Origin of the sequence: Pseudarthrobacter niigatensis (assembly GCF_030812615.1) — a bacterium.
In the GTDB taxonomy this organism is placed as follows: domain Bacteria; phylum Actinomycetota; class Actinomycetes; order Actinomycetales; family Micrococcaceae; genus Arthrobacter; species Arthrobacter niigatensis.
This window is the reverse complement of record NZ_JAUSTB010000011.1, coordinates 111,667-159,389: the sequence shown is the minus strand read 5'-3', so window position 1 is coordinate 159,389 and position 47,723 is coordinate 111,667. Positions and strand designations below refer to the sequence as shown.

The 47,723-nt window shown below is 67.3% G+C and carries 43 protein-coding genes; 29 read left to right on the top strand and 14 right to left on the bottom strand.

What is annotated here, in order from left to right; all coding sequences use genetic code 11:
* The first annotated feature begins 216 nt into the window (after positions 1–216).
* Complete coding sequence (menD, locus tag J2T23_RS15880) at positions 217–1,968, top strand: 2-succinyl-5-enolpyruvyl-6-hydroxy-3-cyclohexene-1-carboxylic-acid synthase (protein WP_307361495.1); 1,752 nt, start codon at positions 217–219, stop codon at positions 1,966–1,968.
* A gap of 99 nt (positions 1,969–2,067) precedes the next feature.
* On the opposite strand, the gene J2T23_RS15875 is transcribed toward menD, so the two are convergent.
* The 4 genes from J2T23_RS15875 to J2T23_RS15860 all read right to left on the bottom strand — a co-directional run bounded on the left by J2T23_RS15875 (position 2,068) and on the right by J2T23_RS15860 (position 6,378).
* Complete coding sequence (locus J2T23_RS15875; protein WP_141182203.1) at positions 2,068–2,844, bottom strand: amino acid ABC transporter ATP-binding protein; 777 nt, start codon at positions 2,842–2,844, stop codon at positions 2,068–2,070.
* Positions 2,841–3,800 carry an amino acid ABC transporter permease gene (locus J2T23_RS15870; protein ID WP_141159644.1) on the bottom strand — a complete coding sequence of 320 codons (960 nt, stop codon included), beginning with the start codon at positions 3,798–3,800 and terminating at the stop codon, positions 2,841–2,843. Before J2T23_RS15870 ends, J2T23_RS15875 begins: the two co-directional genes overlap by 4 nt.
* A 35-nt stretch (positions 3,801–3,835) precedes the next feature.
* A complete protein-coding gene (locus J2T23_RS15865; protein ID WP_307361483.1) occupies positions 3,836–4,789 on the bottom strand; it encodes an ABC transporter substrate-binding protein in 954 nt (317 codons plus the stop codon).
* Between the two features lie 188 nt (positions 4,790–4,977).
* On the bottom strand, positions 4,978–6,378 hold the full coding sequence (locus tag J2T23_RS15860; RefSeq protein WP_141182201.1) for an isochorismate synthase: 1,401 nt from the start codon (positions 6,376–6,378) through the stop codon (positions 4,978–4,980).
* Positions 6,379–6,492: 114 nt separating this feature from the next.
* Between J2T23_RS15860 and J2T23_RS15855 the strand changes: the two genes are divergently transcribed.
* The 4 genes from J2T23_RS15855 (at position 6,493) to J2T23_RS15840 (ending at position 10,946) form a co-directional block, all read left to right on the top strand.
* On the top strand, positions 6,493–7,269 hold the full coding sequence (locus J2T23_RS15855; protein WP_246839898.1) for a demethylmenaquinone methyltransferase: 777 nt from the start codon (positions 6,493–6,495) through the stop codon (positions 7,267–7,269).
* 3 nt (positions 7,270–7,272) lie between these two features.
* The gene (locus tag J2T23_RS15850; RefSeq protein WP_141182200.1) at positions 7,273–8,604 is read left to right on the top strand and encodes a geranylgeranyl reductase family protein; all 1,332 of its coding nucleotides are present in this window, start codon (positions 7,273–7,275) and stop codon (positions 8,602–8,604) included.
* On the top strand, positions 8,601–9,701 hold the full coding sequence (locus tag J2T23_RS15845; protein ID WP_141159649.1) for a polyprenyl synthetase family protein: 1,101 nt from the start codon (positions 8,601–8,603) through the stop codon (positions 9,699–9,701). The genes J2T23_RS15850 and J2T23_RS15845 overlap by 4 nt, the downstream gene beginning before the upstream one ends.
* A gap of 423 nt (positions 9,702–10,124) precedes the next feature.
* Positions 10,125–10,946 (top strand): type IV toxin-antitoxin system AbiEi family antitoxin domain-containing protein, encoded by an 822-nt coding sequence (locus J2T23_RS15840; RefSeq protein ID WP_307361480.1) that lies wholly within the window; start codon positions 10,125–10,127, stop codon positions 10,944–10,946.
* A 121-nt stretch (positions 10,947–11,067) separates the two neighbouring features.
* Here J2T23_RS15840 and J2T23_RS15835 read toward each other — a convergent pair whose 3' ends face one another.
* Together J2T23_RS15835 and J2T23_RS15830 are read right to left on the bottom strand one after the other, a co-directional pair.
* Entirely contained in the window at positions 11,068–11,496 is a 429-nt protein-coding gene (locus tag J2T23_RS15835) for a hypothetical protein (protein ID WP_141159651.1), read from the bottom strand.
* Positions 11,497–11,547: 51 nt separating this feature from the next.
* Positions 11,548–12,201, bottom strand: coding sequence for a trimeric intracellular cation channel family protein (locus J2T23_RS15830; protein WP_141159652.1), 654 nt, complete (start codon positions 12,199–12,201; stop codon positions 11,548–11,550).
* A gap of 60 nt (positions 12,202–12,261) precedes the next feature.
* Here J2T23_RS15830 and J2T23_RS15825 point away from each other — a divergent pair, with 60 nt between their 5' ends.
* From J2T23_RS15825 to J2T23_RS15805, 5 genes are read left to right on the top strand one after another with little or no spacing between them, the layout of a single operon-like run.
* Positions 12,262–13,119, top strand: coding sequence for a sirohydrochlorin chelatase (locus J2T23_RS15825; RefSeq protein ID WP_307361477.1), 858 nt, complete (start codon positions 12,262–12,264; stop codon positions 13,117–13,119).
* A gap of 54 nt (positions 13,120–13,173) precedes the next feature.
* Positions 13,174–14,919, top strand: a complete 1,746-nt coding sequence (locus J2T23_RS15820; RefSeq protein ID WP_141182196.1) for a nitrite/sulfite reductase — start codon at positions 13,174–13,176, stop codon at positions 14,917–14,919.
* Positions 14,919–15,647 (top strand): phosphoadenylyl-sulfate reductase, encoded by a 729-nt coding sequence (locus tag J2T23_RS15815; protein ID WP_142032264.1) that lies wholly within the window; start codon positions 14,919–14,921, stop codon positions 15,645–15,647. The genes J2T23_RS15820 and J2T23_RS15815 overlap by 1 nt, the downstream gene beginning before the upstream one ends.
* Positions 15,644–16,588 (top strand): sulfate adenylyltransferase subunit CysD, encoded by a 945-nt coding sequence (gene cysD / locus J2T23_RS15810; RefSeq protein ID WP_141182194.1) that lies wholly within the window; start codon positions 15,644–15,646, stop codon positions 16,586–16,588. The genes J2T23_RS15815 and cysD overlap by 4 nt, the downstream gene beginning before the upstream one ends.
* On the top strand, positions 16,588–18,006 hold the full coding sequence (locus J2T23_RS15805; RefSeq protein WP_307361472.1) for a sulfate adenylyltransferase subunit 1: 1,419 nt from the start codon (positions 16,588–16,590) through the stop codon (positions 18,004–18,006). Before cysD ends, J2T23_RS15805 begins: the two co-directional genes overlap by 1 nt.
* 78 nt (positions 18,007–18,084) lie before the next feature.
* Here J2T23_RS15805 and J2T23_RS15800 read toward each other — a convergent pair whose 3' ends face one another.
* On the bottom strand, positions 18,085–18,534 hold the full coding sequence (locus J2T23_RS15800; protein WP_307361467.1) for an SRPBCC family protein: 450 nt from the start codon (positions 18,532–18,534) through the stop codon (positions 18,085–18,087).
* A gap of 70 nt (positions 18,535–18,604) precedes the next feature.
* On the opposite strand from J2T23_RS15800, the gene J2T23_RS15795 reads away from it, so the two are divergent.
* The 7 genes from J2T23_RS15795 (at position 18,605) to J2T23_RS15765 (ending at position 26,170) form a co-directional block, all read left to right on the top strand.
* Positions 18,605–19,771 carry an RtcB family protein gene (locus J2T23_RS15795; RefSeq protein ID WP_307361464.1) on the top strand — a complete coding sequence of 389 codons (1,167 nt, stop codon included), beginning with the start codon at positions 18,605–18,607 and terminating at the stop codon, positions 19,769–19,771.
* 130 nt (positions 19,772–19,901) lie between these two features.
* Positions 19,902–21,029, top strand: coding sequence for an ABC transporter substrate-binding protein (locus J2T23_RS15790; RefSeq protein WP_307361492.1), 1,128 nt, complete (start codon positions 19,902–19,904; stop codon positions 21,027–21,029).
* Positions 21,030–21,055: 26 nt separating this feature from the next.
* Entirely contained in the window at positions 21,056–21,781 is a 726-nt protein-coding gene (locus tag J2T23_RS15785) for an ABC transporter ATP-binding protein (protein WP_175316208.1), read from the top strand.
* On the top strand, positions 21,771–22,727 hold the full coding sequence (locus J2T23_RS15780) for an ABC transporter permease (protein ID WP_307361461.1): 957 nt from the start codon (positions 21,771–21,773) through the stop codon (positions 22,725–22,727). The genes J2T23_RS15785 and J2T23_RS15780 overlap by 11 nt, the downstream gene beginning before the upstream one ends.
* Before the next feature lie 91 nt (positions 22,728–22,818).
* Positions 22,819–23,265: an SRPBCC family protein gene (locus J2T23_RS15775; protein WP_307361459.1), complete on the top strand. Its 447-nt coding sequence runs from the start codon at positions 22,819–22,821 to the stop codon at positions 23,263–23,265.
* A gap of 88 nt (positions 23,266–23,353) precedes the next feature.
* Positions 23,354–24,616, top strand: coding sequence for a uroporphyrinogen-III C-methyltransferase (cobA, locus tag J2T23_RS15770; protein WP_307361457.1), 1,263 nt, complete (start codon positions 23,354–23,356; stop codon positions 24,614–24,616).
* Positions 24,617–24,703: 87 nt separating this feature from the next.
* Positions 24,704–26,170: an FAD-dependent oxidoreductase gene (locus J2T23_RS15765; protein WP_307361455.1), complete on the top strand. Its 1,467-nt coding sequence runs from the start codon at positions 24,704–24,706 to the stop codon at positions 26,168–26,170.
* Between the two features lie 62 nt (positions 26,171–26,232).
* Here J2T23_RS15765 and J2T23_RS15760 read toward each other — a convergent pair whose 3' ends face one another.
* The 3 genes from J2T23_RS15760 to J2T23_RS15750 are packed head-to-tail and all read right to left on the bottom strand — an operon-like array spanning position 26,233 to position 28,603.
* The gene (locus J2T23_RS15760) at positions 26,233–27,453 is read right to left on the bottom strand and encodes an SRPBCC family protein (RefSeq protein ID WP_307361450.1); all 1,221 of its coding nucleotides are present in this window, start codon (positions 27,451–27,453) and stop codon (positions 26,233–26,235) included.
* A 28-nt stretch (positions 27,454–27,481) separates the two neighbouring features.
* Positions 27,482–28,309 (bottom strand): DUF1206 domain-containing protein, encoded by an 828-nt coding sequence (locus J2T23_RS15755; RefSeq protein WP_141182186.1) that lies wholly within the window; start codon positions 28,307–28,309, stop codon positions 27,482–27,484.
* A 3-nt stretch (positions 28,310–28,312) separates the two neighbouring features.
* The gene (locus tag J2T23_RS15750; RefSeq protein WP_141182185.1) at positions 28,313–28,603 is read right to left on the bottom strand and encodes a hypothetical protein; all 291 of its coding nucleotides are present in this window, start codon (positions 28,601–28,603) and stop codon (positions 28,313–28,315) included.
* A 150-nt stretch (positions 28,604–28,753) separates the two neighbouring features.
* Here J2T23_RS15750 and J2T23_RS15745 point away from each other — a divergent pair, with 150 nt between their 5' ends.
* Positions 28,754–29,293 carry a hypothetical protein gene (locus tag J2T23_RS15745; protein ID WP_141182184.1) on the top strand — a complete coding sequence of 180 codons (540 nt, stop codon included), beginning with the start codon at positions 28,754–28,756 and terminating at the stop codon, positions 29,291–29,293.
* A gap of 67 nt (positions 29,294–29,360) precedes the next feature.
* Here the strand turns inward: J2T23_RS15745 and J2T23_RS15740 are convergent, their stop codons facing one another.
* The gene (locus J2T23_RS15740) at positions 29,361–30,041 is read right to left on the bottom strand and encodes a FadR/GntR family transcriptional regulator (RefSeq protein WP_307361445.1); all 681 of its coding nucleotides are present in this window, start codon (positions 30,039–30,041) and stop codon (positions 29,361–29,363) included.
* Positions 30,042–30,045: 4 nt separating this feature from the next.
* Positions 30,046–31,314: an MFS transporter gene (locus J2T23_RS15735; RefSeq protein ID WP_307361442.1), complete on the bottom strand. Its 1,269-nt coding sequence runs from the start codon at positions 31,312–31,314 to the stop codon at positions 30,046–30,048.
* 135 nt (positions 31,315–31,449) lie between these two features.
* Here J2T23_RS15735 and J2T23_RS15730 point away from each other — a divergent pair, with 135 nt between their 5' ends.
* On the top strand, positions 31,450–33,039 hold the full coding sequence (locus tag J2T23_RS15730; RefSeq protein WP_141182183.1) for a CYTH and CHAD domain-containing protein: 1,590 nt from the start codon (positions 31,450–31,452) through the stop codon (positions 33,037–33,039).
* A gap of 13 nt (positions 33,040–33,052) precedes the next feature.
* On the opposite strand, the gene J2T23_RS15725 is transcribed toward J2T23_RS15730, so the two are convergent.
* Positions 33,053–34,489: a PucR family transcriptional regulator gene (locus J2T23_RS15725; protein WP_141159669.1), complete on the bottom strand. Its 1,437-nt coding sequence runs from the start codon at positions 34,487–34,489 to the stop codon at positions 33,053–33,055.
* Positions 34,490–34,657: 168 nt separating this feature from the next.
* Between J2T23_RS15725 and J2T23_RS15720 the strand changes: the two genes are divergently transcribed.
* Complete coding sequence (locus J2T23_RS15720; RefSeq protein WP_141159670.1) at positions 34,658–36,088, top strand: aminobutyraldehyde dehydrogenase; 1,431 nt, start codon at positions 34,658–34,660, stop codon at positions 36,086–36,088.
* Positions 36,089–36,117: 29 nt separating this feature from the next.
* Positions 36,118–37,488 carry a 4-aminobutyrate--2-oxoglutarate transaminase gene (gabT, locus tag J2T23_RS15715; RefSeq protein WP_307361438.1) on the top strand — a complete coding sequence of 457 codons (1,371 nt, stop codon included), beginning with the start codon at positions 36,118–36,120 and terminating at the stop codon, positions 37,486–37,488.
* Between the two features lie 76 nt (positions 37,489–37,564).
* Here gabT and rarD read toward each other — a convergent pair whose 3' ends face one another.
* A complete protein-coding gene (gene rarD, locus J2T23_RS15710) occupies positions 37,565–38,569 on the bottom strand; it encodes an EamA family transporter RarD (protein ID WP_370871444.1) in 1,005 nt (334 codons plus the stop codon).
* Between the two features lie 119 nt (positions 38,570–38,688).
* Between rarD and J2T23_RS15705 the strand changes: the two genes are divergently transcribed.
* The 8 genes from J2T23_RS15705 to J2T23_RS15670 all read left to right on the top strand — a co-directional run bounded on the left by J2T23_RS15705 (position 38,689) and on the right by J2T23_RS15670 (position 47,711).
* The gene (locus J2T23_RS15705; RefSeq protein ID WP_141159673.1) at positions 38,689–39,684 is read left to right on the top strand and encodes a DNA topoisomerase IB; all 996 of its coding nucleotides are present in this window, start codon (positions 38,689–38,691) and stop codon (positions 39,682–39,684) included.
* 45 nt (positions 39,685–39,729) lie between these two features.
* Positions 39,730–41,190, top strand: a complete 1,461-nt coding sequence (locus tag J2T23_RS15700; RefSeq protein WP_370871445.1) for an FAD-dependent oxidoreductase — start codon at positions 39,730–39,732, stop codon at positions 41,188–41,190.
* A gap of 40 nt (positions 41,191–41,230) precedes the next feature.
* On the top strand, positions 41,231–41,842 hold the full coding sequence (locus tag J2T23_RS15695; protein ID WP_307361432.1) for a TetR/AcrR family transcriptional regulator: 612 nt from the start codon (positions 41,231–41,233) through the stop codon (positions 41,840–41,842).
* Positions 41,842–43,116: a glycosyltransferase gene (locus tag J2T23_RS15690; protein WP_141182178.1), complete on the top strand. Its 1,275-nt coding sequence runs from the start codon at positions 41,842–41,844 to the stop codon at positions 43,114–43,116. The genes J2T23_RS15695 and J2T23_RS15690 overlap by 1 nt, the downstream gene beginning before the upstream one ends.
* An 81-nt stretch (positions 43,117–43,197) precedes the next feature.
* Positions 43,198–44,538, top strand: a complete 1,341-nt coding sequence (locus tag J2T23_RS15685; protein ID WP_141182177.1) for a GAF domain-containing protein — start codon at positions 43,198–43,200, stop codon at positions 44,536–44,538.
* A gap of 171 nt (positions 44,539–44,709) precedes the next feature.
* Complete coding sequence (gene exaC, locus J2T23_RS15680; RefSeq protein ID WP_307361429.1) at positions 44,710–46,233, top strand: acetaldehyde dehydrogenase ExaC; 1,524 nt, start codon at positions 44,710–44,712, stop codon at positions 46,231–46,233.
* Between the two features lie 48 nt (positions 46,234–46,281).
* Complete coding sequence (gene adhP, locus J2T23_RS15675) at positions 46,282–47,304, top strand: alcohol dehydrogenase AdhP (protein ID WP_307361426.1); 1,023 nt, start codon at positions 46,282–46,284, stop codon at positions 47,302–47,304.
* Positions 47,304–47,711, top strand: a complete 408-nt coding sequence (locus J2T23_RS15670; RefSeq protein ID WP_141182175.1) for a DUF779 domain-containing protein — start codon at positions 47,304–47,306, stop codon at positions 47,709–47,711. The genes adhP and J2T23_RS15670 overlap by 1 nt, the downstream gene beginning before the upstream one ends.
* The last annotated feature ends 12 nt before the right edge of the window (positions 47,712–47,723 follow it).

Genomic DNA, 47,723 nt, shown 5'->3' with positions numbered 1-47,723 from the left:
GTGAATTTACGTCGTGTCGTGCTCACAAGAACACCTTCCCGCAGAATCCCAGGATCCCGCTACTTCAGGTGTCCACCAACAGAGGCTAACCCCACTATGAAGGCAGGAGGTGATGGGGCGTGTGGTGGATTAGGGCAGGAGGTGATGGGGCGTGTGGTGGCTTGGGGCAGGAGGTGATGGGGCGTTGGAGGGTGGCAGACTGGTTTGGTGACTTCGTTGAACGAACCAGCCCCGGACACCCCTGGGCTGGGCAGCCCTGACGCCCCCGACGCTGAGCTAAGCGCGCTCGCTGCGGCGAGGATCGCCGTCGACGTCCTGCTCGACGGCGGCGTGCGGCACGTGGTGGTATCGCCGGGTTCGCGGTCGGCCCCCATGGCATACGCCCTCGCCGAAGCCTCTGCCGCGGGCCGGGTGGACCTGCTGGTCCGGATCGATGAGCGCTCGGCAGGCTTCACCGCACTTGGCCTGGCCCTGTCCAGCGGCTCACCCGCGGCCGTCCTCACCACGTCCGGGACCGCCGTCGGAAACCTGATGCCCGCCGTGATGGAAGCCAACCACGCCGCCGTCCCGCTGATTGTCCTGTCGGCAGACCGGCCGGATGAGCTCCGCGGAACCGGAGCCAACCAGACCACCGTGCAGCCGGACCTCTTTGGCGAGCACGTCCGGTTCGCCGCCGACGTTCCGGCCGGCAGCAACCCCAAGCGGGCCATCCAGACCGGACTCTCAGCGGCAACCGGCGCATTCCCGGACTTTCCGCCGGGCCCGGTCCAGCTCAACCTCGCGTTCCGCGACCCGCTGGTTCCCGCCCCGGACGAGGGGCTGCCCGGGGCCGTTGAGCGGCAGCGCTACCGGGTAGGATCCGAGCCGCTGGTCATGAACCTGCCGCCGGCCCCGGACACCCTGCCGGAGCGGCGAACGGTGGTGCTCGCAGGGCACGACGCCGGTCCGGTTGCCGAAGCATTCGCCCGTGCCCACAACCTGCCGCTGCTCGCCGAGCCCTCCTCCAACTCCCGCTTTGGGCCCAACGCCGTAGGCCCGTACCGGCTGCTGCTGGAACATTTCCGGGCCGGTTCCGCGCAGCCTATCGAGCGCGTGGTGCTGTTCGGCCGGCCCACGCTGTCCCGTCCCGTGGCGGCGCTGCTGGCCAGTGCCGACGTCGAATGCGCCCTGTACCAGCCCGTCCCGGTGGCCTGGTACGAGCCGGGACGGCGCACCGAGCTCCCACTGGAGAACCTCGCGGACCTCGCCGGGTTCGCCGGCCGCGGTGCCTCCGATTGGCTGGACACGTGGCTCCTGGCTGGATCGGCCGCGCAGCACGCGCTGGACCGGGTGGTGTCAACGGAGGCCGCCGCCACCGGGCCGTCCGTCGCCGCGCTGGTCTGGAAGCATTCACGCGGCCAGCTGCTGCTCGGTTCCTCCAACGGCATCCGCGACGTTGACCTCGCCGGACTTCCCGGCGCGGATCCGGCCGCCACCGTGTACGCCAACCGGGGCCTAGCAGGCATCGACGGCACCATCTCCACCGCCACGGGCATCGCCCTCGGCGGACGGCAGCAGACCACCGTCCTGCTGGGCGACGTGACCTTCCTGCACGACGTGGGCGGGCTCCTCCTCGGCGCCGGTGAAGAACAGCCGGACCTGCGGATCGTGGTCCTGAACGATTCCGGCGGCGCCATCTTCAGCCTGCTCGAGCACGGGGGAGTGGAGGAGGGCGGCCTCTATGGAGACGCCGTAGAGCGCCTCTTCGGCACCCCGCACTCCGTGGACATCGCGGCACTCGCCGCAGCGTACGGCGTCGGGCATTCCCTGGTGAGTACGACGGCGGGACTCGCCGAGGCGCTGGACCGGCCAGTACAGGGGCGCAGCATCGTGGAGGTCCGCACGGACCGCCGGGCGCTGCGGGAGCTCCACGTCCGGATCAAGGAAGCAGTCTCCGCCGCCGTTGAGGCTGTGCTGGCGGGGCAGTAGCTTTCGACGCGCACAATCCGCTATGGCACGGAAATGCCCTGTCGCTGCCGGAATACCGGTAGCGACAGGGCATTTGCGCGTCGGAAGTGAGGAACTGAGTCAGAGCACGCGGCCCAGGAACTCCTTGGTGCGCGCGTGCTGCGGGTTGGCGATGATCTCGCGGGGATCGCCCGATTCCACCACCACACCGCCGTCCATGAAGGTCAGCGTGTCGCCCACCTCGCGGGCGAAGCCGATCTCGTGGGTCACCACGATCATGGTCATGCCGGACTTGGCCAGGTCCTTCATCACGTTCAGGACATCGCCCACCAGCTCCGGGTCCAGCGCCGAGGTGGGCTCGTCGAACAACATGAGTTCCGGGTCCATGGCCAGGGCCCGGGCGATGGCAACGCGCTGCTGCTGGCCGCCCGAGAGCTGCGACGGGTAGTGGCCTGAGCGGTCCGCCAGCCCCACCCGGTCCAGCAGCTCAAGCGCACGCTTCTGGGCGGCAGCCTTGGACTGGCCCTTGACATGCACCGGCGCTTCCATGACGTTCTGCAGCGCGGTCTTGTGCGGGAACAGGTTGAACCGCTGGAACACCATGCCGATTTCGCGGCGCTGGGCGGCGATTTCCTTGGTCTTGAGGTCGTGGAGCTTGCCGTTGACCTCACGGTAGCCAATCAGCTGGCCACCTACGGAAATCCGCCCGGCGCTGATGCTCTCAAGGAGGTTCACGCAGCGCAGCATGGTGGACTTGCCGGAACCCGAGGGCCCGATCACCACCGAAACTTCGCCCTGGTTGACGGTCATGTCGATGCCCCGGAGCACATGGTGGTGCCCGTAGTACTTGTGGAGGCCCTCGATCTTGACCAGCGGCTTTTCTGCTGTGACGGTCATCGTGCACTCTCCTCGGGGAAGTCCGTTTCCATCGACCGTCCGCCGTCCTGGCTCAAGGCCACGCGGGCCGACTTGGCCACCGGCTTGCCCGCCGGCGCGAGATTGTCGACGCCCTTGCCGTAGTACGCCTCAATGTAGTGCTGGCCCACCATCAGGATGCTGGTGATCACCAGGTACCAAATGGCGGCCACGATCAGCAACGGAACCGGAAGGTAGGTCCGGTTGGCCAGGGCGTTGGTGGCGAAGGTGAGGTCCAGGGTGAACGGCACGGCCAGGACCAGCGAGGTGGTCTTCAGCATGCCGATGGTTTCGTTGCCCGTGGGCGGAACAATGACGCGCATGGCCTGCGGCAGGATGATCCGCCACATGATCTTTGTCTTGCCCATGCCCAATGCCTCGGCCGCCTCCATTTGGCCGCGGTCAACGGACTTCAGGCCGGCGCGGAAAATTTCCGCGAGGTAGGCCGATTCGTTCAGGCCAAGGCCCAGGATGGCTGCCACGGTGGCGTTGATGACTGCCGCGGTGTCCAGGCTGAAGAGCTCGGGTCCGAACGGCACGCCCGCGCTGATCTTGGGGTACAGAACCGAAATCAGGCCCCACAGCACCAGCTGGGTGTAGACGGGTGTTCCACGGAAGAACCACACCCACACCCAGCTGGACCAGCGGAATACGGGATTGTCGGACTGGCGCATGAACGCTAGCAGGATGGCCAGGACGATGGCCAGGACCATGGAAGTGACCGTCAGCAGAAGCGTCCAGCCCACGCCCTGGACCACCTTGACGTCCAGGATGTAGGTGCCCACCACATCCCAGCGGAAGTTGGGGTTGGTAAACAGGCTCTGCAGGAACAGAACGACCAGCGCCAGGATGATGAAAGCGCTGATCCAGCGGCCCGGGTGACGCACCGGCACCGCCTTGTTCAGTACCGGTGCGTCGTCCTTATGCTGGCCGTCCATGTGCACACCTGACTTGTCGTCGGTAACGCGAAAACTCAAGACTTAACCGCCGGGTTGACCTCGGACTTGGTGATGGCACCTTCGGAGTTGCCCCAGCCGTCCAGGATCTTCTTGTAGGAGCCGTCTTGCATCAGCTTGGTGACGGTCTTCTGGATGACCTCTGCCCAGGCGGTATCGGCCTTAGCCACGGCGATGCCCTGCGGAGCGGAATCGTAGACGTCGCCCAGCTTCTCCAGCTGGCCGTTGGTCTGGGTCAGCGCGTAGCCGATGATGGGGGAGTCCGCAGCCATGGCATCGATGCTGCCGTTCACCAGGCGGGTGGTGACATCGGTCTGGTTCTTCAGGGTGACGATGTCAATGGGCTTCTTGCCGTCAGCAACGCACTTCTTGTTGCGGTCGGAGAGGTCCGGGTCCTCCTGGACGGTGCCGGTCTGCACGCCGATGGACTTGCCGCACACATCGTCCAGGGAGAACTTGCTGGGGTTGCCCTTCTTCACGGCCCAGGCGGTCCCTGCGTTGAAGTAGCTGACCATGTTCACTGCGCCCAGGCGCTCCGGGTTGATGGTGAACGATGAGATGCCCAGATCGTACTTGGGGCCGAGGGCCGGAAGGATGCCGGTGAATTCCGCGGTCTGGACCTGGACCTTGAGGCCGAGGGTGGCGCCGATGGCCTTGGCGATGTCCACGTCGTAGCCGACTGGTGTCTGGCCGTCCGAACCGAGGAATTCGGCCGGGGCGTAGCTGGTGTCGGAGCCAACCGTGATGGTGCCCTTGGACTTGATGGCGTCCGGGACCATGGCGGCCAGGGCGTCGTCCTTCTTGACGGTGGCGGGATCAAAGCTGGCGCTGGCGCTGCCCGAGGAGGTGGCCGCGCTGGAGGGACCCGTTTCCGAGGCGTTGGTGCATGCTGAGAGGGCCAGGGCGCTGATGGCGATCATAGTGGCGGCGGTCAGCTTGGAGGTGCCCAGGAGGGTACGGGGAGTCTGCATTTCTTACCTTTTGTTGCAGGGGCTATGAGGTACTAACGCGGCTTATAGTGTAACGCTCAACAAGAGAGGTACGTCACACGCAACTAAGTTTCACTATTGGATAACTGTAGCGGTGACAAAATCAAGCCTTCCAGGGCAGGAGTCGTCTGTCATCCCAGACTCCCTGTCCGCTCGGGGGCGGAAGAACGTCAGCTGCCGATGCCCAGGGACTCCAGCATCGGCCGGAACTTGGCCCACGTCTCGGCCAGTTCGGCCTCCGGCTGCGAGCCATCTACGATCCCGCAGCCGGCATACAGCCGCACGGTTTCGGGGGATTCGATGACCGCGCCGCGCAGGGCGATGCCCCACTCGCCGTTGCCGGCCGCATCCAGCCAGCCCACCGGACCGGCGTAAGGCCCGCGGTCCAGGTGCTCCAGCTTGCGGATCAGTTCCCCGGCAACCAGCGTGGGGGTCCCGCAGACAGCAGCGGTGGGGTGCAGCGCATTGATCAGGGCCAGGCAGGTGGGCACATGGCCTTCCACCTCGGTGAGTTCGGCCTTCACGTCGGAGGCCAGGTGCCAGACGTTGGGCAGCTCCAGGATGAAGGGTTCGTCGTGGGCGTTCATCGCCTCGGAGAATGGCGCCAGCTGCCTGGTCAGCGACTGGATGGCGATCTCATGCTCATGCCGTTGCTTTTCGGAACCAGCCAGGACGCGTGTGGCGTAGTCCATCGGCGGGCCGTCCTCGCCGTGCGCGTCGCGGCGGTCCAGGGTGCCCGCCAGCACGCGGGCCTGGGCAGTGCGTCCCTCCACCTGGATCAGCATCTCGGGTGTGGCCCCCACCAGGCCGTCCACGCCATAGGTCCAGCATTCGCGGTACCTGGCGGCGAGCTCGCGCAGTACATCGGCGGCATGTACGCCGGAAGGAATAGTTGCCACGACGTCCCGGGCCAGCACCAGCTTTTCCAGGGCGCCTGTGCGGATTTCGGCAACACCGGCGGCCACGGCCTCCATCCAGGCTTCCTCGCTAAGGGAACCCGTGTGCAGCGTTGCGCCGGCCGCCAGCGGGAGCGGGCGCACGACGGCGCCGCCCACCTGGCCGGGCACGCCACCAATCGAAGCGTCCCCGGCTGAGTCTCCTGCCGGCGTCGTGCCTTCCGTCGCCGGCGCAGCGGGCGGACCGCCGCCCAGCCAGCGGTCCAGCGCGGCGAGGGCTGTCTCTTCGGTGAGCGGGCCGCCGTCGAACGTCAACTGGGTAAGCCATGCCTGGTTGTCCCGCACGCCCACCACGATCTCCGGCACGATCAGCCGGGACTCGTGGGCCGAGGTCTTGGAGAAAGCGAAAGAGCCGAAAGCGACGGGTCCCGTGCCTGGCAACTCGACGGCGTCCGACACCTCGGCCTCCAGGACCAGGTGCCGCCACCAGATGTCCGCTTCAAGGAACCGGTCCGGCCCGGTGGCAGTGAAGCGCGCAGTCTCGCCGAAGCCTGCCAGCCCGGCTTCCCGGCGGGTCCAGCACAGGACATCGTCCCTGACCAGAAACGACGGCAGTCCCCCGGGGAATGCTTTGCCATCCAGGGGGACTGTCAGGGTGCGGAACGTGCTCGTCATGATGAGACAACACTACTCCCGCGTAAGCCGCGGCCTTTCCGGCGCCGGGACACCCTCCGGAGGAGCGCGGCGGGGCTGGTCAGCACCGTCAGGAACATTTGAGACAATGTCATGGTGAACCGAGCATCCTTGGATAAGCGTCCGGACGAAGTAGCCACGATGTTTGACGACGTCGCCCCGAAGTACGACGTCGTCAACGATGTCCTCTCCATGGGACAGACCCGCCGCTGGCGGAAGATCGTGGTGGACGCGATGGAAGTCTCCAAGGGCCAGCGGGTCCTGGACCTCGCGGCCGGAACCGGTACCTCCAGCGAACCGTATGCCGACGCCGGAATAGACGTAGTGGCCTGCGATTTCTCCCTGGGCATGCTCAAGGTGGGCAAGCGCCGCCGCCCGGACATCGACTTCATTGCCGGTGACGCCACCAACCTGCCGTTCGCCGACAACACCTTCGACGCCACCACCATCTCCTTCGGGCTGCGGAACGTGAACGAACCGAAGAAGGCGCTGGCCGAGATGCTGCGCGTCACCAAGCCCGGCGGCCGCCTGGTCATCGCCGAGTTCTCCCAGCCGGTGGTTCCGCTGTGGCGCACCATGTACACCGAATACCTGATGCGCGCCCTGCCGGCCATCGCCGTCAAGGTCGCCTCCAACCCGGACGCCTACGTCTACCTTGCCGAATCCATCCGCGCCTGGCCGGACCAGGACCATCTGGCCGCATGGCTGCAGGAATGCGGCTGGGAAAAGGTCACCTACCGCAACCTCACCGGCGGCATCGTGGCGGTGCACCGCGCGTTCAAGCCGGCCAATTCCTCGCCCGACGGCGCTGCTGCCGCCATCGCCGCGCACAAGGGCCCGGTGGCCAAGCTGCGCCGCAACACCGTCCGCTGACCTGTGAAGGTACTGATTGTCGGCGCGGGTCCGGCCGGATCCACCGCCGCGTACTACCTTGCCAAGGCCGGCCTTGACGTCACGGTCCTGGAAAAGACGGCGTTTCCGCGGGAGAAGGTTTGTGGTGACGGGCTGACGCCCCGCGCCGTCCGCGAGATCCAGAAGCTCGGCCTGCCGCACCCGGAGAACGACGGTTGGCGCCGGAACAAGGGGCTGCGCCTGATCGCCGGCGGCCGTACCATCGAGCTGCCCTGGCCCGAGGTGTCCGACTTCCCGCAGTACGGCCTGATCCGGACCCGGCTTGGCTTTGACGAGGAACTGGCCCGGCATGCAGAGTCCGTGGGGGCAAGGCTGCTGGAGCGGCACAGCGTCACCGAGGCACTGCGCTCCGAGGACGGCCGCGTGACCGGTGTCCGCGCAGCGCTCCTGGACGAGTCCGGGCGCAAGACGGGGGAGACGCGCGAGTTCACTGCCGACGTCGTCCTCGCCGCCGACGGAAACTCCACCCGCACCGCCGTCTCCCTGGGCATCCAAAAGCGCGACGATCGCCCGCTGGGCGTTGCCGTGCGCACCTATTTCACCTCCCCGCGTACCGATGATGACTGGATGGAGGGCTGGCTGGAACTCCCCGGCCGCGACGGAAAACTGCTCCCCGGCTACGGCTGGGTATTCGGCGTCGGCGACGGCACCTCCAATGTTGGCCTGGGCATCCTGAACTCCTCCAAGGAATTCGGCAAGCTCGACTACAAGCAGGTCCTGCGCGAATGGACCGCCGGGATGCCTGCAGACTGGGGCTTCACCCCGGAGAACCAGGTGGGCGAAATCCGCGGCGCGGCCCTGCCCATGGGCTTCAACCGCACCCCGCACTACTCGCCGGGACTCCTGCTCCTGGGCGACGCCGGCGGCATGGTGTCCCCGTTCAACGGCGAGGGCATTTCCTACGCCATGGAGTCCGCCCGGTTCGCCGCCGAGTTCATCATCGACGCCTCTTCACGCACGGCTGCTTCGGGCGGAACGTACGACGCCGATGCGCACCTTTCGCGGTACGCGGACTACGTGCGCGGCCAGTGGGGCTCGCACTTCACCCTCGGCAGGGCCTTCGCCGCGCTGATCGGAAAGCCCGCCGTCATGAAGCTCGCCCTCCGGACCGGCATGCCTGTTCCGGTGCTGATGCGGTTCGTGGTCCGGCTGCTTGCCAACCTCACGGACCCCTCCGCGAAGGGCTTCGAGGACCGGGTGATCCGCGTCCTGGAATCACTGGTTCCGGCCACATCCAATACCCCGTCAGCTCCGAACCAGCGGTATCCGCAACAAAAAGTTAGGGTTAACCCGTGACCAACTCCGCAGACCACAGCTGGACGCACGCCGGGCACGGCCTGCCGGACTCAGAACCCAGCCTCAACACCACCGCCATCGCCACGGGCCTCCAGCTGCCTGCAGGCTTTGCGGCCATCGCGGGGGACGCCGAGCTGGGCCCGGCCATCACCAACAACCTCGCCAAGGTGGAGAAGAAGCTCCGCGAAGCCATCGCCAACTCAGACCCGCTGGCCGACGCGACGTCGCGGCACCTGGTGGAAGCCGGCGGCAAGCGGATCCGGCCCCTGCTGACCCTGCTCTGTGCCCACCTCGGCGACGCATCGCTGCCCGCCGTGGTCCAGGCCGCCGTCGTGGTTGAGCTGACGCACCTGGCCACCCTGTACCACGACGACGTCATGGATTCCGCCCCCTTCCGCCGCGGCGCGCCCACGGCGCACGAGGTGTGGGGCAACTCGGTGGCGGTCCTCACCGGCGACCTGATCTTCGCGCGGGCATCCATCCTGGTGTCCGAGCTCGGAGGCCGCGCGCTGGGCATCCAGGCCCGCACGTTCGAGCGGCTGTGCCTGGGCCAGCTGCACGAGACCGTGGGCCCCCGGCCCGACGAGGATCCGGTGGAGCATTACCTGTCCGTTATCGCGGACAAGACCGGCTCGCTGGTGGCTGCGTCCGGCCAGTTCGGTGCCATTTTCTCCGGCGCCGACGAGGCATACGAGGACGTGCTGGTGGAGTACGGCGAGAAGGTGGGCGTTGCCTTCCAGCTCGCGGATGACGTCATTGACGTGACGGGCGTCAAGGTCAAGTCCGGCAAGTCTCCGGGAACCGACCTGCGCGAAGGGGTACCCACCCTGCCGGTGCTGCTCCTCCGCAAGGCTGCCACTGATGGTGACCAGTCCGCCGTCGACCTTCTGAAGCTGATTGACGGCGACCTGTCCTCGGACGAGGCCCTTGCCGCCGCCGTGGCAGGGCTGCGGGAGCACCCTGTTACCGCGGAGTCCTGGGTGGTGGCACGGCAGTGGGCCAAGGAAGCCATCGAAGCCCTTGCTCCGCTGCCCGAGGGCGTGGTCAAGGAGTCGCTGTCCAACTTCGCGCTGGCCGTGGTGGACCGCGCCAGCTGATTACTGTTCGTTAGGAGCCCGGTACCTCTGGATGATCCAGCCGCGAGGTGCCGGGCTTCTTCGTGTGCCGGCCCGGCCGTGGCAGCAGGGCTTAACGGGATAGCCCCGGTCCGCAACAACCGAAGCTGCTGTGAACCGGGGCTATCTCTCCGTTCGCATCAGACCCGCCGGAGGCGTTTAGCGGATCCGTGAATAGCTTATGACAGGTTTGTCACAATACGCAAGTCCTGTGTAACTGCATCTGTCAAAAAGTTTTGCCGCTGAGTTTGCCCGCGTTTCAGCGGCGGAGGTAGACCGGCATCGGCATGTTGCGGCGGCGCGCCCCGTGGGTTCCTCGAACCCGGGGAATCCCGGCCGCGGTCGTTATGCACATGGCCCGCCTCGTGCCTTCTGGCGGAAGCGACAATCCGCTGTGCTGGCTGCATGGACCTGCGCCGATTTTTGGAGAATGCCGGCTCTGTGGCCCGCACGCAAACCATCCTGAGAGCTGGATTTTCAGACCGGGAGATCCGCAATGCGGCCGCTTCAGGTGAAGTTTGCCGTCTTCGGCATGGCGTGTTGGCCCTGCCGGGCGCACCCTCCGACCTTGTTGCTGCAGTCCTTGGTAATGGACTGCTGACCTGCGCGTCGGGCGCTACCCGCCATGGGCTCTGGTTGCTGCACCAGCCGGATCAAGTCCACCTGTTATGCCGGCACGGCGGACCACAGAACACTGTAGTGCACCGCGAATCGCTGGTTCCGCACAGAACCGCGGAGCCCGTCGCAAGCATCACGGACATACTCATTCACGGGTTGCGCTGCCTGCCGGAGGTCGAAGCGGCGGTAATGGTGGAGAGTGCGGTGCGGCAGGGCGTGACTACGTTGCCCTACTTGCGCCAGCGCCTGCCCGGAAACCGGAACGGAGCTGCCCGGAAGGTGCTGGATCTGGTTGACGGCACGGCTGACTCGGCTATTGAGGTTGTGGCCCGCCTCCTCTTTCGTGCTGCAGGAATTTACACCCAGACCCAGGTCGACTTGCCAGGGATCGGCTTCGTGGATTTCCTCCTCGAGGGATTCCTGATCGTGGAGATCGACGGCCGCAGCCACCTGGAGCCGCGGCAAGTCAAGAAGGACCGCTTGCGGAATAACGCCAGTATCCTCACTGGCTATGCCGTCCTGCGGTACGGATATGCCGACGTCGTCTACAACCCCGAAAAAGTGGTTGCCGAGGTTTGGCAGGTGCTTAGGGGCAGGGTAATCCGCTGAAATTCCCCGGCTTTCAATCGCAAAGCCGGGGACTCGCGGGCAGAACCGGGGAACACGCCGTCGACACCCTGCAAAGGTGGGGAAATTCAGCGAGGCCTCTCAGCCCAGGGGCGGGGGGGGTTTACTCTTCCTCTTCGTCCTCGAACGCCCACTCGAACATGTCGAAGACGAACTCGGAGAAGGTGCCTTCCTCGGACTTCCACTGGCCGCGGGCGTTATTGCGGCGGTACACGATGGGGTCCGGGATGCTGAGGTCGCCTACGCGGAAGCCCCAGGTGAACGCTTCCTCTTCGTCCTCGAGGAACATGAGGAAGCCTTCGTCGTCGACCTCGAGCTCTTCGGGGTCCCAGAAGTAGTGGTAGGCCTCCATCAGGTCCTCGCAGCCGCCAAGGGCCAGGTAAAACTCCCGCAGGACCAGGGGGATCTCAAACTGGTGGTCGGCCAGGGCCTTGTCCAGCTCCTCGGGAGTCAGGCCGTCGGCTTCCTGCCATTCATCCTCGAGGTACTTCGGAACAAGCGCACGGAACTTCTCGAGGAACATGTCAGTCATGCTCATATCCTAGCCAATCCAAGGGCTCCCAAAATGACATGGAAACCAACGTCACAGCCCCGAATCGGTTGGCCGGCGGTGCCACCCGCGAACCGCCAGGGGCGCCTGCCAGGAGCGCCGCCAGGCCAGGACGCGGAACGTGAAAACCAATGCCGCGATGCCGGCGGCGGTCAGGACGTTGAACACGCCCAGCACCCACAGCACGGCAGTGCATGAGGCACCCACAAACGCGGGCAACGCGTAGATGTCCTTGGGGTTGAAAAGCTCCGGAACCTCATTGGCGGTGATGTCGCGGAGCAAACCGCCGCCCACGGCCGTCGTCACCCCGAGCAGAACCGAAGCTACCGGGTTGAGGCCGGTGGCGAGGGCCTTGACCGTTCCTGTCATGCAGAAGAGTGCCAGGCCGGCAGCGTCGAACAGCGTCAGCAGCGACGTGTAGCGCTGGACGCTGGAGAACAGGAAATACACCAATGCCATGGCCAGCAACGGCGGCGCGAGGTACGCCGGGTTGGTGAACGCAGCCGGAACAATACCCAGGACGATGTCGCGGATCACGCCGCCGCCCAGGCCCACCAGGGAGGCCAGCAGCAGTGACCCCACGATGTCGATCTGCTTCCGTGCCGCCAGCAGTGAGCCCGAAACGGCAAAGAAGAACACGCCCAGCAGATCCAGCCATACCGGGGAGTTGTCAAAGGCGAATGTCATGCGGCGTCCTGCTGTTTCAAAGAGGGCGGACAGGGCGGCTCCAACGTTACGCTAGCCCGTATGAACAGCCCCATCATGATCGCGTGTGCCCATGGGACGTCCAACACACAGGGGGCCGCAGAGGTCAACGCCCTGCGTGCCGCCATCGCGGAGCTTCGGCCGGGCCTTGATGTCCGTGAGGCTTATGTCGATGTCCAGCAGCCCGACTTGGTGGACGTGGTGGCGGGGCTGCCGGAGGGCAAGGCTGCGGTGGTGGTGCCGCTGTTGCTGAGCGTCGGGTACCACGTAAAAGTCGACATTGCGCGTGCGGTCAAGAGCCGCCCAGGCAGTGCCGCAGCGGCCCCGCTGGGGCCGGACCCGCGCCTCGCCGCCCTGCTGGACCAGCGGCTGCGCGAGGCCGGCACCACCGACAATGACGTCGTGGTCCTGGCTGCCGCGGGCTCGTCGAATCCCAATGCCGCGGTCAGCGTCGAGGAACTGCTGGGCCAGCTGCGGCAGCTCCGGTCCAACCGGATGGTGGCCGCCTATGGTGCCTCGGCCCAGCCTTCAGTGCCCGACGCCGTTGCGATGCTCCGCGAGGAACTCGCCGGGGGTGCCGGCGCGGGGGATTCCGCGGGGGCTGTCGACGTCGGCGGCCGGGTGGTGATTGCCTCCTACCTCCTGGCGCCGGGCTTCTTCCACGACCAGCTGGCCAAGGCAGGTGCCGACGTCGTGACCGAACCCCTGCTGCCTTCCCCGACGCTCGCGGAGATAGCGCTGGACAGGTACGACGCCGCCGTCGCCACGATGGGCGAAACGCCCGGGGAGACACCCGCAGCGGCCCCGGGTGAAGAGCCAAATGAGGCTTCCGCCGATGCACAGCGAAGTGGGTTCTTCAAGGTGCTCCGGCGTTTCGTGACGAAATATTTCCCTAGGTGACTTAGCGTTTCCGGGCCTTTGTGACGCTATTCGGGGGCGCCCTACAGTCGTTGCATGACTGATACAGCTCTAGCCGGAGCGTCCGCGGACTCCGCTGCCACCAAGCGCACCGCCCGCCCGTCCCGACCCGCTGCGAAGCCGCACGGGCAGTGGAAAGTGGACGGCAAGACGCCCCTGAATGCCAACGAAACCTGGAAGCAGGAAGACGACGGCCTGAACGTCCGCGAGCGTATTGAGTCCATCTATGCCAAGGAAGGCTTCGACGCCATCCCCAGCCAGGACCTTCACGGCCGCTTCCGCTGGTGGGGCCTGTATACCCAGCGCAAGCAGGGGATCGATGGCGGCAAGACCGCCACCCTGGAGCCGCACGAGCTCGAAGACAAATACTTCATGCTCCGCGTAAGGATCGACGGCGGTGCGCTCACCACCGAGCAGCTGCGCGTCATCGGCCAGATCTCCGTGGACTTCGCCCGGGACTCCGCCGACCTCACCGACCGCCAGAACATCCAGCTGCACTGGATCCGGGTGGAGGACATCCCGGAGATCTGGAACCGCCTGGAAGGTGTTGGCCTGTCCACCACGGAGGCCTGCGGCGACGTGCCCCGCGTCATCCTGGGCTCGCCCGTGGCCGGCATCGCCAAGGACGAGATCATCGACCCCACCCCGCTCATCGCCGAGCTGGGGGAGCGGTTCATCGGCAACCCGCTGCTGTCCAACCTGCCGCGCAAGTACAAGACCGCCATCACCGGCCACCCCAGCCAGGACGTGGTCCATGAGATCAACGACTGCGCGTTCGTGGGTATTGAACACCCGGAACTCGGCGCCGGTTACGACCTCTGGGTGGGCGGCGCGCTGTCCACCAACCCGATGCTGGGCAAGCGGCTGGGCGCCTTCGTCCAGCCGGACCAGGCCGCGGACGTCTGGCTGGGCGTCACCAGCATCTTCCGTGACTACGGCTACCGGCGCATGCGCACCAAGGCGCGCCTGAAGTTCCTGCTGGCCGACTGGGGTCCGGAGAAGTTCCGCCAGATCCTCGAGGACGAATACCTCGGCTACAAGCTGGCCGACGGCCCCGCCGCTCCCAAGCCATCCACCCCCGGCGACCACGTGGGCGTGCACGAGCAGAAGGACGGCAAGTTCTTCATCGGCGCCACGCCGCTGGCGGGCCGGCTGTCAGGCTCGGCGCTGGTCAAGCTCGCCGATACCCTTGAGGCCCGCGGCTCCTACCGGCTGCGCACCACCCCGCACCAGAAGCTCGTGGTCCTGGACGTCGACAAGGACCAGGTGGAGCCGCTGATCGCCGAGTTGGACGCCCTGGGCCTGTCCGCCCGCCCGTCCGTGTTCCGCCGCGGCACCATCGCCTGCACCGGTATCGAGTACTGCAAGCTGGCTATCGTCGAGACCAAGTACACGGCCGCCACCGCCGTCGCCGAACTCGAGCGCCGCCTGGCCGACCTCGCCGGCTCGGGCCAGTTGCCCGCCGCGCTGTCGCTGCACATCAACGGCTGCCCCAACTCCTGCGCCCGCATCCAGACCGCGGACATCGGCCTCAAGGGCATGATGCTGCCAACGCCCGACGGCGACCCCTCCCCGGGTTTCCAGGTCCACCTGGGCGGCGGGCTGGCCAACAACGACCGCGAGGAAGCCGGCCTGGGCCGCACTGTCCGCGGACTGAAGGTGTACGTGGACGACCTGCCCGATTACGTGGAGCGGGTGGTCCGCCGGTTCGTGGCCGACCGCGCCGAAGGCCAGACCTTCGCCGAATGGGCCCACGCAGCAGACGAGGAGGCACTGCAGTAATGGCAAAACACCTGGCACCCGCCCCCGCCAAGCGTCCCGTGGAGGAGCTCAAGGCCCTTGCTGAAGCCGGCGCGGCTGAGCTCGGCTGGGACGCACCCGCCCGCGACGTGATCGCCTGGGTGGAGCGCAACTTCGACCTGCCCGCGGTCGCCGTCGCCTGTTCCATGGCCGACGCCGTCCTGCCGGCACTCGTCGCGGACCAGATGCCCGGCGTCGACGTCCTGTTCCTGGAGACCGGCTACCACTTCCCGGAAACCTACGCCACGCGCGACGAAGTGGCAGCGAACCTCCGCGTCAACGTGGTGGACGTCCTCCCCGAGAACACCGTGGAACAGCAGGACCGGCTCCTCGGCAAGGACCTCTTTGCCCGTGACGCCGCCCAGTGCTGCGCCCTCCGCAAAGTGGCTCCGCTGCAGCGCACCCTGGCCGGCTACGAACTCTGGTTCACCGGTGTCCGCCGCGACGAAGCCCCCACCCGCACCAACACGCCGCTGGTCACTTGGGACGAGAAGAACGGCCTGGTCAAGGTCAACCCCATGGCTGCCTGGACGTTCGACCAGCTGGTCCAGTACTCGGACGACAACCTTTTGCCCGTCAACCCGCTCCTTTCCCAGGGTTACCCCTCCATTGGCTGCCAGCCCTGCACCCGCAAGGTGGCGCCCGGCGAAGACCCCCGCGCCGGCCGCTGGGCAGGTTCCGACAAGACAGAATGCGGACTTCACGTATGAGCACTTCACTAACCGAGGAGACCCAGGTGACTGACGCCGCCGTATCCACGCGCCTGTCCAGCCTGGACACCCTCGAGTCCGAGGCCATCCACATCATCCGCGAGGTTGTTGCCGAGTTCGAGAAGCCCGCGCTGCTGTTCTCCGGCGGCAAGGACTCCGTGGTGATGCTGCACCTGGCCACCAAGGCCTTCTGGCCGGGCAAGGTACCCTTCCCTGTGCTGCACGTGGACACCGGCCACAACTTCCCCGAGGTCATCGACTTCCGCGACCGCACGGTTGAGCGCCTCGGCCTGAAGCTCGTGGTCGGTTCCGTCCAGGAGTTCATCGACCGCGGCGAGCTGGCAGAGCGCGCCGACGGCACCCGCAACCCGCTGCAGACCGTCCCGCTGCTGGACGCCATCCAGCAGAACAAGTTCGACGCCGTCTTCGGCGGCGGCCGCCGCGACGAGGACAAGGCCCGCGCCAAGGAGCGCATCCTGAGCCTCCGCGACGAGTTCGGCCAGTGGGACCCGCGCAACCAGCGGCCCGAGTTGTGGAACCTCTACAACGGCCGCCACACCGTGGGCCAGCACGTCCGGGCGTTCCCCATCAGCAACTGGACCGAGCTGGACATCTGGCGCTACATCGAGCGCGAAAACATCGAACTGCCAGGCCTGTACTACGCCCACGAGCGCGAGGTCTTCGCCCGCGACGGCATGTGGCGCGCAGTGGGAGAAGTGTCCCAGCCGCGCCCCGATGAGGCCGTCATCACCAAGACCGTCCGCTACCGCACCGTGGGGGACATGTCCTGCACCGGCGCCGTGGAGTCGAACGCGTTCACCGTGTCCGACGTGGTGGTTGAAGTTGCCGCTTCCACCCTGACCGAACGTGGCGCCACCCGCGCAGATGACCGCATCTCCGAGGCCGCCATGGAAGACCGCAAGAAGGACGGGTACTTCTAATGACCACGATTTCGACAGGCTCAATCGCCGAGGGCGGCTCGATCAACGAGGCCCTGCCCACCACACTCTTCCGCTTCGCCACGGCAGGATCGGTCGACGACGGCAAGTCCACTCTGGTGGGCCGCCTCCTCCACGACTCCAAGGCGATCCTCGCTGACCAGCTCGACGCCGTTGCCCGCACCTCAGCCGACCGCGGCTTCGGCGGCGACAAGGGCGGCATCGACCTGGCCCTGCTGACGGACGGCCTGCGCGCCGAGCGTGAGCAGGGCATCACCATCGACGTGGCCTACCGCTACTTCGCCACCGACCAGCGCAGCTTCATCCTGGCCGATTGCCCCGGGCACGTGCAGTACACCAAGAACACGGTGACGGGCGCGTCCACTGCGGATGCCGTCGTCGTCCTCATCGATGCGCGCAAGGGTGTTCTGGAGCAGACCCGCCGGCACCTGTCCGTGCTGCAGCTGCTGCGCGTGGCGCATGTGATCGTGGCCGTGAACAAGATCGACCTGGTGGACTTCAGCGAGTCTGTGTTCCGCGACATCGAGGCCGACGTCCAGCAGGTGGGCCGTGAACTGGGTCTGGGCTCGGACGGCATCAGCGACCTGCTGGTGATCCCCGTGTCCGCGCTGGACGGAGACAATGTGGTGGACCGCTCGGAGCGGACCCCCTGGTACACCGGCCCCGCGCTGCTGGAGGTCCTGGAGACCCTGCCCGCCGCCGATGAACTCGAAAGCCACCTGGAAAGCTTCCGCTTCCCTGTCCAACTGGTCGTCAGGCCGCAGGGCGCGCTGGCTCCCGACGCCGTGGCCGCCGGCCTGGACGTGGAGGCCTACCGCGACTACCGCGCGTACGCCGGCCAGATCACCGAAGGCTCTGTGAAGGTGGGGGACCAGGTTTCCGTGCTGACCCCCGGCCAATCCCCGCGGACCACCACCGTGGTGGGCATCGACTTCGCCGGGAAGTCCCTGGAGGAAGCTGCCGCGCCGCAGTCCGTGGCCATCCGGCTGGCGGACGAGTTCGACGTCGCCCGCGGTGACACCATCGCCGCCGCAGGCACCGTCCGGGAGGCCTCGGCCGACCTGTACGCTGCCCTGTGCTGGCTGTCCCCGAAGCCGCTCCGCGAGGGCCAGAAGGTCCTGGTCAAGCACGGCACCCGCACGGTCCAGGCACTGGTCCGCAGCGTGTCCGGCAAACTGGATTTGGCCACCTTCAACCTTGAAGGTGCCTCCAGCCTTGAGCTCAACGACATCGGGCACGCGCAGCTCCGGCTTGCCGCCCCGCTGCCGCTGGAGAACTACCTGCACCACCGCCGCACCGGCGCGTTCCTGGTGATCGACCCGCTGGACGGCAACACGCTGGCCGCCGGCCTGGTCAAGGACCACCCTGGCGACCACGAGGACGAGCGCTACAGCATCTAGTCCTTCTTCGATTCGCCGGAAACCTGCTGGCTCGCCGTTCCTAAACGGCGAACCCGCAGGTTTCCGGCGAATTGGTGGTTAAAGGCGGATCTGACCGCGTCCCTCCAGGATCGACTTGAGCTTCTGCAGGTCCTTCCGGTTTTCCCGCCGGATGCTTGGCTCCATGACCAGCCCCGCCAGCCGGGAGAAACCCGAGGGGCTCCCGCTGTTGCGCAGCGACATCCGCGTGCCGCCGTCGTCGTCCGTCCAGGTGTAGGTGGTCTGCATGGGAAAGGGGCCCTGGGCTGTCCGCATCACCAGCTTTTCGCCGGGGACGTACTCAACGAACTCGTAGGTGTACTTGAGCTCCCTGCCCAGGAATTTCGCGGTGAAGGCGACCATGGATCCCGTGTCCAGCGATCCTGGACTGAGCCGCTGCGAGCTATGGATGTTCACGTACCACTTCGGCGCGTTGTCCGGGTTGGCTGCATACTCCGCCACTTCTGCGCGCGGCCTGTTGATGACAATCTCGGTCAGGACGTTCACCATGGTTGCGTCTCCTCTGTAGAGTGCGGGAATAGCCTGCAACCACGTTAGCGGCGGCGCCTGGGAGGCGGACATGGAGACCATCAGCCCAAAGCTGCTCAACTGGGCATCCATCCTGGACGACAAGACCCGCGAGCAGGCAGTCATGACCGCAAGCCTGCCCTTCATCTACCCGCACCTGGCGCTGATGCCGGACGCGCACCTGGGCAAGGGCGCCACCGTGGGCTCCGTCATCCCCACGCTGCGAACCATCATCCCGGCAGCAGTGGGCGTTGACATCGGCTGCGGCATGATCGCCGTGCGCACGCAATATTCCGTGCGGGAGCTGCCGAAGGACCGGAAGAGCCTCCGCGAGGCCATTGAGCGGGTCATACCGCTCTCCGCCGGGCATAACAACAAGCAGGTGCTGCCCACGGCTGAGCCCCGGATTGCTGACCTGAAGCAGCGGGCGGCGAAGGCAGGCTTCAACCCGGCCCAGTATGTTGCCAAGTGGGAACTGCAGTTGGGGTCCCTGGGCTCCGGGAACCATTTCATCGAAATCTCCGCGGATGAGGACGACGACGTGTGGCTGTTCCTGCATTCGGGCTCGCGAGGCGTCGGCAACAGGATCGCCCAGCACCACATCCAGGTGGCCCGGCAGGTCAGCCGGAGGCACCAGGTGCACCTGCCGGACCCCGACCTGGCATACCTGGACGAGGGGACACCCCAGTTCGACCGGTACATCGCCGAGCTGCGCTGGGCCCAGCACTTCGCCCTGCTGAACCGGGAGGAAATGATGGACCGCGTGGCCGCGGAGTTCAGTCGTTGGGTGGGCGGGCCGGTCCAGGAACGTGAACGGATCAACTGCCACCACAACTTCACCGAGCAGGAGACGCACTACGGCAAGTCCGTGTGGGTGTCCCGCAAGGGCGCCATCAAAGCCGGCCCCGGCGATCCCGGGCTGATCCCCGGATCCATGGGAACGGCGTCGTACGTCGTGGAAGGCCGGGGCAACCCGGCGTCGTTGAACTCCTCACCACACGGGGCGGGGCGTGAATACTCCCGGAACGCAGCCCGGAAGGCCTTCACCCTGGAGGAGCTGAAGCGGGCAATGAAGGGCATTGAGTTCCGCGCCTCGGAGGCCTTCATTGACGAAATCCCAGCCGCGTACAAGCCGATCGACCAGGTCATGCAGGACGCAGCGGACCTGGTGACGGTGCGGCACACGCTGCGGCAGTTGGTCAACGTCAAGGGCAACTGATTTTGCGAAACCGGGCAGCAGTGCGGCGGAATATGACGCTGGATGAACGTGCGTGACCCCCCGTTTCCGCTTCGTTGAACGGGTCTGGGCCACTCCCTATGGTGAAACAATGACTAGTTCCAAGCCCGGGATGACCCGCATCGTGGCAGGCGAAAGCGCGGTCCCAACGCGCAGGCGCGCCGTCGAGGCTGCCCTGGCCATAGGGCTGGTCCTGCTGATCGCTGTCGGGGCCATCGTTGCCTCCAACATCTCCCGCAACACCGGGGCGCAGGCCGCCGAGCCCGCCCCGGCAGCAGAGCTGAAACTGGGTTACTTCGGCAACGTCACGCACGCACCCGCCCTGGTGGGCGTCAAGAAGGGATTCCTCGCGGATGCCCTGGGCGGCACCAAGCTCAGCACCGAGACCTTCAACGCCGGGCCGGCTGCCATCGAAGCCCTCAACGCCGGTGCCATCGACGCCGCCTACATCGGCCCGAACCCCGCCATCAACTCCTTCGCCAAGAGCCAGGGCCAGTCCGTGCGCGTGATCGCAGGAGCCGCGGCGGGCGGCGCACAATTGGTGGTCAAGCCCGGCATCACCTCCGCGGCTGACCTTCGGGGCAAGACCCTGGCGACGCCGCAGCTGGGCGGGACCCAGGACGTGGCCCTGCGCGCCTGGCTCGCCAAGCAGGGCTATAAGACCAACGTGGACGGCAGCGGCGACGTCGCCATCAACCCCACGGACAACGCCCAGACCCTGAAGCTGTTCCAGGACGGAAAGCTCGACGGCGCGTGGCTGCCTGAGCCGTGGGCCTCGCGTTTGGTGCTCCAGGCCGGAGCCAAGGTGCTGGTGGACGAAAAGGACCTGTGGGACGGCTCTGCCACTGGGAAGCCGGGGGAGTTCCCCACGACCGTCCTGATCGTGAACCAGAAGTTCGCCGCCGACCACCCGGACAACGTCAGGGCGCTGCTGGCCGGGCACGCCAAGTCGGTCGCGTGGCTGAATGCGGCGCCGGCCGACGAGAAGGCCGCGCTGATCAATGAGGCCCTGCGGGAATCGGCCGGGGCGGCTCTGCCGGCTGATGTGCTGAACCGCTCCCTCGCCAACATCACCTTCACCCTCGACCCGCTGGCCGGCAGCTACCCCAAGCTGCTGCAGGACGGCATCGACGCCGGCACCACCAAGAAGGCTGACATCAACGGCCTGTTCGACCTCAGCGCGCTGAACCAGGTCACCGGCGGCGGCACGATTTCCGCGGCCGGCCTCGGCCAGGACTGACCCACCCACTACCAAAGGACGCCACCATGCCAGTCGTACTGGAACACCTGGGCAAGCGCTTCGGCGACGGCGCCCCGGTACTGGACGACGTCAACGCCAACATCAAGCAGGGCGAGTTCGTCGCCCTCCTTGGTGCCTCCGGCTGCGGCAAATCCACCCTCCTGAACATCATCGCGGGACTGGAAGCGCCGACGTCGGGCGCCCTGGAAGTGCCCAGCGACGGCGCCGCCTTCATGTTCCAGGACGCCGCACTGTTTCCCTGGCTGACTGCGCGGGAGAACATCGAACTGGCCCTGAAGCTGCGTGGCGTGGGCAAGGCCGAACGCCGCACCAAGGCCCAGGAACTCCTCGAACTGGTGCACCTGGGCTCCGCCGGGGACAAGCGCCCGCACGAGCTCTCCGGCGGCATGCGCCAGCGCGTGTCCCTGGCCCGCTCCCTGGCCCAGGACCGGCAGCTGCTGCTCATGGATGAGCCGTTCGCCGCGCTCGACGCCATCACGCGCGACCTGCTGCACGACGAGCTGGAACGGATTTGGAAGGAAACCGGGCGCACCATCGTCTTCGTCACCCACAACGTCCGCGAGGCCGTCCGGCTGGGCCAGCGCGTCCTGCTGCTGTCCTCGCGCCCCGGCCGCGTTGTCCAGGAATGGGCCGTCACCGAGGAACACCGAACCGACGCCGGGCTCGCCGGCCAGCTGACCGGGGTCATCACCGCCCGGCTGCGGGAGGAGATTCGCCGCCATGCCAAGTAAGTTCCTGTCCGGCTCCGCGCCGGTGGTTGAGCCTGACGAAACCAAAACCCGCGAGCACGTACATGCCGCCTTGACGCGCACCTCCACCGGCAAAGAGGACCTCCGGGAGCTGGAGTCCGGCCTTGATTCCCTGCAGTCCGACGCCGACCGGACGCACCGGATCGACTGGAGCCGCGTCCTCCTGCCCGTGGCTGCCCTGGTGGTCCTGGTGCTGGCCTGGCAGTTCTACGTCTCGCTGGGCGTCAAGCGCCGCGACCTGGTGCCCGGGCCGCTGGATGTCCTCGGTCAGCTGGGCGTTCTCTGGGGCGACGGCAAGCTGCAGGAGTCCGTCTGGACGTCACTGCAGCGCGGCGTGATCGGGTTCCTGATCTCGGTTGCCATTGCCACTCCCGTCGGTTTGCTGCTGGCCCAGGTGGCGCCGTTGCGGCGCGCTTTCGGCCCCCTCATCTCCGGACTGCAGGTACTGCCCTCCGTGGCGTGGGTTCCCGCAGCCATCATCTGGTTCGGCCTCACCGACGCCACCGTGTATTTCGTGGTGTTCATGGGCGCCATCCCGTCCATCATCAACGGCCTCATCTCCGGCGTGGACCAAATCCCGCCGCAATACCGGCGCGTGGGGACCGTGCTCGGAGCATCCCGGCTGCAGATGGCACTGCAGATTGTCCTACCGGCCGCACTGCCGGGCTACCTCGGCGGCCTGAAGCAGGGCTGGGCCTTCTCCTGGCGCTCCCTCATGGCCGCAGAGATCATCGCGGTGGGCGGCACCATCGGCTTTGGCCTGGGCTCGCTGCTGGACCAGGGCCGGACCCTGTCCGACATGGGCGTGGTCATGGCCGCCATCCTGCTGATCCTCGCGGTCGGCATCCTCATTGAGCTGCTGGTGTTCGGGCCCATCGAGAAGCGGCTCCTGCGCCGCCGGGGCCTGCTGGCCGGCAGCACCCGCTGACCCAACCCCCTCCCAACGCACCCTCAGAGCCCGACGGCGACCTCCCGCCGTCGGGCTCCGCCGTTCCCCGGCGCATGGCAGACTGGGCGCCATGACCGTCAGCTTCGTGTGCCGCACCGAATCCCGGCTTTCCGTGGAGCAGCTCTTTGACCGGGCCCGCAGCATCGACCTGCACCTGGACTCGCAAAAGGACTCGGGGGAGCAGGTCATCGGCGGCGTCACCGAGGGGCTGATCGGAGAAGGCCAGGAAGTCACATGGCGGGCAAAACACTTCGGAGTCCCGCTCACCATGACCAGCAGGGTCACCCGCCTGGACTTCCCCCGCAGCTTCACCGACGAACAGGTCAAGGGGCCGTTCACGTCATTCCTGCACGTCCATGAGTTCGCGCCCACGGCCACAGGCAGCAACATGACGGACATGGTGGAGTTCACCGCCCCGCTGGGAGTCCTGGGCCGCGTCGCCGAGCGCCTCATCCTGGCCCGCTACCTGGAACGGCTGATCCGGGACCGCGGCCGGTTCCTCGCCGGCCGCACCTGAAAAATCCTTTGTGACGCAGCGTTACCTTAAGTGAACTGGTGTTGCTGACCCTTTGTGGGCCACTGTGACGCCGCCCTACCGTTGATCCATGGCAATTCAGGACATTTACCCCACGGCGCTGCGGCTGCTCGGCCGCCCCGTGCTGGTAGTTGGCGGCGGCCCCGTCGCTGCCCGCCGCGCCAAGGGCCTGCTCGACGCCGGTGCCCTGGTCACCGTTGTGGCCCCGGTTGCCTCGCCCGCGCTGCAGGAGTTGGCCGACGCCGGCCTGGTCACCTGGGAAGCGCGGCCCTACCGCTCCAGCGACGTGGACGGCGTGTGGTTCGTCCAGACGGCCACGGGCGCACCCGAAGTGGACGCCCAGGTATCGGCCGACGCCGAGGCACAGCGGGTTTGGTGCGTCAACGCCTCCAACCACGAAGCTTCCGCCGCCTGGACCCCCGCCGTCGCCGTGGTGGACGACGTCAAAATCGCCGTCAACGCCGGGGGAGACCCGCGCCGTGCCATGGCGGTACGGGACGCCGTCGCCACCGCCCTCGAAACCGGGGACCTGCCGCTGCGCCGCCGCCGAGCGCACCGCGGTTCCGTCGCCCTCGTCGGTGGCGGCCCCGGCGATACCGGCCTCATCACCGTCCGTGGCCGCCGGCTCTTGGGCCAGGCCGACGTCGTCGTCGCCGACCGCCTGGGCCCCCGCGAACTCCTGAAGGAACTCGCCCCGGACGTCCGCGTCATCGAGGTGGGCAAGACCCCCGGCCACCACCCCGTGCCGCAGGCGGAGATCAACCGGATCCTCGTGGAGGAAGCACTCAAGGGCCACCGGGTGGTGCGGCTCAAGGGCGGCGACCCGTACGTGCTGGGACGCGGCGGCGAGGAAGCCGAGTACTGCAGGCAGCGCGGCGTCGAGGTCGAGGTGGTCTCCGGCGTTACGTCCGCGATCTCTGTTCCCGCAGCCGCAGGCATTCCCGTCACCCACCGGGGCCTGGCCAAGGGCTTCAGCGTGGTCACCGGCCACGAGGAACTCTCCGAGGTTCCGGCCCGCGCAGACCACACCATTGTCCTGCTGATGGGCGTGGGCCAACTGCGGGAATCCGCGTCCGCGCTGGGCGAAGCCGGCCTGCCGCAGGACACCCCGGTTGGTATCGTGGAAAACGGCTATTTGCCGGACCAGCGCGTCACTATCGGCACGCTCGGTTCCATCGCCGACCAGGCCCAGGCGGCCGGCGTCGCAAATCCTGCCGTGATTGTCATCGGTGACGTGGTGCGCGTGAGCCCGTTCGCGCCGTCGCACTTCAAAACCGCTGACTACAGCACCACCACCCCGAACAGCCCCCGCAAGACCGTCCTCACCACCTGAAACCCATCGATTGTTGCGTACTTGCCGTTATGAGCCTTCAAGTCGGTAAGTACGGAGCAACCGATGCAGAAGAAAAGGAACACAGCCGTGTCATCCAGCACTACCGTAGGATCTGCTGCGCGTCCGCTGCGCGTCGCCGTCGTGGGCTCCGGCCCGGCCGGTGTCTACGCCGCCGACATCCTCACCAAGAGCGAAGCCGTCAAGAGCGGCGAGCTGACCGTCAGCATCGACCTCTTTGACCGCTACCCGGCACCCTACGGCCTGATCCGCTACGGCGTGGCCCCGGACCACCCCCGCATCAAGGGCATCGTCAACGCCCTGCACAAGGTGCTTGACCGCGGCGACATCCGCTTCTTCGGCAACGTGGACTATGGAACGGACCTCACCATTGAGGACCTCCGCAAGCACTACGACGCCGTCATCTTCGCCACCGGCGCCATCAAGGACGCGGACCTGAACATCCCCGGCGTCGAACTGGAAGGCTCCTTCGGCGGCGCCGACTTCGTCTCCTGGTACGACGGCCACCCGGACGTCCCGCGCGAATGGCCGCTGGACGCCAAGGAAATCGCCGTGATCGGCAACGGCAACGTGGCCCTGGACGTGGCCCGCGTCCTGTCCAAGCACGCCGACGACCTGCTGGTCACCGAAATCCCCGACAACGTCTACGCCGGACTGAAGGCATCCCCCGTCACCGACGTGCATGTCTTCGGCCGCCGTGGCCCGGCCCAGGTCAAGTTCACCCCGCTGGAGCTGCGCGAGCTGTCCCACTCCAAGGACGTGGACATCATCCTGTACGCGGAGGACTTCGAGTTCGACGAGGAATCCGACCGCCAGATCCAGACCAACAACCAGACCAAGACCATGGTTGGCACGCTCACCAACTGGATCGCCGAGCAGCCCGAGGACCTCTCCGAGCTCAAGGCTTCCCGCCGCCTGCACCTCCACTTCCTGCACAGCCCGGTTGAGATCTATGACGACGCCGAGACCCCCGGCAAGGTGGCAGGCATCAAGTTCGAGCGGACCGAGCTGGACGGCACGGGCAACGCCCGCGGCACCGGCGAGTACGTGGACTACCCGGTCCAGGCCGTGTACCGCGCCATCGGCTACTTCGGTTCCGCGCTGCCGGACGTTGAGTTCGACCACAAGAAGGGCGTCGTCACGAACGACGGCGGCCGCGTCCTGGATGCGTCCGGCCAGCATGTGCCGGGTCTCTACGCCACCGGCTGGATCAAGCGCGGACCGGTAGGCCTGATCGGACACACCAAGGGTGACGCCCTGGAGACAGTCACGTACCTGCTGGAAGACCGCGAAAACCTTCCTGTTGCAGCGGCACCCGCAGAGGACGCCGTCACCGAACTCCTCGACGCCCGCGGCGTGAAGTTCACCAGCTGGGAAGGCTGGCTGGCACTGGACGCCCACGAGCTGGCCCTCGGCGCTGCGGCGACCGAGGCCGGGGGATCGCACGGCGTGGAGGTTAAGCGTGAGCGCGTCAAGGTGGTGCCGCGCGAGGATATGGTTTCCATTTCCCGTGACGGTGTCGCCGCGCAGGTCTAGGACCCAGCTGACGGAACCGCGGGGCCAAGGGCCGCGCGGTTCCGGCGTTTAACCCGGCCGGGCTATTTCCCGGCGCCCCCGATGGCCATGAGCTCCAGCCGGCGCAGGCTTTCCCGGTTCCGGGCCGAAATGATGGGATCGCGCAGAACCTTGGGCATGAGCTTGCCGGGCCCGTGGATGGCATCCTCGGCAATGGTCACCAGGCATTGGGCGCCCCGGTCCTCCAGCGTGATTTCCACTTTGGCCTCGCCCATGGGCCAGCCCCGCGCCACGAGTTCCAGCGAGCGGCCGGGCTCGACGGCGGTCACGCGGGAGCTGTCGTCGATCACCAGCGGCCAGGCGCCCACCGAGTGGTGGAGGTTGGCTCCAACCCGGGGCCATTCGGCGTCCACATCCCTGATCCGGGAGGCACCCACCACCCAGCCCGAGTACAGCCAGCCGTCGGCGATGACGCGCCAGACGTCGGCAGAGGGGGACTTGAACAGCTGCGAGACGGTGGACATGGGGTTCCTTCCGGTTGCGGTGGTGCTTCCCTGGCCTCCGGCGGAGGGGTCCTCGGGATGTCCAGGCTCGGTGGGGCGACCGACGGCGGGAGGTGCGGGCCGACGGGCGGCCCGATAGGACGGCTTCCGCAGGCGCCGGGTCCATGCGTAGGCCTGCGCGCCGGGCGGCTGGTGCTCCAGGGGATCGAAACGCAGCGGGATATCCGTGGGGCTGGCACCGGCCTGCAGCCGCACTTCACCGCATTCCTGCCACCGGCCGCCCGGGGTGGCCCAGTGCAGCCCCAGCACCCATTCCCCGGACGCAAGCGAACCCGGCGGAAGGCCCCGCGTCCGCAGGCCCAGCAGGACGGGGCCCCGGCTTCCCCGGTACGGCATCAGCGTGGTCATGGCGGCTCCTGCCACATCAAGCCGCGGCAGCAGGATGTACCGGCCAGGCAGACCCCAGCCGGTGGAGGCAAACAGGACATCAGCAGGGCCGGCAGCAGCATGGCCGGACGGGGAAACCCGGAGGGCCAGGCCCAAAATGTCCGGCAGGCGCTGCGGCAGCCCCACGGATCGGGAAAAGCGGGCCACCACCTGGTCGGTACCCGGCGAGTCCAGCCAGCCGATGCCGCTGGGGCCGCCCGGGTTTCCGGTCCTGGCCACAGTTCCGGACAGCCCCAGTCCTTCGGGATGGATGGGCCGGCCTGGCCTGGCCAGCTTCAGGAGCCGGAAGAGGGCAGCGAAAGCCTGGCCGGCACTTTCGGTGACGGCGGAGAGAACGCGCAGCTGCTGGGTCATACTCCCTTCCTACCCATAAACCCCGGAACTACATGCGGCCAAAGCGGGCGCGGATCAGCGCGAAAATCCCATATGCGATAAATCCTGCACCAATGGCCACGAGCAGCGTGGGCCCGAACGGGTGGTCCTGCAGCGCCTTCAGGCTGCCGTCCAGCCCGGTGGACTCCTCGGGCCGGTGCTTTGCGGCGGCGATGATGAACAGCAGCCCGGTGAGGTCCAGCGCCACCCCCTTGGCCACGTGGCCGGTGACGCCCAGGCTGTCGATCAGCCTGCCGCGCCTGGTGCCCTCGAAGTGGAACAGCTCCTCCTTGAAGCCGCGCCGGAACCCCTTGACCATGAAGTAGATGCCGATGCCCAGGATGGTCAGGCCCAGCGCCACAAGGAGCCACGGCCCTGCAGGGGTGTCCATCAGGCTGGCACTGAAGTCGCGCGTGTTGTCGCCCGAGTCGCTGCGCTGCCCCAGGGCAAAGCCGGCGAAGGTCAAACCCACGCTGCCGTAGGCGATGGCCAGGAATCCCGATGACACAAGCTTGGCCAGCCGTTGCTTGCGGGGCAGGCTCCTGGCCCGCAGGGTTGCCTCGCTGGCCTGCCACAACGCAAGCCCCAGGCAGGCCGCCACGCAGACCCACATGACCAGTGGCCCCCAAGGGTTGTCCGCAAGCCGCGCGATGGCGCCGGTGGGTTCGGCATCACCCGGATGGCCGAACGCGATGGCGATGGCAATGGCGCCGAGGATGACATGAAGCAACGCCATGACGGCAAACCCGGTGCGGGCCAGGACATCCAGGACCCTGTGGTTGGACGCTTCCTCGACAGCGTCCGCTGCCTGGCTGAGGGTGGATTCGCCGTCGGACATGCCTTAGCCGTTCATGGGCCCTTCGGCCCGCAGCTTCTCTGCTCCCGGTCCTTCGACGTGCACGGTGCAGCGGACCACCAGCTGGCCGGGTGCATTGTCAAGCTCCACCAGGGAATCGTCCGCGCTAAGGACGGTGAACACCTCCGAACCCGCTACGACGCCGACACCCTTGGCCTTCGCCGTTTCGCGGGCATTCCCCAACGCCTCCCGCTGCAGCCCGTCCACATAGCCGCCGTCTCTCTCACGGGCGGGGTCCCCGAAGGCCCAGCCGAACAATGTCCCAGTGTTTCCCATGGCGACGATATTACGCGGTCGGCACTGTCCGGGACGGGCTTTCGTAATATTAGTAAGTGTGCTTACCATGAGCGGACCATACCTCGATGGAACAGGCACGTGAAGTCCGCAGCGCAGCTGCATCAGTCCACAACGTTAGGAATGCACATCATGGCAGGAAATCTCATTGCCCGTTCAGTTCACGACCTGACGGCGGCAGCATGGTTTGGTGGCTCCCTGATGGGTGCCATCGGGCTCAACGGGGCGGCAGCCCAGGCCAAGGACCCGGCCGAGCGCACCCGGCTCTCCAGCGCCGGCTGGATGAAGTGGGCACCGTTTCAGACCGCGGCCTTCGCCTCCCACCTGGTGGCCGATCTCGCCATTGCGTGGGAAAACAAGGGCCGCATCGCAAAGCAGGAGGGTGTGGCCCGGGACACCGTGATCAAGACGGCGGTGACGGTGGTGGGTGCCGCGGTGACCCTCTACTCGGGCGTCCTGGGCAAGAAGGTGGAGAAGCTGGCCGGTGAGGGTGCCGAAGGCGCCACCGAGCCGCACGGTGCCGCCTCGGACGAGCTGAAGTCGGCCCAGCAGCAGCTCAAGGCCCTGCAGTGGGCCATCCCCGGCTTCGCTGCCCTGGTGATCATCCTGGGTGCCAAGCACGGCGAGATGCAGCGCCCCAAGAATGTCCTTGCGGGCCTGCGCCGCGACTAGCACCACCGCAGCACACAGCGGACGACGGCGGCCCGGCACCTCAGTGCCGGGCCGCACCCATGTCCGGCTACTCCGCCAGCCACTCCGCGCACGAGTTAAGGTTCCGGTTCACGCTGGCCACGGCAGCGTCTCCGTCCCGCTGGGCGAGGGCGTCCAGCAGCGTTTCGTGGCCGTCGCGGGGGAGTCCATTAAAGCCCGGCCGGGCCTGCTGCTTCAGCAGGTCCTGGTGGAACACGGCGCCGAAGCTCGCATAAAGCTCGTGCAGCAGGGGATTGCCCGAGGCCCGGGCGACGCCCTCATGGAAGCTCCAGTCAGCGTCTGCCCAGGCTTCGAAGTCCCCGGAGGTCCAGGCCTGGTCCCTGATGGCGAGGAGGGCACGGAGGGAGGCAACGTCGTCGTCCGTTGCATTCCGGGCGGCCAGCCGGGCGGCCTGGGTGTCCAGGCCCAGCCGGACCTCCAGGATGTGCTGTTCGGTGTGGTCCTGGTACATGCGGCGCGCGGCCCCGGACATCTCGCTCGTGGCGCGCACGTAGGTGCCGTCGCCGCGGCGTACTTCCAGCATTCCGCTGTGGGCCAGGGCCTTGATGGCTTCGCGGAGGGTGCCGCGGGAAACGCCCAGCCGGGCCATGAGCTCGGGCTCGGGCGGGATGCGCTGGTTCAGCGGCCACTCGCCGGTGTGGACCATCCCGCGCAGTTTGGCCGTGACCTCGGCGGCGAGCGGCGGACGGACCGAAGGGCTCAATGTCATGGGACTATTTCCCTTCCGCGTTCCTGGACATCGCGGGTCCCGTGATGAGGTGGGACACCACGATCTGGGCCAAGGCCAGGACCAGCAGCAGCACCAGCGGCAGGGACCAGCCCCCGGTGGCGCTGTGCAGCAGCCCCATGCCAAACGGGCCGGCGGTGGCCAGCAGGTAGCCGGAAGACTGGGCCAGGGTGGACAGGGCGGTGGTTTCGGCGGTGCTGGTTCCGCTCCGGCTGATCATCACCATGACGAGCGGGAAGATGCCCAGCCCAAAACCGATCAGGACCGCCGGGACGGCCGCTAATGCCACGGGGAGGGACAGCAGTGCCGCGATCCCGGCGGCCATGATGATGCTCACCAGGTAGAACGCCGGACGCAGCATCCGCGGCCTGGCTCCGATGGCAATCAGCACCATGCCCGCCGGGACGGAGACCAGCTGCATGAGGCCGAACATCAGCCCGCTGTCCGATGCGCTCAGGCCCATCGTGGTGAGCATGTAGGGGAACCAGCTCAGGAGGGCGTAGGCCAGCAGGGCCTGCAGGGTGAAGATGGCAGTGAGGAGCTGGCCCTTCCGGGTGCGGAGCAGCGGCCAGGGGGACACATGGCCGGCGGTGGTCCGGACGGTGCTGCGGTGGGCGTGCAGTGCCACCGGCAGGAAGCCCACGAAGGCAGCGACGGCAGCGATGCCCACGGCGCCCACGGCGGCGGACGGCGACCCCAGCGCATGGGCCAGCGGGACCACCGCCACCGATGTCAGGGTGCCCCCGGTGGTCATGGTCACCGTGTAGACGGCGGTCATCAACGACGTACGGGACGCGAAGTGCTCCCGGATGAAGGACGGCATGGCCACGTTGCAGATGGCCAGGCCCGACATCCCCACCACGCTCCCTGCCACCAGCATGCCCGTGGCAGGGATCCCGCGCAGCATGAGGCCGCCGGCCAACAGTGCCAGGGACAGCAGGATGGCCTTCTCCACGCCAAGCTTGCCGGTCAGCCAGGAGGTGGCCGCGCCGGCCAGGGCGAAACACAGGGTGGGGATCGAGGGAATGATGGACGCCACCAGCGCCCCATAGCCAAGCACCGCCTGGAGATCATGCAGGAGCGCGGAGGCCCCGGTGATGCCGGCGCGAAGGTTCAGGCCGATCAGGACCAGCGCGATGACACCGAAGACGACGGCGGAACGCGGCTTGGCAGGGGCGCTGCCGGTGGCCGGGGCGGCGGGCACCGTGCGGGCCTGGGCTGTTGCGGGTGGGGACGCGGGGGGAGTTCCTGGCATGCCTTCCAGCCTAAAGGTTAGACGTTTGATGTTTGTCCTTTTGTGGCCGACCTCTCTGTCATGCCGCGGCTGGAATAGACTGCCAACGGATGGTCGGAGGGCCTGGCGCGGGCCGGGCAGTGCGGAAGGACGGCTGTGGAAGCTTCCCGGGGACTCGAGATTGAGAAGAAGTACGACGTCGATGCCGGCGCCGTGGTGCCGGACCTGGGGCAGGCCGCCGGGGTGGCCCGGACCGGCGCGCCGCACACCGACCTGCTGGAGGCTGTCTACTTCGACACCCCCAACCATGCCTTGGCCGCACGCAGGATCACCCTCCGCCGCCGCACCGGCGGGAAGGATGCCGGGTGGCACCTGAAGCTGCCGCCGCGCGGAGACCAGGCAGCGGGCGAGGGGCCCCAGCAGCGGACGGAGCTGCACGCACCCCTGGGCCGGCCCGACGCCGTCCCCGACGCCCTGCTGACCCACCTTCTTGCGTATCTCAGGGGCGCCGTTCCGGTGCCGGTGGTGAGGCTGGACACCCGGCGCACCACTTACCCCCTGTATGGGGACGACGGCGTCCACCTCGCCGACCTCGCCGACGACCACGTCACTGCTGAACGGCTGGCGGGCCGCGGCAACGACACGCGGCAGGAATGGCGCGAGTGGGAGCTGGAACTGGTCCACGGGAAGCCTGGCCTTTTCGGACCCGTTGAGGAACTGCTCTTGGCTGCCGGAGCGAAGCCGGCCGGACATGCTTCGAAGCTGGCGCGAGCCCTGGGCCCCGGTACCAAGGCGGGAAAGCGTGCCGCCGGGGACGCTGCCGCCGATACCCCGGGCACCACCGCCCCCGCCCTGCTGGCCGGGAAGCGGGCCCCGGCGGCCGCCGTCGTCACCGTCTACGTGGCGCAGCAGGTCGATGCGATCCTTGCGGGCGACAGTGCCGTCCGGCTGGAGGAACCGGAGGCGGTCCACAACATGCGCTCCGCCACCCGGCGCATCCGCTCGGTCCTGGCAGCCTATGCGAAGCTCTACCGGGCTGCGCCGGTGCGCAAGCTGCGGACCGAACTGAAGTGGCTGGGCCAGCTCCTGGGCCAGCCACGCGACGCCGAGGTCCTGCGGGCGCAGCTCCGCGGGCAGCTGGGTGCACTGCAGTCCGCGGACGGCGTGGAAACGGCCACGGCAAAGGTGGAACAGCGCACGGACGCGGACTACGACGCCGCGTACCGCCTCCTGCAGGAAGCCCTCGGAACGGAGCGCTACTTCCGGCTCCTGGACACGCTTGAGGAGTTCCGTGACAACCCGCCCGTGCGCGCCGATTCGGTGGCGCCGGGACGGCGGGCGGCCGCGAAGGCGGTGGACAAGGCCGCCAAGCGGCTGCAGCGCTCCCGCAAAGCGGCCAAGCGTGCACGGCGCGGAAGGGAGCAGGAACTGGCGCTCCACCGCGTGCGCAAGGATGCCAAGCGGCTGCGCCACGTGGCTGAATCAGCAGTACTGGTGCACGGCAAGCGTGCGGGCAAGGTGGCCAAGGCCGCCCACCGGCAGCAGAAGGTCCTGGGACAACACCAGGACGCCGTGGTGGCCCGCGACCTGCTGGCCGCCATCGCGGCGGAGTACGGCGAGCCCGCCACGGCAGGCATCTATGCGGAGCTGCTCAGCCTGCAGGAGGAACGGATGGCGGCGGCGCAGGCCGCGTACCGGAAGGCCTGGAAGAAATCGCGCGATCTGTTCAGCCGCGGCGTACTCTAAGGCCGGCCCGGCCCTATTTGCCCTGCCGGGCCGACAGCCGGGCCACCGCCAGGGCCAGCCAGAGCTGCACCCGGTCCGCGGTGACCGCGGGGTCGTAGCCGGTCAGCTCCGTGATCTGCGCCAGCCTGTACCTGACGGTGTTGCGGTGCAAGGTGAGTTCCTCCGCCACCGCAGCCACCGAGCCGTTGTTGTTCAGGTAGCTTTCCAGAGTGGCCATCAGCTCAGACCCGTGTGCGGCGTCGAATGAACGCAGGGGATTCAGGGATTCATGCGCCATGTCCGCCAGCGGCACGTCCTCGCTGGCGAGCAGCAGCGACGTCAGGCTCAGCCGCTCCGGCTCGTTGACCGGCAACCCATGGCTGGCAGCATCCCGGGCTTCGAAGTAGCTCCAGCGCAGGCCGTTCGGCTTGGTGTACGCCCCGCCGATGCCGATCGTGGCGTGGATGCCGGCTTCGGCGAGGTGGTCGCTGAGCCTCCGTGCCAGCGACGGTGCCGTCCCGCCGTCGTCATTGACCACCAGCACCAGGTCCTTGCCCACGACGGCGGCGACCGCCTTCTCCAGCTCCTGCGGCACCGAGGTGCTCCCCAGGGCCTTCCCGTGGGCGGCCGACACGGCCAGCAGCACCACGTTCTTGCGGGTGCTGTTCACGCCCACGCCTGCGAGCCGGCGCTGCGCCTCGCTGGTCTCCAGCGCTCCGTGGATTACGTCCTCCAGCACCTGCCCGCACAGGGCGCGCTGGGCCTGGCGCTGCTTGACCATGTTGTTCAGCTCCACGCTGATCAGGTTCTGCGCGTAGCCAATGATGCCCGTGTCCTCGAACGGCTGGCGCACCCACAGCGTGCAGGCGTCCCGCCGTCCCGTGGGCACGGGATAGCTGGCCCAGGTGTCGGCCGACGGGTGGGCAGCGCTGCTGTTGTACAGCTGGGCCGTGAACTGGGTCAACGCAATGTCGGTGCGCAGCATGCCGCCGAGGTTCTTCAACAGTTCCGCCAGCCCTCCGCCGGTCAGCAGCGCCCGGGCCAGCACCTGGTGCCCCGCGATCAGCCGTTCCAGCTTGGCGTAGTGGTCCGCCGACTGGGCATCCGCCACCAGCTTGGTGATGGCGATGAACGGCGTCTCGTACGGCACCTCCACCACGGGCAGGCCCCAGCGGTTGGCCTCGGCCAGGAGTGCCGGCGGCACCGTCTCATGCGACAACCCAACGCCGAACCCGATGCCCACCGCGCCCGCCCGCTGCACCTGCCGCACAAAGCGGCGCTGCTCGGGAGCGGAACGGAGGCGCAGCCCGGTGGTGAGCACCAGCTCGCCGCCGTTGAGGAACCGTTGCGGATCCTCCAGTTCCGTGACGGCGACCCAGTTAATGTCCTGGTTCCAGGTTGTCTCCGCCACTCCGGCCTTGGCCAGCTTCAGGGAGGACACGCCCACCAGGGCAGCGAGGGAAATGGCCATGAAGCAAGGATAAACGTGAGCTGGGCAACCGCACTAAACCCTCCAAACAAGGGTGTGCAGGTGGCTATTCACCCCGCTGGGGCGCTGGCATAGGCTCGAGGCAGTTCCATCCATCCGTCCCGGGTTCCGTCCGGCCGCCGATGGCCCTTACGAAAGAGGTTGCACACCGTGGTCCAAACCTTGCAGAACTTCATCAACGGGAAGTTCGTCACCCCTGCCGGCACCGACCTGCTGGACGTGGTCAACCCCACCAACGGCGAAGTGGTGGCCCAGGCTCCCGTTTCGGTGCAGGCCGACGTTGACGCGGCCATGGCCGCTGCCAAGGACGCCTTCCGGACCTGGAAGCACGTGACCCCGGGACAGCGGCAGCTGATGCTGCTCAAGCTCGCTGACGCCATCGAGGCCAACAGCGGCGAACTCGTCGAGGCCCAGCACCGCAACACCGGCCAGGTCCGGTCGCTCATCGCCTCCGAGGAAGTGGCAGCCGGTGCGGACCAGCTGCGCTTCTTCGCCGGTGCCGCCAGGATCCTGGAAGGCAAGTCCGCCGGGGAGTACTTCGAGGGGCACACATCCTATGTCCGCCGTGAACCGATCGGCGTGGTGGCCCAGGTGGCCCCGTGGAACTACCCCTTCCTGATGGCCATCTGGAAGATCGGTCCCGCGCTCGCGGCCGGCAACACCGTGGTCCTCAAGCCTTCCGACACCACCCCCGAATCCACGCTGGTCCTGGCGCGCCTGGCGGGTGAAATCCTGCCCGCGGGTGTCCTGAACGTGGTGCTGGGCACCGGCGAAACCGGCGCCATGATGGTGGAGCACAAGGTCCCCGGCCTGGTGTCCATTACGGGCTCTGTGCGCGCGGGAATCGCGGTGGCCTCGGGTGCCGCCAAGGGCCTCAAGCGCGCCCATCTGGAGCTTGGCGGCAAGGCCCCGGCCATCGTGTTCGCCGACGCCGACATCAAGAAGAGCGCCGCGGCCATCGCCGAGTTTGCGTTCTTCAACGCCGGCCAGGACTGCACGGCCATTACCCGCGTCCTGGTGCAGGACTCAGTGCACGACGACGTCGTGGCTGCCATGGTGGAGCACACCAGGACCCTGCACACAGGCTCGCAGAACGACGAAGAGAACTACTTCGGCCCGTTGAACAACGTGAACCACTTCAACGCCGTGACCTCCGTGGTGGAGAACCTGCCGGCCAACTGCCGGATCGAAACCGGCGGCCACCGCGCGGGGGAGAAGGGCTACTTCTTCGAACCCACCATCATCACCGGTGCCAAGCAGACGGACGACGTGGTGCAGAAGGAAACCTTCGGCCCCGTCATTACCGTCCAGAAGTTCAGCACCGAAGAAGAGGCAGTAGCCATGGCCAACGACGTGGACTACGCCCTGGCGTCCAGTGTCTGGACCACCAACCACGGCACTGCCATGCGGCTGAGCCGTGACCTGGACTTCGGTGCCGTGTGGATCAACACCCACATCCTGCTTACCGCCGAAATGCCGCACGGCGGCTTCAAGCAGTCCGGCTACGGCAAGGACCTCTCCATGTACGGCGTGGAGGACTACACGCGCATCAAGCACGTGATGTCCGCCCTCGACTCCTAATTCCGCTCCCACCTGTAAGAAAGAACATCATGACCACCACCGCATCAGACATCACCTTCCGCCTGGAGCAGAAGCGCAACGTCCAGGCCGACTTCCCGGGCCCCAAGTCCGTGGCACTGACTGAGCGCCGCAAGTCCGTGGTGGCTGCCGGCGTCGCCTCCAGCGTCCCGGTCTACGTTGCCGACGCCGACGGCGGCATCATCCACGACGTCGACGGCAACTCCTTCATCGACCTGGGCTCCGGCATCGCGGTGACCAGCGTGGGCGCGTCCGATCCCGCCGTCGTCGGTGCCGTCAAGGAAGCCGTGGAGCACTTCACCCACACCTGCTTCATGGTCACCCCGTACGAAGGCTATGTGGCTGTGGCCGAGCAGCTGAACCGGCTCACCCCGGGCGACCACGAAAAGCGCACCGTCCTCTTCAACTCCGGCGCCGAGGCCGTGGAAAACGCCATCAAGGTGGCCCGCCTGGCCACCGGCCGGGACGCCGTCGTCGCCTTCGACCACGCCTACCACGGCCGCACCAACCTGACCATGGCGCTGACCGCCAAGGCCATGCCGTACAAGACCAACTTCGGCCCGTTCGCGCCCGAGGTCTACCGGATGCCCATGAGCTACCCGTACCGCGAGGAAAACCCCGCCATCACCGGTGCGGAGGCAGCCAAGCGCGCCATCACCATGATCGAGAAGCAGATCGGCGGAGACCAGGTTGCCGCGATCATCATCGAACCCATCCAGGGCGAGGGCGGCTTCATCGTCCCGGCCGAGGGCTTCCTGCCGGCGCTGGCCGCCTGGGCCAAGGAGAAGGGCATCGTCTTCATCGCCGACGAGGTCCAGTCCGGCTTCTGCCGCACGGGTGAATGGTTCGCCGTCAACCACGAAGGCGTTGTCCCGGACATCATGACCATGGCCAAGGGCATCGCCGGCGGCATGCCGCTGTCCGCCATCACCGGCCGCGCCGACCTGCTGGATGCCGTGCACCCCGGTGGCCTGGGCGGCACCTACGGCGGCAACCCGGTGGCCTGCGCGGCTGCGTTGGCGTCCATCGGCTCCATGGAGGAGTACAACCTGAACGGCCGCGCCCGCCACATCGAATCCGTTGCCATGGCGCGCCTGCAGGAACTGCAGTCCGAGCTTGCCGCTGCCGGGACCGGCGTAATCGGCGATGTCCGCGGCCGTGGCGCCATGCTCGCCGTCGAACTTGTCCAGGCCGGTTCCAAGGAGCCGAACCCGGAGCTGACCAAGGCTGTTGCCGCCGCCTGCCTGAAGGAAGGCGTCATCATCCTCACCTGCGGCACCTACGGCAACGTCATCCGCCTGTTGCCCCCGCTGGTCATCACCGATGAACTGCTGGCAGACGGCCTGGAAGTCCTCGCCGCCGCCATCAAGGCCCACGCCTAGCCGGCACAGCTTTACCCGAAAACCCAGGAGGGTGGGCCCGCAACCGCGGGCCCACCCTCCTTGGCTTAAGTGTTGGTCAGGCGGCCTGCCGGAGCGCTGCCTTGCGGGCCAGGGAATTCCTGCGCGTGGTCCGCAGCATGTCCACGGTCAGCAGAAGCAGGGCCAGCCATACCACCCCGAAGCCGATCCAGCGTTCAGCAGTCATGGCCTCCCGGAACACCAGCAGCGCCACCAGGAACTGCAGGACGGGAGCGAAATACTGCAGCAGTCCGATGGTGGTCATGGGCAACCGCCGCGCCGAGGCGCCGAAGAAGAGCAGCGGGACGGCGGTGATCACGCCGGATGCGAGCAGCAGCCAGAAGTGCCCCGCCCCCTGGGACGTGAGCGTGGAGCTGCCGCTTGCGGCCAGGACAACCATGGCGACGGCGGCCAGCGGGGCGAGCACCATGGTCTCCACGCTGAGGCTGGTGATGGCGTCCACCCTCGATCCCACCCGGTTCTTGACGAAGCCGTACAGGCCAAAGCTGAACGCCAGGGTCAGCGCGATCCACGGCAGTTTCCCGTAGGAGTAGGTGAGTACGCCCACTGCCACGAAGCCGACGCCGACGGCGGTCCACTGCAGCGGCCGCAGCCTTTCCTTCAGGACCAGCACCCCCAGCAGCACGGAAACCAGAGGGTTGATGAAATACCCCAGCGACGTTTCCACCGCCTGACCCGTTGTGACCCCATAGGTGTAGGTCAGCCAGTTGATGGCGATCAGGAACGCCGCCAGCGCCAGGGAACCAAAGACCCGCCGGTCCCGCAGCGCCACCGCGAGCACACCCCACGACCTGGTCACCGTGATCAGCAGGGCGCAGAACAGCAAGGACCACACCACGCGGTTGGCCACGATCTCGACGGCGCCCGCCGGCATCAGGATGTAGAAGTACAGCGGGAGCATCCCCCACAAAACGTATGCGCCGATGCCGAACAGCAGGCCCGCCGTGGATTCCTTGGCGACTGCCTTGGGGCCCGCGGGCATCGCATCACCTGCCGTGGAGCGTGACGTGGGGGAGGTGGCTACGGGGGTTCCTTCTGGCATGGGCACGCTGTCCATAACATCAGCCCGCGGGCAGGTATTCCAGCAGGTGGGCGTGTATTCCGGAAAATAGTCAGTAGGCTTGCTTTCATGACACGTGTCCGTTTCCGGGAGTCCGCGCCGTGAGGCTCCGCCGCAGCAACGCCTCGGGCCGCGGCTACCGCAGGGTTGCCGCCGGCAAGGGTTTCAGTTACCGGGACCTGGATGGCTCCACCCTTCCACCGGGTCCCGTCCGGGACCGCCTGGAAAGCATCGGCATCCCGCCGGCCTGGACCGACGTCTGGATCGCCCCTTTTGACAACGGCCACATCCAGGCGACCGGAGTGGACGCCGTGGGGCGGCGCCAGTACATCTATCATCCCGAGTGGCGCGAGCGTAAGGACCGGGTGAAATTTGACCGGTCCCTCCAGTTGGCCGAATCGCTGCCGGCAGCCCGGCGGCTGGTCACCATGGACCTGCGTGGTGAAGGCTTCTCCCGTGAGCGCGTCCTGGCAGGGGCGTTCCGGATGCTGGACAGCGGATCCCTGCGGGTGGGCTCGGAACGCTACACGAACGAGAACGGCAGCAGGGGCCTGGCCACCCTCCTGTGCGCCCACGTCCAGGTGCGGAAGGACCGGATCCTGCTGCGTTTCCCGGCCAAGAGCGGCAAGGACTGGGAATCGGAAATCCGCGACGCCGACCTCGCCGCCCTGCTGCGCCTGCTCAAACGGCGGGGACCGAACGCCCGGCTCCTGGCCTACAAAGAGGGCAGGACCTGGCGCCCGGTCACCAGCGCGGACATCAATGCCTACGTGAAGGAGCGGACCGGCTCGGACTTCACCGCCAAGGACTTCCGGACCCTTCGCGGAACGGTGGCCGCTGCGTCCAGCCTGGCACGGACCGGGGTCCAGCGGACTGCCGCCAAACGGAAAAGGGCCATCAGCCGTGCGATGTTCGAGGCCGCCGAAACACTGGGCAACACCCCCTCCATCGCGCGCAAAAGCTACGTGGACCCGCGGGTGGTGGACCACTACCACGACGGCGAAACCATCGATCCGAAGCGCCTGGACTCGGCGGAATCAGAACTCAGGGCCCTCCTGTACCGCGAAGGCAAGGTGGTGGCCCTTGCCGCCAACTAGAATGGGGGACTGTGCGCTGCACTATGCGGCGCACCCTCATGAAACATGAGCAGGACCAGTTCAGAAGGGTTCCCGGTGTCCAATCACAGCGAAACCGCCGCCAACCGTCCCCTCCGCGTCGCCATCGTCGGCGCGGGACCGGCAGGAGTCTATGCTGCGGACATCCTCACCAAGTCCAGCGGGGTCAAGGACGGCGACTTCCAGGTCAGCATCGACCTCTTCGAGGCCTACCCGGCGCCCTACGGATTGATCAGGTACGGCGTGGCACCGGACCATCCCCGGATCAAGGGCATCGTGAACGCCCTGCACAAGGTCCTGGACCGCGGCGACATCCGGTTCCTGGGCAACGTGACCTACGGCCGGGACCTCACCCTGCACGATTTCCGGGCCTTCTATGACGCCGTGATTTTCTCCACCGGCGCCATCAAGGACGCGGACCTGGACATCCCCGGCATCGATCTGCGCGGCTCTTTCGGCGGCGCCGATTTCGTTTCCTGGTACGACGGCCACCCGGACGTGCCGCGGGAGTGGCCCCTGGAGGCGAAGGAAATCGCGGTGATCGGCAACGGCAACGTGGCCCTGGACGTGGCCCGCATGCTGGTCAAGCACCCTGAGGAACTGCTCACCACGGAGATCCCGGACAACGTCTACCAGGGCCTGAAGGGGTCCCCCGTCACGGACGTGCACGTCTTTGGCCGCCGCGGCCCCGCCCAGGTCAAGTTCACCCCGCTGGAGCTGCGGGAACTGAGCCACATGGACGATGTGGACATTGTCCTCTACCCCGAGGATTTCGAATTCGACGATGCGTCGGACGAGGCCATCCGCACCAACAACCAGGTCAAGACCATGGTGAACACCCTCACCAACTGGCTGGTGGAGGAGCACGCGGAGTCGGACAACCCTTCCTCCCGCAGGCTGCACTTGCACTTCCTGCACAGCCCCGTTGAAGTGCTCGACGACGGCACGGGCAAAGTGGGCGGCATCAAGTTCGAGCGCATGCAGCTGGACGGGACCGGCAACGCCAAGGGCACGGGGGAGTACGTGGAGTACCCCGTCGAGGCCGTCTACCGGGCCATCGGCTACCACGGCTCCGCCCTGGACGAACTGGAGTACGACGCCAAGCGGGGCGTCATCCCCAACGAAGGCGGCCGGGTCCTCGATGCCGAAGGCAACCCCGTTCCGGGCATCTACACCACAGGCTGGATCAAGCGCGGCCCCGTGGGCCTGATCGGCCACACCAAGGGCGACGCACTGGAGACCATCGGCTTCCTGCTGGAGGACCGGTTGAACCTCCCGGCGGCCAAGAACCCGGACCCCCAGGCCATCATCGACCTGCTTGAGGAACGCGGCATCCAATACACCACCTGGGAAGGGTGGAACAAGCTCGACGCCCATGAGGCGGGACTGGGTGCCGCCTGGACCGGACCCGACGGCCTGGGCCATGTAGTCCGCGAGCGCATCAAGGTGGTGCCGCGCGAGGAGATGATCCGCATCTCCCGCGGCTGACCCCTACCCCTGGCGGGGCATTCGAGTTAATCTGATTAACATGAATACGGCCGGGGCGGGAACCCGTCCCTACAGCTCCCCCAAGCGTGCCACCTCCGCGCAGGAAACCGGGCGCCGGATCCTGCAGGCAACGCTGGGCCTCTTCATGGAGGGGCCCATCGCCGACGTGACGCTGAACGCCGTTGCGGCCCGCGCAGGGGTGACCGTCCAGACCGTTATCCGCCGCTACGGCGACCGCCTGGGCCTGATCCACGCCACCGCGGAATTCGCTTCAGCGGAGGTTGCCGGCCAGCGGGGTGCCCCTCCTCCCGGCGACGTACCCGCCGCCGTCGACAATCTCCTGGAGCACTACGAAACCACCGGCGCCCTGGCCCTGAAGATGCTGGCCGAGGAGGAAACTTCCCCCGTGCTCGCCGAGATCACCGAAGGCGGGCGGCAGTTCCACCGGGAGTGGTGCGAACGCGTCTTCGCGCCCTTCCTGACGGATGACTTCCTGCCGGACGGGGTGGAGCGGAAGCGCCGCTTTGCCCAGTTCGTCGCCCTCTGCGACGTCTACACCTGGAAACTGCTGCGCCTCGATGCCGGGCTCAGCCGCGACCAGGTGGCCCATTGCCTGCTCGAAATGCTGGAACCCTTCATCCGGAGGCCCTGATGTCCACCGTCCTTGCCTACACCTCTCCCGCCATCGGCCACCTTTTCCCGATGGTCCCGCTGCTCCAGGAGCTGAAGGCCCGCGGCCATGATGTCCACGTCCGTACCCTGCGCCGGCAGGTCCCGCTGCTGCTGGAGGCGGGGTTCCATGCCGGACCGGTAGATGACCGGATACTCGCGGTCGAGGCCGCTGACTACCGCGCCAACAACGCGAAGGCGGCCTTGGCTTCCAGCGTGGAGACCTTCACGGCCCGTGCCAGGTTCGACGCCCCGGACTTGCAGCAGGCCATTGCTGACGTTCGCCCCGACCTGCTGCTCATCGACATCAACGCCTGGGGAGCCCGCATCCAGGCCGAATCCTCGGGGCTGCCGTGGGCCACCTTCAGCCCTTACACCCCGCCGCTGCAGTCGAGGGGAACCCCGCCGTTCGGACCCGGGCTTGCGCCCATGTCCGGCCCGCTGGGGAGGGCCCGTGATGCACTGGCCCGCCGCCTGGTGATCGGCGCCGTGGAAAAGCTGATGCTGCCGCGCATCAACTCGCTGCGGACGGAGCTGTCCGCCGGCCATCTTCCACCTGTCAGCGGTGCGGACGAGATGTTCCGCACCGCGCCGCTGATGCTCGTGGCCACGTCGCAGCCGTTCGAGTACCCGCATCCGGACTGGGGCCCGGATGTGCGGATGATCGGCGCCCTCGCCTGGGAACCGCCGGCCGACCCTCCGGCCTGGCTCCGGGACGGCCAAGGCTCCGTGGTCCTGGTGACCACGTCCTCCGAGTACCAGGCGGACGAAGCCATTGTGCGGACCGCCCTGGCCGGACTTGCCGGGGAGCCCTTCACCGTCGTCGCCACCCTCCCGGCAGCCCGGACCGGCTCGGCAGGTGCCGCCAAAGCCGCCGGCACGGACCATTTCGGGCCTTTGCCGGCCAATGCGCGGCTGGAGTATTTCGTCCCGCATGGACGTGTCCTCGAGCGGGCAGCGGTGGCCATCACCCACGGCGGGATGGGCGCCACGCAGAAAGCGCTGGCACAGGGAGTGCCCGTGGTGGTGGTCCCGTTTGGCCGCGATCAGCACGAGGTGGCAGCGCGGGTGGCAGCAGCCGACGCCGGGGTGCGGCTGAGCCGGAAACACCTTACTCCGGAGCGGCTCCGGGCAGCCGTCCACCAGGCCCTGGGCAAGGCGCCTGGCGCGCGGCGCGTCGCCGCCGGCTACGCTGCCGCGGGCGGAGCAGTTGCAGGGGTGGATGCGCTGGAGGAACTGGTCCGGGTGCGCCGGTGACACAGGGGTGTTGTCCGGCTATGCTGGCTGGGCCACCTTCCAGCCGTGCCTCGCCGGACAAGACTCCGGAACGGGAGTTCGATGACGAACCTGCTCCACCCTGAACCGCGCCAGCGTGCCGCCCTGGCTGGCCATGAGCGCCTTGGATCGGACCCCGGCGCCGCAACCCCCGAGATCCCGGGGCTGCGCAACCTCATCAGGGAGTCCTGGCAGCGCTCGGCGGGCTTCAAGGCCAACCCTGACAATGCGGCCGCGCCGCTGGCCCTCGACTGGGACGAGCTGGAGGACTACCGCCGGCAGCACCCCCTGGCCGCGATCATGCCGGTCATCAACAAATTGCTGGTCCAGCCCAGCCATGACAGCGGGCTCCTGGTTGCGGTGGGCGACGAGGTGGGCAGGCTCCTGTGGGTGGACGGCGACCCCACGCTCCAGCGCCGCGCCGAAGGCATGATGTTCGTCCCCGGTGCAGACTGGTCCGAGGCCAGTGTTGGCACCAGTGCCCCGGGAACGGCCCTGGCCCTGGGCAAGGGCATCCAGATCGCCGGCGCTGAGCATTATCAGCGGACAGTCCATCCCTGGAGCTGCACTGCCGTCCCCTTCCACGACCCCGATTCCGGCGCCGTGCTGGGCGTGGTGGACATTACCGGAACGGCCACCGCGGTGGCGCCGCATACGTTGTCGCTCGTGGAGGCCACGGTGGCGGCCGCCCAGGCGCAGCTGCGGGTGGAGCGCCTGCAGCACGCGGCGGAGCTGGCCAGGAAGCCCGTGCGACGGCGGTCCGCGGCTGCCGCCGGACGCGGCGGCGGTGCCACGGAAGGCAGCCTCTACCGCAACAGCCTGCAGCTGCTGGGGCGCGACCAGGCCCTCCTCAGCCTTGGCGGCAGGACCGTTTCCCTGTCCGCGCGGCACAGCGAGATCCTGGCCCTGCTGAGCGCCCATCCGAAAGGACTCAGCGCCGAGGAACTCTCTTCGCTGCTCTACCCGGGGGATGGCTCCACCATCACGCTGCGGGCAGAGATGGTCCGGCTGCGCAAGGTCGTCCAGCAGCTGAGCCCCGACGCCGTTCCAGGCTCACGCCCTTACCGGCTCCCCCTGGACCTCGTGCCGGACACCGGCCAGGTGCTCAGCTGCCTGCAGCGCGGTGCGCACCGGATTGCCCTGGAGATCTACCGCGGCGAGGTGCTGCCGCGCTCGGAGGCGCCCGGCATTCTCGACCTTCGGACCAGGGTGTCGTCCCTGCTCCGGGAGGCGGTCCTCACGGACGGCAGTGCCGAGTCCCTGCTCAAGTACGCTGCGCTCCCGGAGGCCAGGGACGACGTCGTCATCCGCCGCGCCGCGCTCCGCCTCCTGCCGCCGCGCTCACCCAAGCGGGCCGCCGTGGTGGCCGACCTGGAACGGCTGGAAGCCGAACTGCACGCCTGAACGGCGGCCGGTGTGGTGGAACTTGTCGAAACCGGGTCCGGACAAGTCCACCCACGGTTGTGACCTGCGTCGCATCGTTGCAACCTGGCTGCAACCTCCCCGCTCCTACGCTGGCATCATCGGCGAGCGCCCCTATGGGCCAGCCTTCTGCACAGCAAAGGAGCTAAGCACATGACCGTTTACGCACAGCCGGGAACCGACGGTTCGAAGGTCACCTTCAAGGACCGCTACGAGAACTGGATTGGCGGCGAATGGGTGGCCCCGGTGAAGGGCCAGTACTTCGAAAACATCACCCCGGTGACGGGCAAGGCGTTCTGCCAGGTGGCCCGCGGCACCGCCGAGGACATCGAGCTCGCCCTGGATGCGGCACACAAGGCCGCACCCTCCTGGGGCAAGACGTCCGTGGCGGAACGGGCCGCCATCCTGAACAAGATCGCCGACCGCATCGACGAGAACCTCGAGATGCTCGCCGTCGCCGAAACCTGGGACAACGGCAAGCCCGTCCGGGAAACCCTCAACGCCGATCTGCCCCTTGCCGCGGACCACTTCCGCTACTTCGCCTCAGCAGTCCGGGCCCAGGAGGGCAGCCTCTCCCAGCTCGATGACAACACCACCGCCTACCACTTCCACGAACCCCTGGGTGTGGTGGGCCAGATCATCCCCTGGAACTTCCCCATCCTGATGGCCGTCTGGAAGCTTGCGCCCGCGCTCGCCGCAGGCAACACCGTGGTGCTCAAGCCCGCGGAGCAGACGCCGTCCTCCATCCTGGTGCTGATGGAACTTATCGGGGACCTGCTGCCCGCCGGCGTGGTGAACGTGGTCAACGGTTTCGGCGTGGAGGCCGGCAAGCCGCTGGCATCCAGTTCCCGGATCCGGAAGATCGCCTTCACCGGTGAAACCACCACCGGGCGGCTGATCAGTCAATACGCCAGCCAGAACCTGATTCCCGTCACCCTGGAACTGGGCGGCAAGAGCCCCAACATCTTCTTCAACGATGTTGCCCAGGAAAACGACGCCTTCTACGACAAGGCCCAGGAGGGCTTTGCGCTGTTCGCCTTCAACCAGGGCGAAGTCTGCACCTGCCCCTCGCGGGCGCTGATCCAGGAAGACATCTACGACTCCTTCATGGCCGATGCCGTGGCACGGGTGGAAAAGATGATCCAGGGCAACCCGCTGGACACCGACACGCAGGTCGGCGCCCAGGCCTCCAACGACCAGCTTGAGAAGATCCTGTCCTACATCGACATCGGAAGGCAGGAAGGCGCCAAGGTGCTCACCGGCGGCGCGCGGGCCGAACTCCCCGGCGACCTCGCGGGTGGATTCTACGTCCAGCCCACTGTGTTCGAAGGCCACAACCGGATGCGGATCTTCCAGGAGGAGATCTTCGGCCCCGTGGTGGCCGTAACCCGGTTCAGCGACTACAACGACGCCATGGGCATCGCCAACGACACCCTGTACGGACTGGGCGCCGGCGTTTGGTCCCGCAGCGGCAACGTTGCCTACCGCGCCGGCCGCGAGATCCAGGCCGGCCGCGTCTGGGTCAACAACTACCACGCCTACCCGGCAGGTGCCGCCTTCGGCGGCTACAAGTCCTCGGGCATCGGGCGCGAGAACCACGCCATGATGCTGGACCACTACCAGCAGACCAAGAACCTGCTGGTGAGCTACGACGAAAACAAGCTGGGCTTCTTCTAGGCCCGCTCCGTACCACTGAACCACTACAACGAAGCAGGGATTTCGCCAATGACGACGACAATGCAAGCAGCAGTAGTAACCGAATTCGGCACCGACCTCAAGGTCAAGGACATCGCCATTCCCAAGCCGGGGCCAGGACAGGCGCTGGTCAAGGTCCTGACCACCGGCGTCTGCCACACTGACCTCCACGCCGCGGAAGGAGACTGGCCGGTCAAACCATCCCCTCCATTCGTTCCCGGCCACGAGGGCGTGGGCGAAGTGGTGGCCCTGGGCGAGGGGGTCTCAGACCTCGCGGTTGGTGACCTGGTGGGCAACGCCTGGCTGTGGTCAGCCTGTGGCGACTGCCAGTACTGCCGCACCGGGTGGGAAACGCTCTGCGAGGCGCAGCAGAACGGCGGATACAGCGTGGACGGTTCCTTCGGCGAATACATGCTGGTGGACTCCCGGTTCGCGGCCCGCATACCGGCGGGATCCGACCCCGTCGAGGTGGCGCCGGTGCTGTGTGCCGGCGTCACCGTCTACAAGGGCCTGAAGATGACCGAGACCCGGCCGGGGCAGTGGGTCACCATCTCGGGCATCGGTGGCTTGGGGCATATTGCCGTGCAGTACGCCGTGGCCATGGGGCTTCGTGTCGCCGCCGTGGACATCGCCGACGACAAACTGGCCCTTGCCAAGGCCCACGGCGCAGAACTTACGGTCAACGCGCTGCACGAGGACCCGGCCGAAGTGATCCAGCGGGAAACAGGAGGCTGCCATGGAGTGCTGGTTACGGCGGTGCACCCGTCGGCGTTCGGCCAGGCCATTGGCATGGCCCGGCGCGGCGGAACCATCGTGTTCAACGGATTGCCCCCGGGGGACTTTCCGGCTCCGATCTTCGAGATTGTGCTCAAAGGACTGACCGTCCGCGGTTCCATCGTCGGCACCCGGCAGGACCTTGAGGAGGCCCTGGACTTCTATGCCCGGGGAAAGATCCATCCCACGGTCTCCGTCCGGGGGTTGTCCGAGGTCAACGCGGTGTTCGATGAGATGAAGCACGCCAAGATCGACGGCCGCGTGGTGCTGAGGTTCTGATGCCCGCTGAAGGGTTGGCTGCCGCCGTGACGCTGCCCGGGGAAGACTTCTCCCGGGTGGCGCTCACGCCGGCTGCCGTGGACCTGCTCCGGATGCTGTGGGAAAGGCATGGACCGCTCATGTTCCACCAGTCCGGCGGCTGCTGCGACGGGTCCTCGCCCATGTGCTATCCGGCCGGGGATTTCATCACGGGTGACTCGGACGTGCTCCTGGGGCTGTTCGACCTGGCGGATGGGCTGCAGCCCCGGCCGCTGGAATTCTGGATGTCCCGGGAGCAGTTCAACTACTGGAGCCACACCCACCTCACCGTCGACGTCGTACCGGGCCGGGGCAGCGGCTTTTCCGTTGAAGCGCCTGAGGGTAAACGCTTCCTCATCCGGTCAACGTTGATGGACTGGCCGTCCTAGGAAGTTCGATCA

What these genes read in the sequence shown, in the direction of transcription:
- J2T23_RS15875 (WP_141182203.1), bottom strand. Translation starts at nt 2,844, where the DNA reads ATGACCGTCACAGCAGAAAAGCCGCTGGTCAAGATCGAGGGCCTCCAC.
- J2T23_RS15870 (WP_141159644.1), bottom strand. Translation starts at nt 3,800, where the DNA reads ATGGACGGCCAGCATAAGGACGACGCACCGGTACTGAACAAGGCGGTG.
- J2T23_RS15865 (WP_307361483.1), bottom strand. Translation starts at nt 4,789, where the DNA reads ATGCAGACTCCCCGTACCCTCCTGGGCACCTCCAAGCTGACCGCCGCC.
- J2T23_RS15860 (WP_141182201.1), bottom strand. Translation starts at nt 6,378, where the DNA reads ATGACGAGCACGTTCCGCACCCTGACAGTCCCCCTGGATGGCAAAGCA.
- J2T23_RS15840 (WP_307361480.1), top strand. Translation starts at nt 10,125, where the DNA reads ATGGACCTGCGCCGATTTTTGGAGAATGCCGGCTCTGTGGCCCGCACG.
- J2T23_RS15835 (WP_141159651.1), bottom strand. Translation starts at nt 11,496, where the DNA reads ATGACTGACATGTTCCTCGAGAAGTTCCGTGCGCTTGTTCCGAAGTAC.
- J2T23_RS15830 (WP_141159652.1), bottom strand. Translation starts at nt 12,201, where the DNA reads ATGACATTCGCCTTTGACAACTCCCCGGTATGGCTGGATCTGCTGGGC.
- J2T23_RS15825 (WP_307361477.1), top strand. Translation starts at nt 12,262, where the DNA reads ATGAACAGCCCCATCATGATCGCGTGTGCCCATGGGACGTCCAACACA.
- J2T23_RS15820 (WP_141182196.1), top strand. Translation starts at nt 13,174, where the DNA reads ATGACTGATACAGCTCTAGCCGGAGCGTCCGCGGACTCCGCTGCCACC.
- J2T23_RS15815 (WP_142032264.1), top strand. Translation starts at nt 14,919, where the DNA reads ATGGCAAAACACCTGGCACCCGCCCCCGCCAAGCGTCCCGTGGAGGAG.
- cysD (WP_141182194.1), top strand. Translation starts at nt 15,644, where the DNA reads ATGAGCACTTCACTAACCGAGGAGACCCAGGTGACTGACGCCGCCGTA.
- J2T23_RS15805 (WP_307361472.1), top strand. Translation starts at nt 16,588, where the DNA reads ATGACCACGATTTCGACAGGCTCAATCGCCGAGGGCGGCTCGATCAAC.
- J2T23_RS15800 (WP_307361467.1), bottom strand. Translation starts at nt 18,534, where the DNA reads ATGGTGAACGTCCTGACCGAGATTGTCATCAACAGGCCGCGCGCAGAA.
- J2T23_RS15795 (WP_307361464.1), top strand. Translation starts at nt 18,605, where the DNA reads ATGGAGACCATCAGCCCAAAGCTGCTCAACTGGGCATCCATCCTGGAC.
- J2T23_RS15790 (WP_307361492.1), top strand. Translation starts at nt 19,902, where the DNA reads ATGACCCGCATCGTGGCAGGCGAAAGCGCGGTCCCAACGCGCAGGCGC.
- J2T23_RS15785 (WP_175316208.1), top strand. Translation starts at nt 21,056, where the DNA reads ATGCCAGTCGTACTGGAACACCTGGGCAAGCGCTTCGGCGACGGCGCC.
- J2T23_RS15780 (WP_307361461.1), top strand. Translation starts at nt 21,771, where the DNA reads ATGCCAAGTAAGTTCCTGTCCGGCTCCGCGCCGGTGGTTGAGCCTGAC.
- J2T23_RS15775 (WP_307361459.1), top strand. Translation starts at nt 22,819, where the DNA reads ATGACCGTCAGCTTCGTGTGCCGCACCGAATCCCGGCTTTCCGTGGAG.
- cobA (WP_307361457.1), top strand. Translation starts at nt 23,354, where the DNA reads ATGGCAATTCAGGACATTTACCCCACGGCGCTGCGGCTGCTCGGCCGC.
- J2T23_RS15760 (WP_307361450.1), bottom strand. Translation starts at nt 27,453, where the DNA reads ATGACCCAGCAGCTGCGCGTTCTCTCCGCCGTCACCGAAAGTGCCGGC.
- J2T23_RS15755 (WP_141182186.1), bottom strand. Translation starts at nt 28,309, where the DNA reads ATGTCCGACGGCGAATCCACCCTCAGCCAGGCAGCGGACGCTGTCGAG.
- J2T23_RS15750 (WP_141182185.1), bottom strand. Translation starts at nt 28,603, where the DNA reads ATGGGAAACACTGGGACATTGTTCGGCTGGGCCTTCGGGGACCCCGCC.
- J2T23_RS15745 (WP_141182184.1), top strand. Translation starts at nt 28,754, where the DNA reads ATGGCAGGAAATCTCATTGCCCGTTCAGTTCACGACCTGACGGCGGCA.
- J2T23_RS15740 (WP_307361445.1), bottom strand. Translation starts at nt 30,041, where the DNA reads ATGACATTGAGCCCTTCGGTCCGTCCGCCGCTCGCCGCCGAGGTCACG.
- J2T23_RS15735 (WP_307361442.1), bottom strand. Translation starts at nt 31,314, where the DNA reads ATGCCAGGAACTCCCCCCGCGTCCCCACCCGCAACAGCCCAGGCCCGC.
- J2T23_RS15725 (WP_141159669.1), bottom strand. Translation starts at nt 34,489, where the DNA reads ATGGCCATTTCCCTCGCTGCCCTGGTGGGCGTGTCCTCCCTGAAGCTG.
- gabT (WP_307361438.1), top strand. Translation starts at nt 36,118, where the DNA reads ATGACCACCACCGCATCAGACATCACCTTCCGCCTGGAGCAGAAGCGC.
- rarD (WP_370871444.1), bottom strand. Translation starts at nt 38,569, where the DNA reads ATGCCAGAAGGAACCCCCGTAGCCACCTCCCCCACGTCACGCTCCACG.
- J2T23_RS15700 (WP_370871445.1), top strand. Translation starts at nt 39,730, where the DNA reads ATGAGCAGGACCAGTTCAGAAGGGTTCCCGGTGTCCAATCACAGCGAA.
- J2T23_RS15695 (WP_307361432.1), top strand. Translation starts at nt 41,231, where the DNA reads ATGAATACGGCCGGGGCGGGAACCCGTCCCTACAGCTCCCCCAAGCGT.
- J2T23_RS15690 (WP_141182178.1), top strand. Translation starts at nt 41,842, where the DNA reads ATGTCCACCGTCCTTGCCTACACCTCTCCCGCCATCGGCCACCTTTTC.
- J2T23_RS15685 (WP_141182177.1), top strand. Translation starts at nt 43,198, where the DNA reads ATGACGAACCTGCTCCACCCTGAACCGCGCCAGCGTGCCGCCCTGGCT.
- exaC (WP_307361429.1), top strand. Translation starts at nt 44,710, where the DNA reads ATGACCGTTTACGCACAGCCGGGAACCGACGGTTCGAAGGTCACCTTC.
- adhP (WP_307361426.1), top strand. Translation starts at nt 46,282, where the DNA reads ATGACGACGACAATGCAAGCAGCAGTAGTAACCGAATTCGGCACCGAC.
- J2T23_RS15670 (WP_141182175.1), top strand. Translation starts at nt 47,304, where the DNA reads ATGCCCGCTGAAGGGTTGGCTGCCGCCGTGACGCTGCCCGGGGAAGAC.